The following is a 57,671-nucleotide window of genomic DNA, read 5'->3' on the forward strand; positions in this document are numbered from 1 at the left end:
CTCCCCCGCCCGCGCGGTCTCACCGCGGGCGCCCCCCCCGCTCTCCCCTCCCCCCCCCCCCCCCCCCCCCCCCGCCCCCGGCGCGGCCCCCCCCCCCCCCCCCCCCCCTTCCGCTTGTCGTGAGTGCAGCGGTCGTATCCCTACGCCGCCACCGTCGCGACCGGGAATCCCGGCGTACGACGGACCCGGCGCTCCGCGTCGACCGCGAAGATCTCGCAGCCGGGCCTCGCGGCGGCCCAGTCGACCCCCTCCGGGCCCATCGCGAAGGCCGCGGTGGCCGTGGCGTCCGCCTCCGTCAGCGACGCGGCGACGACGGAGATGCTGAGGAGTCCGGTCGCGGGGCGGCCGGTGCGGCCGTCGACGATGTGGTCGCCGCGTTCGTAGCGCGCGGAGGTCGCCACCGCCCCGTCGGTCAGCTCCAGGACCGTGCACAGCTGGTCGGCGTGCTCGGGGTGCCGTACGCCGACCCGCCACGGCCCGCCGGACACGACCACGTCGCCGCCGGCGTTGAGGATGAAGCGCCGGGCCCCGGCGGCGGTGAGCAGTTCGGCCGCCCGCTGTACCGACCAGCCCTTGACGACCGCGCAGGGGTCGAGGGGCCGCCCGGGCAGCCGGACGTCGAAGGCGCCGCCGGTCGCGAGCCGGTACTGCTCGCAGAGGTCGAGGACCTCGGTCAAGTCCGCGCTGAGGTCGGGGAGTTGGAGCTCGCCCCGGTCGTAACGGCAGACCTCGCTGTCCGGGCGGAACGGGCTGAAGCGGGCGTCGACCTCGCGCAGCCAGGCGAACAGCGCGTCGGCGGTCTCCTCCATGCCGGAACCGCTGCCCTCGTCGTCGATCCGCAACGACACCGGGAACCCCATCACATGCTCAACGCGGTTCATCTCAGGCGCCCTTGGCGTCAATGGCGGCCTGGAGCGACTGGACGTAGGCGTCGCTGGTGATCGTGGCGCCGGAGACCGTGTCGATCTTCGAGCTCTGCGCCTTGAGAGTCTCCTCGATCAGCACCGGGACGGCCGCGGTGGTCTGCGGGTGGTTCGGCTGCTGGAGCATGCTCACGGCGCTGATCTTGTCGCCCTCGAAGGTGACCTGCACCTGCACGGTGCCCTTGGAGGTGCTGATCGCGGTGCCCTGGACGACCTTCTTGGCGGACCCGGACGACGTGGATCCGGAGGCCGACGAGGAAGCCGACGGGGTGGGCGTCGACGCCGCCTCCGTGGTCGCCGTACTCGTCGAACTCGTCGTCGTCCCGATGGACGGCTCGTAGCGCCACACGGGAATCAGACCCGCGACGGACAGCACCAGGACAGGTATGACTCGCTTCACGATATTTCTCTCATCCCGCCAGGCTGAAGCGTTCGAAGTGGATCTGCTGCTTGGGCACGCCCATGTCGCCGAGGGTGCGCAGCACCGCGTTCATCATCGGCGGGGGACCGCAGAGGAAGACGTCGCGGTCGGCGATGTCCGGTACGAGGCGGGCGAGTTCACGCGAGGACAGCTTGTCGGGGACGGGCGGGCCGGTGAGCAGGTGCAGTTCGGCGCCCTTGGACCGGGCCAACTCGGCCAGTTCGCCGTAGAGGACCGCGTCGCGTTCGGCGGAGACGCGGTAGAGGACGACCGCGTGGCCCTCCAGGTCCTCCAGCAGGGCGCGGATCGGAGTGACGCCGACGCCGCCCGCGATGAGCAGGGACTCGGTCTTCCTGCGGTGCAGGGTGGTGAAGGCGCCGTAGGGGCCCTCGGCGAAGACGCGGGTGCCGACCTTGAGGTGGCGCAGGGCGGCCGTGCCGTCGCCGGCCGTCTTGGCGGTGAGGCGGAGGCCGGTGCCGTCGGGGGCGGCCGAGAGGGAGAAGGGGTTGGCCTGCCACCAGCGGTCCTTGGTAAGGAAGCGCCAGAGGAAGAACTGGCCTGCCTGGGCGGGGAGTTGGTGGAGGTCGCGGCCGGTGATGTAGATCGAGACCACGTTGTCGGACTCGGGGACGACCGCCGAGACCCGGAACTGGTGGCGGAGGTTGCGCCACAGCGGCAGGACCAGGCGGCCCAGGGCGACCGAGCCGAGCGCCACGCCCCAGACGGCGTACCAGTACGTCTTCGCGGCGGAGGACGCCGTGAACGTCGTACCGACCGCGACCTGGTGGGTGAAGGCGAGGACCACCGCCACGTAGGTGTAGAGGTGGATGAAGTGCCAGGTCTCGTAGGCGAGGCGGCGGCGGGCGTAGCGGGCGGAGGTCGCGCCGATGACGAGGATCAGGGCGAAGGCGACGAGTGCGCGCAGGATGCCCTCGGTGGTCTCGGCCAGGTCGACGACCTCGCCGACGGGCCCGGTGTCGGTGCCCTCCGCGTAGCCGAAGGCGATGAAGACGAGGTGTCCGAGCAGCGTCCAGAGCAGGGCGAAGCCCGTCCAGCGGTGCCAGGAGGTCAGCCGGTCCATGCCGATGCGGCGGTCGAGCCAGGGCAGGCGGGCCACGAGCAGCAGCTGGAAGGCCATGACGAGCGCGCCGTAGAGGCCGAGGAGGCGGCCGATGACGATCAGCGAGTTGGAGGCGAATCCGGCCTGGGCGAAGAAGACGGTCACCACGGCGACGTTCGCGGCCAGCACGGCGTACAGGCCGGTGCGGGCCACCACCCTGGGGCGTATCGCCGTGGGGGGCGCAGGGGGTGATTGGACGGTCGTCACGGACGGCAGCTCCTTGATCGGGTCCTGGGAGACGAGCTTGACCTCGGGGCGCTGTCGTTTTCCTGTCGAACAACTTTCAAGTACTTATCGATGTGGGTGCGGCGGTGCCGCGGGTCTGGCGCCGATCGGCGCGTGAAGCACTATGAGCAGGTGGAAAAAGTACGACTCCTCGTCGTGGACGACGACCCGCCGATCGCCGACCTTGTCGCGACGGTCGCCCGGTACGAGGGCTGGGAGGCCGCGTGCGCGTACTCCGGTGAGGAGGCGCTGACCGTCGCCGCCGAGTTCCAGCCGGACATCGTGGTGCTCGACCTGATGCTGCCCGGCCTGGACGGCTTCGGTGTGCTGGACCGGCTGCGGCACTCCGGGACGATGGTGCCCGTGGTGTTCCTCACCGCGCGGGACGCGGTCGCCGACCGGGTCGCCGGGCTGACCCGGGGCGGGGACGACTACCTGGTCAAGCCGTTCGCGGTGGAGGAGCTGATGGCCCGGCTGCGGACCGTGCTGCGGCGCAGCACCGGGCCCGGTTTCCCGCGCTCGGTGCTGCGGGTCGCGGACCTGACGATGGACGAGGACACCCGGGAGGTGCGGCGCGGCGACCAGTTGCTCACGCTCACGCCGACCGAGTACGAGGTGCTGCGCTATCTGATGCGCAAGTCGCCGACCGTGCTCACCAAGGCGCAGATCCTCGACCATGTGTGGGAGTACGGCTTCGGCGGCCGCTCCAATGTGGTGGAACTGGTGGTCAGCCGGCTGCGCCGGAAGCTGGACGAGGGGCATGATCCGCTGATCCACACGGTGCGCGGCTTCGGCTATGTGATCCGGCAGGCCGCCGAGTGATCGCGCGGCTGCGGCGCACGTACCGGCGGCTGCGGCTGGGCACCCGGCTGGCGCTGGGGCTCGGGGCGCTGGCCCTGGTGGCGTTCGCCGTCGTCGGCACGGCCCTGACGACCTACATGCGGGACTACCTGTCGAACCAGCTCGACGACCAGCTCGGGCTCGCCCAGGTCGCCCAGTCCAAGTCCATCGCGGCGAACGGCTCCCTCCAGGGCAAGAAGTACTACCGCTGGTACTACGCCGTGTACGACGTCAAGGACGGCACCCCGGTGCTCCGCAAGCCCGAGGAGAGCTCGGACCTGCCCGCCGACATAGGCGACCTCACCTCTGTGGCCAAGGCGCAGATCTCCGCGGGCAGCGAGGTGCTGCGCACCAGGAACATCACGGGTGAGGGCGAGTACCGGCTGCGCGGCTGCGAGGTCGAGCCCGGTGTGGTGCTGGTCAGCGGCGCGCCGATGGACGCGATCGACAACACGGTACGACAGCTGGTGATCATCCAGGTGGTCGCCTTCGGTCTCGCCCTGCTGGCGCTGGTGGTGCTCGGCCGCAGGCTGCTGCGGCGCGGGCTGCAGCCGCTGAGCGACATGGCGCACACCGCGCACGGCATCGCCTCGCACGATCTGACCGACTCGGCGGCCCGGCTGCCGCTGCGTGCGGAGAACCGCGACGGCGGGCCCGAGGTGGAGGAGTTGCGCACCGCGTTCAACACGATGCTGGAGCACATCGACGACTCCCTCGCGGTGCGCGCGGAGGCGGAGCAGCGGCTGCGCCGGTTCGTCGCGGACGCCTCGCACGAGCTGCGGACGCCGCTGATGTCGGTGCGCGGCTACGCGGACCTGTTCCAGTACGCGGCGGCGAACGTGCCCGAGGAGCGGGACAAGCACCTGGCCCGGCTGCGCGCCGAGGCGGCCCGCATGGGCATCCTGCTCGACGACCTCCTCCTGCTGGCCCGCCTCGACGCGGCGGACGTGGAGACGCCGATACGGCTGCAGGACGCGGAGCTGGTGGAGCTGGTGGCGCAGGCGGCGGACGCGTTCCGCGCCGGGCATCCGGACCGTCCGCTGACGGTGACGGTTCCGCCGGCCCCGGTCCGGCTGCGGGTCGACCCGGTCCGGATCCGGCAGGTGCTGGACAACCTGCTGACCAACGCGGCCGTGCACACCCCGCCCGGCACCGAGGTGTCGGTGACGGTCTCGGTCGGCGCCGGTACGGCGTCGGTGCGGGTCGCGGACGCGGGCCCCGGCATCCCGGAGGCCGACCGGGACCAGGTCTTCGACCGCTTCTACCGCGTCGACAAGGCCCGCAGCCGCGACCGGGGCGGCAGCGGCCTCGGCCTCGCGGTGGCCCGCTCGCTGGCCCGGGCCCACGGCGGCACGGTCGAGCTGACGGCGGAGCCGGGGGCGACCGTGTTCACCGTGACGATTCCGCTCGGAGGCGGATCGGCCTGGACCTAGGCTCGGCGCACCCCATGTGACTACCATGGGTGACGTGGCGTCACTTGCGGCTCAGAACCATCAACTGGCTCTGTTTGTTCGGCAGTTGCCACGCCCCACAGCTGTGAAAGCGCTGTCACATACCGCGCCACACATTGTCGTAGGCCGCATCCTCGACGTTCTTCCGCTGCCGCACCGCCTCCAGTTCCGTCACCGCGTCGTGGACGGCTGCGAGGACGGTGTCCAGGGCCTCGTCGGTGACCTTCGCGGAGTCCTCCTCCGGCACCTCGCGGATGCCGACGGCCGCGGCGAGCTGGGCGAGGACGGGTTCGCCCGTGGCCCAGCGGTCCGCCGCCCGGCTGCGGGCCGGGGAGTCGACCAGGGCCGCCCTGCCGCTGCGGACCAGGTTCCAGCGACCGCGCTGCCGGGCGATCAGGCCTTCCTTCTCCAGCGCGGCGAGATAGGCCGAGACCAGCCCCCGCCCCCGCCGCCACAGCCAGTCCTCGACCGACTCGTACGGCGTCTCCCGTACGAGGGCGCCCGCGGCCTCGTCCAACAGGCCGTCCGGCAGGGGAACTTGGAGTTTCGGCACGATCAGTTCGCCGTCCAGCGCGACGGCTTCGGCGGCGAGGAGGTCGACCACCTCCGCTCCCGCGAGCGCGAGCGAAAGCTCACCCGACTCGACGGGGCGGTCGGGGGCGACATCCATGGCGACGATCAGCAGGTCCCGGGGTGTGCTCATGGGTGCCAACCTAGCGCGGCTCGTGCGAGGAGGCAGCGACACCCAACGTTTACATAATTCCGTTCCGCAGTCGGTCATGTTTCGGGACCATGAGCCTCGGATGAATACCAGGGGCTTTTGGACCGCTTGCGCCACTGCGGTCCGAATGGCGTGCCCTCTGAAGGAAATTGGCGGGGTTTCCGGTTGTTTGGGGGCCGGTTCGGGCTGGCCGGATCATTTCCCTGCAACTGGCGCTTACCTTTCCGTTGTTGACCGCCGAGTAACAGTGACGCTAGCTTTCAACCAGCCATCTCGCGTCTCTGCGATTCCGTTCGGCGCCTACAGGCCGAAACCCCCCACCGTGCAGTTTCACCGTTTATTCGGAGAATCATGACGTCTGTCGCGCGCGCCGCAGAAATGATCATTGGAATCACGCCGTTCCATGAACCGGATGCCAGACTCGCGGCGGCCGTGAGCCGCGCCGGCGGGCTCGGTGTACTGGATCTGGGAATTGGTGATCGAAGATCCAGAGAGGCTCTGGCGCGAATCCGACGCTGGTCCCCCGGCCCTTTCGGGGTACGGATCGGCGCCCACTGCCGGATCGCCCCCGAGGAACTCGCCACGGCCGCCGACGGCGGCCCGAACACCGTCGTGATCGCCACGGACGCTCCCTGGCGGGTCGAGGAGGTCGCCGACTCGTTCCGGGTGCTGGTCGAGATCACCGACCCCGACCAGGCCCTGACGGCGGTCCGCTCCGGTGCGCACGGGCTCATCGCCCGGGGTGCCGAAAGCGGCGGCCGCATAGGCGAGTTGAGCACGTTCGTGTTGCTCCAACGGCTGCTCGCCGAGCCCGGTGTGACCCTCCCGGTCTGGGCCTGCGGCGGCATCGGCCCGCGTACGGCCGCCGCGGCGGTGGCCGGTGGCGCGGCCGGAGTCGTGCTGGACAGCCAGTTGGCGCTGCTCGCCGAGTCGGCACTGCCGGAGACGGCGGCAGCGGCGCTGCGCTCGATGGACGGTTCCGAGACCACGGTGATCGCCGGTCACCGGGTACTGCTGCGCCGAGGGCCCGACGCCCCGCAGGTCCCCGCCGAGCGGGTCTCCGAGCTGCTCGGCGCCCGCGACCCGCGCACCCAGCTGCTGCCGGTCGGCCAGGACGGCTTCCTCGCCGCGCGGTTCGCGGAACGCTGGGGCGATGCGGGCCGGACGGTGCGTGAACTGACGGCCGCGATAAGGGAGTCGATACGGGACGAAGGACCGGCCGAAGCATTGCGCGACGGCTCCCCGATGAGCCGACGCCTCGGCACCCGACTCCCCCTCGCCCAGGGCCCGATGACCCGCGTCAGCGACCAGGCGGAGTTCGCCACAGCTGTCGCCGGGGGCGGTGCGCTGCCGTTCGTGGCGCTGGCGCTGGCGAGCGGCGAGCAGTCGCGGACGGTCCTCGCCGAGACCCGCGCCGCCGTGGGCGAACGGCCCTGGGGTGTCGGGGTGCTCGGCTTCGCGCCCGAGGAACTGCGCACCGCCCAGCTCGACGCCGTACGCGAACTGCGCCCCAGGCACGCGATCATCGCGGGCGGACGGCCCTCGCAGGCCGAGGTGCTGGAGCGGGCCGGGATCTCCACGTTCCTGCACGTTCCCTCGCCGGGGCTGCTGCGGCAGTTCCTGGACGCGGGGGTACGCAGGTTCGTGTTCGAGGGCTCAGAGTGCGGCGGGCATGTCGGACCGCGCGGCAGCTTCCCGCTGTGGGAGGCCCAACTCGCCGTCCTGGACGACTTCTTGGCGACCGCCAAGGCAGGTACGGCCGAGCAGGTCGAGGTGTTCTTCGCGGGCGGTGTCCACGACGCCCGCTCGGCGGCGATGGTGGCCGCCCTCGCCGCACCGCTCACCGCACGCGGCGCGGCCGCCGGCGTCCTGATGGGCACCGCCTACCTCTTCACCGAGGAGGCCGTGTCGTGCGGGGCGGTCCAGCCGCTCTTCCAGGAGCAGGTGATACGGGCCACCCGGACCGCGCTCCTGGAGACCGCGCCCGGTCACGCGACCCGCTGCGTCCCGAGCCCCTTCAGCGACAACTACCTCGAATTCGAGGCCCAGTTGCGCGCGGAGGGCGTGCCCGACCGGCAGATCTGGGAGCGGTTGGAACGGCTCAACGTCGGCCGGCTGCGCATCGCCAGCAAGGGTGTGGAGCGGGACGCGGACGGTGCGCTGGCCGCCGTGGACGAGCAACGGCAGCTCGCCGAAGGGATGTTCATGGCCGGTGAGGTCGCCGTACTGCGGTCGGCGACCACCACCGTCGAGGCCCTCCACCGCTCGGTGACCGAGGAGGCCGCCGACTTCCTGGCCGACAGCGCGCGAACCGCCCGCGCCCTCCTCGGAGTTGAGGAACAGGCCGAACCGGAGCCGCCCGCCCCGCTGGACATCGCTGTCATCGGCATGGCCTGCATGTTCCCCGAAGCCCCCGACCTGCCCACCTTCTGGGCGAACATCCTCGGCGGACGCGACGCGGTGACCGAGGTCCCGGCCGACCGCTGGGACCCCGCCGTGCACTACGCGGACGACAAGAGCGGCGCCACCCCGTCGAAGTGGGGCGGCTTCCTGCCCCGCATCCCCTTCGACCCGCTGCGCTACGGCATCCCGCCGACCTCCCTCGGCAGCATTGAACCGGTCCAACTGCTGGCCCTCGAGGCCGCCCGGCGCTCCCTGGAGGACGCCGGATACGGCGACCGGGGGCGGGAGTTCGACCGCGCACGCACCTCCGTGGTGTTCGGCGCGGAGGCGGGCAGCGACCTGTCCAACGCGACGACGCTGCGCGCCGTACTCCCCTCCTACTACGGGAAGATCCCGCGGGGCATCGAGGAGCAGCTCCCCACGCTCACCGAGGACTCCTTCCCCGGCATGCTCTCCAACGTCATCTCGGGCCGGATCGCCAACCGGCTCGACCTCGGCGGGGCCAACTTCACGGTCGACGCGGCCTGCGCGTCCTCGCTGGCCGCCGTCGACGTCGCCTGCAAGGAACTCGTGGGCGGCACCAGCGACATCGTTCTGTGCGGCGGCGCCGACCTCCACAACGGCATCAACGACTACGTCCTCTTCTCCTCCGTGCACGCCCTGTCCCCGACCGGCCGCTCGCGCGCCTTCGACAACTCGGCGGACGGCATCGCGCTCGGCGAGGGTGTCGCCTGCGTGGTCCTCAAGCGGCTCGCGGACGCGGAGCGGGACGGCGACCGGATCTACGGCGTCATCAAGGGAGTCGGCAGCTCCAGCGACGGCCGCTCACTGGGCCTGACGGCGCCCCGGCCGGAGGGACAGCGGGCCGCGCTGGAGCGGGCGTACCGCAACGCGGGTGTCTCCCCCGCCTCGGTCGGCCTGGTCGAGGCGCACGGCACCGGCACGGTCGTCGGCGACCGGACCGAACTCTCCATCCTCAGTGAGGTGTTCACCGAGTCCGGTGCGGAGACGGGCAGTTGTGCGCTCGGCTCGGTCAAGTCGCAGATCGGGCACACCAAGTGCGCCGCCGGACTGGCCGGACTGATCAAGACCGTGCTGTCCCTCTACACCGGGGTCAAGCCGCCCACCCTGCACATGAAGCAGCCCAACTCGGCCTGGAAGGAGGAGGACAGTCCGTTCGTCTTCCACGCCCGGCCCCGGCCGTGGGCGGCTCCCGCCGAGGAACGTGTCGCGGGACTCAGCGCGTTCGGCTTCGGCGGCACCAACTTCCACACGGTGATCCAGGCCTACGGCGATGCCGTTCCGCCCGCGCACGGCCTGGACGCGTGGCCCGCCGAGCTGTTCACCTTCCGGGGAGTGGACCGGTCCGGAGCGCGCCGGGGCATCGAGGAGACCCTCAAGCTCGCCGAGTCGGGTTCCTGGAAGCTGCGCGACCTCGCGCTCAGCGCGTCCCGCCGCTCGGACCCACGGCACGAACCGGTCCAAGTGGCCGTCGTGGCCACGGATGTCGAGGAGCTGGTCGGGCAGTTGCGGCGGGCCCTCGACGGCGAGCACGATCCCGCCTCGGGAATCCACGCGGCCGGCCTCCAGGAGGACACCGGCAAGGTCGCCTTCCTCTTCCCCGGCCAGGGCAGTCAGCGCCCCGGGATGCTCGCAGACGTGTTCATCGCCTTCCCCGAGCTGCAGCACTATCTGCACCTCGGCCGCGACCACGCCGACGCGCTCTACCCGCCGACCGCCTTCGACGACACCGCCCGCGACCGCCAGCAGGCGGGGCTCACCGACACCCGGGTCGCGCAGCCCGCGCTGGGCATCGCCGGGCTCGCCGCCCACGCCCTGCTCACCGAGGCGGGCGTACGGCCCGACATGGCGGCCGGGCACAGTTACGGCGAGCTGGTCGCCCTGTGCGCGGCAGGCGCCATCGCCCCGGAGGCGCTGCTGCAACTGAGCGCCGAGCGCGCGGCGGCGATCCTCGAAGCCACCGGCGCCGACGACCCGGGCACCATGGCCGCGGTCGCGGCCGGCGCCGAGGACGTCGAGCAGGCCCTCAAGACAGCGGGCGCACCCGACTCGGTCGTCGTCGCCAACCACAACTCACCCCGCCAGACGGTGATTTCGGGCCCGACCGAGGCCGTCGCCTCAGCCGTACGGCTATTGCGTGAGGCCGGTCTCGGTGCCAAGCGGATCCCCGTCGCCTGCGCCTTCCACAGTCCGCTGGTGGCGGCGGCGGGCGAACGGTTCGCCCAGGCCCTCGCCCAACAGGCCGTGCTCACCCCCGAGTTCCCCGTGTGGTCCAACCGCACGGCGGCCCCGTACGGCGAGGGCGCCGACGCGGTCCGGGCCGAACTCGCCGCGCAGATCGGGGCACCGGTCGGCTTCGTCGCGCAGATCGAGGCGATGTACGAGGCGGGGGCGCGGGTCTTCGTGGAGGCCGGTCCCGGCTCGGTGCTGACCCGGCTGGTCGCCCAGATCCTCGGGGATCGTCCGCACCGCACGGTCGCGTGCGAGCCCCGGCAGGACAGCGGGCTGCGCGGCTGGCTCGACGCGCTGGCCCAACTGGCCGTCGCGGGACTGCCGGTGCGCACCGGATGGCTCTTCAACGGGCGCGACGCCGTCGACGCGGCCCGGACCCCCGTGCCCAAGCGACCCGGCTGGACGGTCGACGGACAGCTGGTCCGCACCGCCGCCGGAGAACTCCTCCCCGGTGCCCTCGCACCGGCCCGACGCGTTGTGGAGACGACTGTGACGACGAACCCTCAGGGCGGCGCCCCCGTCGAGGCCAACAGGGACGCGCTCATCTCCGAATTCCTGCGCACCAGCCGCGAGATGGTGGCCGCCCAACGGGACGTGCTGCTCACCTACTTCGGCGCGGCACAGGCGACGGTGCCCCAGGGGACCTGGATTCCCGCACCGGCGCCCGCCCTGGTCGAGGCGCTCCCGCAGCTGCCCGCCCTGCCGACCGCCGCCGAGGCCCCCGTCGCCCAACAGCCCACCACGCAGCCGGAGTCGGCGCCCGAGGCCGTCACCGAGGACTATGTGCTGCGGGTCGTGCTGGAGATCATCAGCGAACGCACCGGCTATCCCGTCGACATGATCGAACCCGACCTCGACCTGGAGGCGGACCTCAGCATCGACTCCATCAAACGGGCCGAGATCGCCGGTGAGTTGGCCCAGCGGCTGGGCATCGGCGGCGGCGCGGACATCGCCTCGCTCGACGACGCCGAGCTGGAGGACCTGGCGAAGGCGCGTACGGCGGCGTCCGTCACGGGCTGGCTGGCGGCACGGCTGACCGAGCCCGCCGCCCCGGCAGCCGACACCTCCCCGCAGGACGAGGTCACAGGCTCCGCGCCCAAGCGCCTCCAACTGCGGCCGGTACTGCTGCCGCACCAGGACAGCGACAACCCGGCGGACCCGACGTCCGTCCTGAGCGGCCGACGGTTCGTCCTCCACGGAGACGGCGACGTCCCCCAGGCGGTCGCTGCCCGCCTCTCCTCGTACGGCGCCGACACGGTGACCGTCGCTCCCGAGCACCAACTCACCGCAGCGGACGGCCAGGTGGACGGTGTGCTTTATCTCGCGCCGCTCACCGCTTCGGCGCCGGTGCTGCCCGACGCGTTCCCCGTGTTCCAGACCGCGCTGAGCCGCGCGCCGCGCCAACTGATCGCCGTACAAGGGGCGGAGAGCGGATCGGCGGGGCTGCACGGGCTGTTCCGTACGGTGGCGCGCGAGTACCCGGACACCGTCGCGCGCCTCGTCGAGGTGGCGGACACCGCACCGGCCGCCGTCGCCGACGCGCTGCTCGCCGAACTGCTGGCGCCCGTCGATGAGCCGGTCGTGCTGCGAACTGCCGCCGGACGGCACGGACTTGAGCTGGTCGAGACACCGCTCGGCGCGCTCGCGACCAACGGGGCCGGACCGGCGGGTGACGGGGTCGCCGAGGCCGCCGCGATCGGTCTTGACCGTGACGCGGTGGTGCTGCTGGTGGGCGGTGCGCGGGGCATCACCGCGAAGTTCGCCGTCGCGCTCGCCGCGGCCTCCCGGTGCCGTATCGAACTCCTCGGCAGGACGGCCGCGCCGGCCGGACCCGAGGACCCGGCGACCGCGGGTGCCCGCACCCCGGCCGAACTGCGCGCGGCCCTCGCGGGCCAGGGCGGGCGCACGCCGGCCGAGATCAACCGCGCCGCCGAACTCCTGCTCGCCCAGCGGGAGATCACCGCGACCCTGGACGAACTCGCCGCCCTCGGCAGCGAGGCCCGCTACCACTCCGTCGACTTCCGCGAACCGGACGCGGCGCTCCAGGCCGTCAAGGAGATCCACGCCGAGCACGGCCGTCTCGACGGTGTCGTCTACGCGGCCGGGGTCATCGAGGACCGGCTGATCGCCGAGAAGACCACCGAGTCCTTCCAGCGGGTCTACGGCACGAAGACGCACGGCGCCGAGACCCTGCTGTCGGCGCTGGAGGAACTGCCCAACGGCCCTGCCTTCGCCGTCCTGTTCGGCTCCATCTCGGCCGTGCTCGGCAACCGCGGGCAGGTCGACTACGCAGCGGCCAACGACGCCCTGGAGAGCCTCGGCACGGCCTGGTCGGCGCGCACCGGACACCGGGCGCTGACCGTGCACTGGGGACCGTGGGCGCCCACCGGCGGCCACCACGGCATGGTCACACCGGAGTTGGGACGCGAGTACGCGCGGCGCGGTATCTCGCTGATCGACCCCGAGGAGGGCACCGCGGCCCTGCTGCGCGAGCTGGCCTTCGGCGACGAGTCGGCCGGGGCCGTCGTCTACACCGCTTCGGGCTGGTGACATGACCGACCGTCAAGTGCCGGTCGCCATCGTGGGAATGGCGGTGCTGCTGCCCGGCGCCGCCGACCTCGACGCGTACTGGCGGAATCTGCTCAACGGCACGGACGCCATCGGCGAGGTGCCGGACGGGCGTTGGGACGCGGACTACTACCGGCCGGACTCCGCGAACGGTCCGGCCGTGGCCGACCAGGTGTACTGCCGACGCGGCGGCTTCGTCGACGAGCTGGCAGAGGTCGAGGTCACCCGGTTCGGCATCATGCCGAACTCGGTGCCCGGCACCGAACCCGACCAGCTCATCGCCCTCCATGTGGCCGCCGCCGCGCTCGCCGACGCGGGCGGGGAGAGCCGACTGCCCGACCGGCACCGCGTCGGCGTGGTGCTCGGCCGGGGCGGCTATCTCACCCCCGGCCTGGTCCGCCTCGACCAGCGGGTCCGTACGGCGGGCCAACTGGTCCGCACTCTGGGCGAGTTGCTGCCCGACCTGGACGCCGGTCAACTCGACCGGATCCGCACGGCGTTCACCGACCGGCTCGGCCCCGACAGTCCCGAGTCGGTCATCGGCCTCGTCCCGAACCTCGCGGCGTCCCGGGTCGCCAACCGCCTCGACCTGCGCGGCCCGGCGTACACGGTGGACGCGGCCTGCGCGTCCTCGCTGATCGCAGTCGACCAGGCGGTGACCGAACTCGCCGCCGGACGCTGCGACTTGATGCTCGCCGGAGGCGTCCACCACTGTCACGACATCACGCTGTGGAGCGTGTTCTCCCAACTCCGCGCGCTCTCCCCGAGCCAGCGCATCCGCCCCTTCCACCGGGACGCCGACGGCATCCTCATCGGCGAGGGCACGGGGGTCGTCGTCCTCAAGCGCCTCGCCGACGCCGAACGCGACGGCGACCGGATCTACGCCGTCATCCGGGGCACCGGCGTGTCCAGCGACGGCCGCGCCGCGAGTCTCGTCAACCCCGACTCGACCGGCCAGACCCACGCCGTACGGCAGGCCTGGGAGGCGGCGGGGCTCGATCCGGCGCTGCCCGGTTCGATCGGCCTGCTGGAGGCGCACGGCACGGCGACGCCCGCCGGTGACGGGGCCGAACTGGCCACGCTGGCCGAGGTGTTCGGGGACAGCGGCACCTCTCAAGGCAGCGCCGTTATCGGCTCCGTGAAGTCGATGATCGGTCACACGATGCCGGCCGCCGGAGTGGCCGGTCTGGTCAAGGCCGCCCTCGCCGTGCACCACGGAACCCTGCTGCCGACCCTGCACTGCGACGACCCGCATCCGGCGCTCGCGGCCACCCGGTTCCGTCCGCTGGAGAAGGCGGCGCCCTGGGAGACCACGCCCGAACAGCCGGTGCGGCGGGCGGCGGTGAACGCGTTCGGGTTCGGCGGCATCAACGCGCATGTGGTGCTGGAGGAGGCGCCGAACGCGCGGAGCCCACGTCCGGCCGTCGTCGACGAACCGGAACGCGTGCTGGCCCTCGCCGCCGACAGCCCCGAGGCGCTCGCCGCGCTGCTGGACGCGGACGACTCCGCACTGCTGGCCACAGCCAACTCCTTCTCCGGCCGCACTCGCCTCGGCATCGTCGCCCCGGACGCCAAGCGGCTCGCGCTCGCTCGGCGCGCGGTCGCCAAGGGGCGGGCGTGGCAGGGCCGTAGCGATGTGTGGTTCACGCCGAGCCCGTTGATCGGGCCCGGCGCGGGGAAGCTGGCGTTCGTCTTCCCGGGCCTGGAGGGCGACTTCACGCCCCGGGTCGAGGACGTGGCCGCGCACTTCGGACTGCGGGAGAACCGCTCCTCAACTCCCGCGCAGGTGGGGGATGTCGGCCGCCACGGCTTCGATGTGGTCGGCGTGGGACGGCTGTTGGACGCCGCGCTGCGCCGGATGGGTGTCGTGCCCGACGCGGTCGCCGGGCACAGTGTCGGCGAGTGGACGGCGATGACGGCCGCCGGGGTGTACTCGCCGGACGAGGTGAGCGACTTCATGGAGTCGTTCGACCCGGACTCGGTGACCGTGCCGGGGCTGGCCTTCGGGGCGATCGGGGCTCCCGCCGAGCGCGTGCTGTCGGCGCTCGCCGCCGAGTGGCCGGACTCCGGGATCGTCCTCTCGCACGACAACGCGCCGGGCCAGTCGATGGTGTGCGGGCCGGAGCAGGCGGTGGACGCGTTCGTGCGGTCGTTCCGCGCGCAGGGTGTCCTGAGCCAGGTGCTGCCGTTCCAATCGGGCTTCCACACACCGATGTTGAGGCCCTACCTCGCGCCGATCGAGGAGGCCACGAACCGCTTCCGGCTGCATCCTCCGACGGTCCCCCTGTGGTCCGGGACGACCGCCTCGCCGTTCCCCACGGACGAGACGGCGGTCCGTGAGCTCTTCGTCCGGCATCTGCTGGAGCCCGTGCGCTTCCGGCAGCTTGTCGAAGCCATGTACGACGCCGGTCATCGTGCGTTCGTCCAGGTCGGCACCGGCCAACTCGGTTCCCTGATCGACGCGACGCTCAGCGGACGCGATCACCTGGTCGTGGCCGCCAACTCGCCCCACCGCTCGGGCCTCGCCCAACTCCGGCGCGTGACAGTGGCATTGTGGGCAGCCGGAGGGGCTGTGGACCCGTTGGCTCTGGCCCAGCAGAGACCGGTCCAACGACAGGAACGGCCCCCGGTACGGCTCGACTTGGACGGGTCCCTGGTCTCTCTCGACGCCCCGAGCCTGGTGAAACTCCGGGCGGAACTGCGCACGCCGCTCCCGACGAGCGCCGCCGCGTCCCCCCTGGACGCGCTCACCGACCGCTTCCCGGCAGCCGCGGAACTGCACGCCCTGATACGGGAGACCGCCGACACGGCCGCCCAACTCCTCGGCGCGGGCAGCCGCCGTACTGTGGCGACCATCCCGGCTCCACCCCGGCAGCAGCCGCCCGCTCCGCCCCGGGAATGGCAGACCACGGTCCGTGTCTCCCCCGAGGCCATGCCCTACCTCATGGACCACTGCTTCTTCCCGCAGCGCCCCAACTGGCCCGATGTGGCGGACCGTTGGCCCGTGGTCCCGGCCACCACGATCGTCCAGCACATCATCGATGCGGCCGAGCGGACCGCGCCCGGCATGCGGGCGGTCGCCGTGCACGACGCGCGGTTCGACCGCTGGCTGACGGCGACGCCGTCCGTCGACGTACCGGTGCGGGTGGTCACCGAGGCCACCGGCCGGCTCGCCGTCTCCTTCGGCCCGCACGCCCGCGGGGTGGTCGAGTTGGCTCCCGCCTACGCCACCTCGCCCCCTCCCCACGGCCGCCCGGACCCGACCACCGAGCGCGTCCCCGACCACACCGCGTCCCATCTCTACGACGAGCGCTGGATGTTCCACGGCCCGGCGTTCCAGGGCGTCACCGAACTCACCGCGATCGGCGACCGCCACGTACGCGGCACGATCACCACACCCCCCGCACCCGGCTCCCTGCTCGACAACGTGGGCCAGATCCTGGGCTACTGGATCATGTCGACCCGCACCGAACGTACCGTCGTCTTCCCGGTCGGCATGCGCGAGATGCGTTTCTACGGCCCACATCCGCGCCCCGGCACGGAAGTCGACTGCCTGGTGCGGATCACCTCGCTCACCGACACCGCGCTCGAATGCGACGTACAGCTCACGGTCGACGGCGCGGTGTGGGCGGAGCTGACCGGCTGGCAGGACCGGCGTTTCGACAACGACCCGCAGACCAGGCCGGTCGAGCGCTTCCCCGAACGCAACACGCTCTCCGAGGCCCGCCCCGGCGGCCGGACCCTGCTGCACGAGCGCTGGCCCGACCTCGCCTCCCGCGACCTCATCATGCGCAACTCCCTGAGCAGCGTGGAGCGTTCGCAGTACGCGGAGCATCCGCCGCGCGGTCGCCGGCAGTGGCTGCTGGGCCGGATCGCGTTGAAGGACGCGGTACGGCAGTGGCTGTGGGGTCATGGCGAGGGGCCCGTGTTCCCGGCCGAGATCCGGGTCCACAACGACGAGTCGGGCCGCCCGTACGTCACCGGCCTGCACGGCCGCACCCTGCCCCCGCTGGACGTCTCGCTGGCCCATGCCGCCGAGGCCGCCGTCGCGATCGTACGACCGCACTCCCCCGAACCCGGACCCGGAATCGACATCGAGGAAGTCGTCGAGCGGGACCCCGCCACCCTCGCCACCGCTCTGGGCGAGGAGGAACTCGCGCTCCTGCACGCCCAGTTGACGGCATCCGGCGAGTCGGAGGCGCTGTGGTTCACCCGCTTCTGGGCGGCGAAGGAGGCGGTCGCCAAGGCGGAGGGCACCGGCTTCGGTGGCCGGCCGCGCGACTTCACCGTCTTCCAAGTGGTCTCCGGATCACGCCTGTTGGTGTCCGGGCGGCTGGAACGCGCCTACACCGTGCACTGCGAGCCGGCCGGCAATCCCCCCAATCTGCCGGACAGGACCTATGTCGTGGCCTGGACGACGGGACCCGCGCACGAAGAGGAGTACGACCGATGACCCCCACCACCGAGGACACCGTCCTCGCCGACCTCACCGGCATGCTGACCGCGCTCCTGGAGGACGAGTACGGCGTCGACGACGTCGAGATCACCATGGCGACGACCTTCAACCGCGACCTGGAGCTGGAGAGCATCGACCTGGTGACTCTCGCCGGGCTGCTCCAGGAGCACTACGGCACGAAGGTCAACTTCGCCGAGTTCCTGGCCGGGATGGAGTTCGACGAGATCATCGAACTCACCGTCGGCCGACTCGTGGAGTACGTCGTGGGGAGCCTCAAGGCAGCCGAGGCGGGCTGAGTCATGGCGATGGTCGACACCGGTCAACTCCGGTTGCACGTACAGCGAATGAGCCCACCCGACGGTCGCCCGGTGACGGCCACGGCGGTGCTCGTGCACGGTCTGCTCACCGACAGCCTGGCCAGCTACTACTTCACCCTCGCCCCGCCGTTCGCGTTGGCGGGCATCGACGTCGTCATGTACGACCTGCGCGGTCACGGCCGCAGCGCACGCCCGGCGACCGGCTACACCCTCGACGACAACATCGACGACCTGGAGGCGCTGCTCGACCGCCTGGAGGTCACTGGACCGGTCCATCTGGTCGGCAACTCCTACGGCGGGACGGTCGCGTTCGGCTACGCGGCCCGCCATCCGCAGCGGGCCGCCAGTGTCTCCCTCATCGAGTCGGAACCGGCGACCGACGCCTGGGCGCCGAAGCTCGGCGGCATCCTGGACCGGGTGCTGCACGAGCTGGCGCACAACGAGGACGACGCGATCGCCTGGATCAGCGCGAACCGAGGTCACAACACGGCCCGCCTCGCGAAGGGCGCGGCCAAGCTCGCCCGGGAGACCTCCCTCTCCCAGGACATCCCGGCCAGCAGGGTATTGACGGAGGATCAGATCCGGGCGGTGCACTGCCCGGTGCTCGGCGTCTACGGCGGCGACTCCGACCTCGCCCTGCTCGCCCCTTGGCTGGAGTCCGTGCTGCCGGACTGCCGCACCGTCGTCGTGCCGGGTCACGAGCACTCGGTGCTGGTGGAGGCGGCGGGCACGGTCGGCGGCCACATCCTCTCCCTGATCCAGGAGGCGAGCGCGACCGAGGTGGCCGTCCGGTGAGCCGGTTCCTCTTCGTCGTACCGCCGCTGGTCGGCCACATCAACCCGGCGACCGGCGTGGCCGCCGAACTCGCATCGCGCGGCCACGAGTTGGCCTGGGCCTGCGCCGATCCCGATCTCGTGCGGCGGCTCGCGGGCGAGTCGGCCCGGGTGTTCCCGTGCGCAGGACCGGTCCCGGGCACGGGCGAGGGCGTACGGCCCCCCGACATCCGTGGGCCGGAGGCGCTGAAGTTCCTGTGGGAGGCCTTCCTCGCGCCGCTCGCCGAGCAGATGGCGCCCGGAGTCGCCGCCGCCGTCGAGAAGTTCGGGCCCGACGTGATCGTCACCGACCAACAGGCCCTGGCCGGCGGCCTGGTGGCGGAGCGACTCGGCATCCCGTGGGCGACCTCGGCCACCACCTCGGCCGAGTTCACCGACGTGTTCGCGGGCATACCCAAGGTCGGGCTCTGGCTGGACGAGTTGCTGCACCGGCTCCGCACCGACCTCGGCGACCCGTCCGGCACCGGCGACCCCCGCTTCTCGCCGCACCTGGTGCTCGCGTTCAGCACCCCTGAACTCGTCGGCCCCGAGGCGCGGCAGGGCGAGCAGATCCGCTGGGTGGGCCCGTCGATCGCGCCCCGCCCGGCCGTGCCGGACTTCCCCTGGGACTGGCTGGACCGGTCCCGCTCCCTGGTCCTGGTCAGTCTCGGCACCGCCAACACCGATGTGGGCGCCCGATTCCTCACCGAGTGCGTGACGGCACTGCGGGCGCGAACGGACCGCGTACAGGCGGTGATCGCGGATCCGGGCGGCGCATTGGACCGGTCCGACGAAGAGGACAAGGACCTCTTGGTCCTGCCCTCCATCCCCCAACTCCCGCTCCTCGAAAGGGCGGACGCGGTGGTCTCGCACGCCGGGCACAACACGGTGTGCGAGGCGCTGTGGCACGGCGTCCCGCTCGTCGTGGCGCCGATCCGCGACGACCAGCCGGTGATCGCCGGGCAGGTCACCGGCGCGGGCGCGGGCGTCCGGGTCCGCTTCGGCCGGGTCACCGCCCCGAAGCTGGGCGCGGCGATCGACGCCGTCCTCCACGAACCCGGCCACCGCGCCGCGGCCGACCGCGTCCGTACGGCGTTCCGCGCGGCCGGAGGCAGCCGCGCGGCGGCCACCCATCTGGAACTGCTGGCCACCGGCGCGTCCCCGAAGGAGACCCCGTGAGCACCGAGGACGACCCGAGACCACCGAGCCGCAACGACCAGGTGGCGGCGCTACGGCCCGGCTACCAGGCCGACCTGGCCGACGGCCTCGACCGCTTCTTCGAGCCCAGGCGCGAGACCTGCCCCTGGTGCGACTCGTCGCGGCTGAAGACCCGGCTGCGCACGAAGGACCTGATCCAGCACAAGCCGGGCACCTTCGTCCTGGACCGCTGCGAGGACTGCCGGCACACATTCCAGAATCCCCGACTGAGCCCGGCGGGCCTGGAGTTCTACTACCGGGACTTCTACGACGGCCTGGGCGAGAAGCAGTTGGGCAACACGTTCGCCGCTCGTACCAAGATGTACGAGCAGCGCGCGGAGTCGCTGCTCCCGCACTCGCCGACTCCCAAGAACTGGCTGGACGTCGGCACCGGGCACGGCCACTTCTGCGAGTCGGCCCGCACGGTGTACCCGGACACGACCTTCGACGGCCTCGACTTCACGGACGGCGCCGAACTCGCCGAACAGGCGGGGCGGGTGGAGCGCGGCTATCGCGGCAGCTTCCCGGAGCTGGCCCCGAATCTCGCGGGCCACTACGACGTCGTCAGCATGTTCCACTACCTGGAGCACAGCACGGAGCCCGAGCGCGAATTGGCGGCGGCACACCAGGCCGTTCGTCCCGGTGGCCACCTGCTGATCGAGGTCCCGGACCCCGACAGCCGCTACGCCGGTCTGCTGGGCCGCTGGTGGCTGCCCTGGCTCCAGCCCCAGCACCTGCACTTTGTCCCGGTCCAAAACCTGCGCGCCCGTCTCACGGACCTCGGCTTCACGGTCGTGGCGGAACAGCACGCGGAACCGCACGACCCGGTCGACCTCCTCGCCGGCACCTGGCTGGCCCTGGACACGGCAGCGCCCCGCGACAACCTCCCGTGGCTGCCGAAGCCCCCGACCGCCCTGGCCCGTACCGGCCGCGCGGCGGTCCTGATCGCGGGGATCCCGGCCCTGATCCTGGGCACGCTCCTGGACCGGTTCGTGGTGAAGCGGCTGTCGCATCGACTGCGGGTGTCGAACGCCTATCGACTGGTGGCGCGACGGGACTGAGCCCGGGCACGAGCACGTGCCCCCTGCCAGCGGCCATTGAATGATGCATTCACCGCGTCTAGCATCACATGGTGATTCCATCATTTCTCGTCCGACTCTCGCCGATCCCGGCGGAACAGACGACGACGAGCGGCCGCGGCCCGGTTCCGGGGGCTCCGGCCGCTCGTCCATGAGGTCCGAACTCAGCTGGCCGTACGCCTGATCCGCCCCTCGTACCGCTTCTCCAGCTCAAGGTTGCCCTCGAAGCCGCCCGGCACATTGGCCGAGACGTATACGGGCGGCCGGTCCCCGGAGGCGAGGAGCTGGGCCGCCGCCTCCGCGACCGTCAGCTGGACGAGCATCGCGCCGGTGAGTGTGGACAGGGCGCAAACGGCACCCCCGCCCGGGAGTTCGAGGAGGGCGTCGCCGCGCGGGGCCGCGTTGTCGAGGACGACGTCCGCGAGGTCGACGAGCTTTTTGCCGCTCGGGTGGCCGGCGGGAACGGCGTGTGTGTGGGCGAGCGAGGTGATGGCGAGGAGGCGGTGACCGCGCTCCTTCACCCGCAGGGCCATTTCCACGATCACCTTGTTGACACCGGAGTTGGAGATGATGACGAAGAGGTCCTGCGGGTTGGGCGCGGCCAGGTCGTAGAGCCGGTCGGCGACTCCGGCCTGCCGCTCCAGCAGCGGGTCGTCGAGCACACTCGGGGCGTCGCCGCCGTAGAGGACGAGGTCGGCGATGCTCAGGCGGTTGGTGGGCACCAGACCACCGGCGCGGCCCGCGAGTTCGAGGACCATGGCCTGGGAGTGGCCGGTGCCGAAGGCCTGGACGACGCCGTCGGTGCGGACGCAGTCCGCGATCAGTGCGGCGGCCCGGGACACGGTCTCGCGGCTGGATGCGGTGATGCGCTGGAGAACGGCCAGGCTCTCGCGCGCGAAGATCTCGGCGCTCACGGACTCGGCGGACACGCGATACTCCCCACCGGTGGATCAAACCACCTATTCTTTCCCGATCAATGAATCAATAAATCACACGCGGTCCTGGTATTCAATCGATGGCCTCTGGGGTGGCTGATACCTTCTCCACATGCCCCCGACAGACGTCACCACCCTCATCCGCACGGAGCTGCCCCGGCTGGCGGGCTCGTTGCGGAAGGTCGGCGAACTGATCCTGGAGGATCCGGCCGCCGTCACCCACTGCTCGGCCGCCGAGCTGGGCCGCCGTACCGGCACCTCGCAGGCGACGGTGACCAGGTTCTGCCGCGCGGTGGGCCTCGACTCGTACCAGCATCTGCTGATCGAACTGGCCCAGGAGCGCGGGCGCGGCGAGGTGTCCGACTGGGGCACCGCCGAGATCGGCCCGGACATCTCCCCGGACGACGATCTGGAGCGGGTCGTGCAGGTCGTGGGCAGCGCGGACCTCAGAGCGGTCCAACAGACGATCGACCGCATCGACCTCGACGCGGTGGAGCGCGCGGCCACCGCCGCGGCCCGCGCCCGGCGCATCGACGTCTACGGCATCGGCGGCAGTGGGGCGGTCGCCCAGGAGACCGAGACCCGGCTGTTCCGCATCGGCTGTGCGGTGCGCGGCTGGACCGAGGTGCATGCCGCCGCCACCTCCGCGGCCCTGCTCACCCCGGCGGACGTCGCCATCGGCATCTCCCACTCGGGTTCGACGCGCGAGACCATCGAGCCGTTCGAGCTGGCCAAGGAGCGCGGCGCCACCACCATCGCCCTCACCTCCGACCCGCGCTCCCCGCTCGCCCGCGCCGCCGACATCAGGCTCATCTCCTCGTCCTCGGCGACCAGTTTCCCCACCGGCATCATCGGCGCCCGCCACTCCGTACTGGTCCTCATCGACTGCCTCTACGTCCGCATCGCGCAGCTCTCCTACCAGCGCGCTAGCGCCTCGCTGGCCCTCACCGACCACATCGCCGGGGAACACACGGTGAAGGCCAGAAGAGGCCGGTGATCTGAACCCGGTCCAACCGCGATCTCGGCCGAGTCTGCATGGATGAACCACCGAAGTTACGCGGAGATGGTTGTTTGAATCATCTTCGCGGTGTCAGGATGGGCGCTCCGCCGAGCCTCTGGTAGGAGACCCATGCGCGTGACCGCTGCCCTGTCGACCGAGCTCTTCGTCGGCACCGCCGAGCATCCGCTCCAGGTGGTGACCGCCGAACTCGCCGATGTCCCCGGCCGGCCGGTCCGCCTCACGGTCGAGGGCCCGGGCCTGCACGGCAGTGCGGAGACGGTCGTGGGCGAGGACGGCACCGCGCGCGTCGAGATACCGGTGACCTGCGAGCTCGCGCCCGGCGAGCGGTGCGCGATCGAGGTGACGGCGGCCGACGGCGACCGACTGGCCACCCTCACCGCCGAGTTCACGGCCGCCGAGCCCGGCTGGACCATGTTCATGGTCAGCCACTTCCACTACGACCCCGTCTGGTGGAACACCCAGGGCGCCTACACCGAGACCTGGGACACGGCCGACGACCCCGCCGCAACCGGCCTTCCCGCCCGCACCTTCGACTCGCGCGGCCAGTCCGGCATGAGTCTCGTCCGCGCCCACTGCGACCTGGCCCGCCGCGATCCGGCGTACACCTTCGTCCTCGCCGAGGTCGACTACCTCAAGCCGTACTGGGACGCCTTCCCCGAAGAGCGCGCCTTTCTGCGGGAGTTGATCCGCACCGGCCGCGTCGAGATCATGGGCGGCACCTACAACGAACCGAACACCAACCTCACCGGCGCCGAGGCAACCGTACGCAACGCCCTGTACGGGGACGGCTTTCAGCGCGGCATCCTGGGCGCCTCGCCCGAAACCGCCTGGCAGCTCGACGCGTTCGGGCACGACCCGCAGTTCCCCGGGTTGATGGCGGACGCGGGCGTCACCTCCAGCTCGTGGGCACGTGGACCGTTCCACCAGTGGGGGCCGACGCTCTCGGTCTTCGGCGAGGAGCCGCGCGATCCCCAACGCATGCAGTTCCCAGCCGAGTTCAGCTGGATCGCCCCCTCCGGGCGCGGGCTGCTCACCGCCTACATGGTCAACCACTACGGCGCCGGCTGGGCCATCGACAACGCGCCCACGCTCCCCGAGGCAGAAGCTGCGGCGCTGAAACTGTTCCGGGGACTCAAGAAGGTCGCACTCACCCGCAACGTCCTGCTCCCGGTCGGCGGCGACTACGCGCCGCCGTGCCGCTGGGTGATGGACATCCACCGCGACTGGAACGCCCGTTACGTCTGGCCGCGCTTCGTCAGCGGCATCCCCCGGGACTTCTTCGCCGCCGTCCGCGCCGAGTTGGACCAGGAGGGCCGCAAGGCCTCCCCGCAGACCCGGGACATGAACCCGATCTACACCGGCAAGGACGTCTCCTACATCGACACCAAGCAGGCCCAGCGCTACGGCGAGACGCTCCTCGCCGACGCGGAGGCCTGGGCCACCCTGGCCTCGCTCGTAGCCGAACACCCTTATCCGGACGCGGCGTTGGACAAGGCCTGGCGACAGCTGATCTACGGCGCCCACCACGACGCGATCACCGGCTCCGAGTCGGACCAGGTGTACATCGACCTGATGACCGGCTGGCGCGAGCTGTACGACCTGGCGGAGGCGGTGCACGCCGACGCGACGGAGGCCGTCGCGGGGAAGGTCGCGCAACTCCCGGGTTCCGGGCCCGACTTGGTCGTGTTCAACTCGGCGACCTGGGAGCGCCGGGACGTGCTGACGGTCCCGGACCCCGGCCTGGTCCCCCTCGACGACACCGGCCTGCCCCTCCCCGCCGTACGCGAGGGCGACCGACTCCGGCTCGTCGTACCGGAGGTACCCGGCATGGGCCTCAAGGCCCTTCCGCTCTCCGAGGGTTCGGTACCCGGGTGGACGCCCGGCGAAGGCTTCACCATCCGCAACGGGTTCTACGAGGTGACGGTCGACCCCGCGCGCGGCGGCGGTGTCAGCAGCCTGCGCGAACTCGCCGACGGCGGACGGGAGTTGCTGCGTGCCGGTGACATCGGCAACGAACTCGTCGTACAGGAGGAGTACGCGCGGCACCCGCGCTTCGGCGAGGGCCCCTGGCACCTCACCCCGACCGGGACCACGGCCGCACGCAGTCGGGACGTGACCGCTGACATCGATGTCCAGCACTCCCCCGCCGGTTCCCGGATCACCGTCACCGGCGACCTCGGGCTGTTCCGGTACACGCAGCGGTTGACCCTGTGGACCGGGGTGGCGCGCCTCGACGTGACGACCACGATCGACGGATACGACGGCGCCGACCGGCTGATCCGGGTGCGCTGGCCGTCCCACGTGAGCGGCGGACTGCCCGTGCACGAGGTGGCGGACGCTGTGATCGGGCGCGGGTTCGGGTTCGTGGAGGTGGACAGCGAGGAGTTCCCGTGGACGCTCGACAACCCGGCGAACACGTGGTTCGGGCTGGGGTCCACCGCGCGGGTCGCGGTGCACGACGAGTCGGGGCGGCTGCTCGGCCACCGGTCGATCGGTGTGGCCGAACTCGTCTACGGTGACTGGGACTTGGCCGGTGACCTCGGTGCGCCGCTCGCTGCGGCGCTGGTCCGCGTCGGGGTCACCGCGACCTCGACGATCGCCGGTGGTCCGCGCTATGGCGACCTCGAAGTGGACTCCAATCTCCCGGACTTCCGGATCGCCGTGGGCGCGCCGGAACGCAACTCCGTGGTCGCCGAGGCACTCGGCTGGGACCCGGCCGCCGGACGCGAGCTGCGCCGGCAGCTGGCCGAGCGAGGTGTGGCGGCGGTGTGGGTCGCGCCGCGGGCCGGGCTGCGCGAGGAGTGGGTGCCCGGGGCCGATCTGCGCGACCTGGAGCGGCTGCCACTGCTGGTGGTGGCGGGCGCCCGGCCCGAGGACGACGCCAAGGCGGTCGACGCGCTGATCGCCGACCTGGACGACGCGGTGATCACGGCCACGGCGGCGGGCGGCTGCGAGGCCCTGCCGCCGGGGGACGCCTGGGACGGCCGCAGCTTCGCCGTCCTCAACCGGGGCACGCCCGGCTGTGTCGTCACCTCCTCCGGCGACCTCTGCATGTCCCTCATGCGCTCCTGCACCGGCTGGCCCTCCGGCATCTGGGTCGACCCGCCCCGCCGCACCGTACCCGACGGCTCCGCCTTCCAACTCCAGCGCTGGACGCATGAGTTCGAGTACGCGGTGGTCGCGGGCGCGGGCGACTGGCGCGAGGCGCGACTCCCGCAGGCGGGACACGAGTTCAACCATCCCTTCACGGCCCGCCTACGCGGCCCCGAGACCGAACAGGGCACCCTGCCAAGGAAGTTCACCCTGCTCGGCCTGGAACCGGCGGGCGAGGTGGTCCTCGACGCCCTCAAGCCGCTCGGCTCCCCGCTGGCCCGGGGCAGCGCGGTACCGGTCGATCCGGGGCGTGGCGTCGTCGTCCGGATGCACGAGGTGAACGGGCGGCCGTTGCGGGCGCGGATACGCGGGCCGCAGGACTGGACCGAGGGTGTCCGGGCCGACGTACTGGAGTCGCCCGGTGAGCAGTTGACACCGGAGCGGGACGGCGGGCTCGGCGTCGACCTGACCGGCTTCGAGGTCGCGACGGTACTGGCGACCACCGCCGCCGAGTCCCCGACCGGGCCTGGAATCGCGGCACATGAGCCCGCGCAGCCCGTCCACACCCGCTACTGGCTGCACAACTCCGGCCCCGCGCCGCGCGGGAACATGCCGGTGTCGGTGTACCTCTCCCCCGGCACACTCACCGCCGCCGGTCCGGTGACCGCGACCGTCCGGGTCGGCTCGGAACTCACCGACGCGCCGGTGCTGGGCGCGGTGACCTTCGAGGTGCCGGACGGCTGGACCGCCGAACCCGCCGAACTGCCGTACGCGTTGGGCCCGGGCGGGTTCACGCTGGCCGAGGTGACCGTGACACCGCCGCCGGAACCGGTACCCGGGCGGCACTGGCTCACGGCCCGGCTGTCCTACGGCGGACAGACGTACGAGGACACCGTGGCGCTGGATGTGCCGGACGGACACTACGGGCCAACGCTTGTGTCCACGCTGGGAGTCGACCGGATCAGCGTGCGCCACGGTGAGCGCGTCCGCGTCCCCGTGACCGTCCGCAACACCACCCGAGGACCGGTCCACGGCACCCTGTGGGCCGTGTCCTCGTGGGGCACCTGGGCCGGAGTCGAACCGGGCTGCCAGGGGTTCACGGTGGCCGGGGGCGCGGAGCGGGAGTGCCTGATCGAGGTGGACGGTTCGGCGGTGGCGCCGGGGTCGTACTGGCTGCTGGCGAAGGTCGCCTGGAACGGGTGTGTCGCCTACACGGAGGCGGTCGCGCTGGAGGTGACGCCGTGACGGCGGAGCACGCGGCAGTAGTGCAGGGCGAGGTGGTCGCCAAGAGGAGGGTGGACGCGCTGCTCCACGGCGGTTGGGCAGCGCCCCAAAGGGGCGCGGGGAACTGCGCGACCAGCCACGACGGCGCCGCAGACGACCAACATCATGCTGCGGGCCACCCAGCGGAGCGCCTCGCGCGGGCCGAGCGGCAGCGACGGCGGTGGGCGACCCAGGTCGTCGTCATCGACGACCTGGCTCAACGAGCGTGCGCGGAACGGGGGTTGGAGCCCCCTGCCGAAGTGGCGCCGGACCGGGTACTCGCCGTCGCCGAGACCGATGTCGCGGACCTCGGCAGCATCGTGGCGGCTGCCCTCGCGCACTCCCCGGCCGCCCGGTTACTGCTGGCCGAGCTGGAGGGCGAGCAGGAGGTCGCGGAGGCCGCCGTACGGGACTACTACGACCGCAACCGGGATCGCTTCCTGACGGCAGAAGCCCTACGGCGCGGTGTCGACCCGTTCGGCCGGGTGTCATCGGAGGACTTCGTGCCGTACGAGCAGGCCCGTAAGGGGGTCGCGCGCGAGTTGCGGCGGGCGGCGGGGCGGCGGGCCTTCTTCGGCTGGTTGGACCGGGCCAAGGCCGGAGTCGTGTATGCCGCCGGGCACGAGCACCCCGGCGATCCGGCGCACCCGGACCACGAGCACCGGCACTGATCTCCGCCGGAACCTAAAAGCAACACGAGAACCATTGACCTCCGATGAATTCTGGTCCACCTTTTCATCAATCGGAGTCGAAGTTGGTTAATTGAACCAACTGTTGGCTGATGCTCAGGAGGGCAGCGATGCGCACAGGAAGACTGACCGGATCGATGGTGGGGATCATCGCCTTGACCCTGACGGCCGCCGGCTGCGGGCTGTCCGGCAGCTCGGGCGACAGCGACTCCACCGCGGGCGGCTGCAAGGTCGACAAGGGCAATGTGGGGTCCGGGAAGCTGACCGGCGAGGTGAAGGGCAGCATCACCTTCCAGACCACCAACCTGAAGAAAGACTTCGGTACGTTCTTCAACGGGGTCATCAAGTCCTTCGAGAAGGCGCACCCCGGTACGTCGGTGAAGTGGATCGACGATCCGGGCGACAGCACGTTCACCCAGCGCAACGTGGCCGACGCCCAGGCCTGCACGCTGCCGGACGTCATCAACCTCAACGCAGAGACGGCGACGGCACTCACGAAGGCCGGATATCTGCTCAACCTCGGTGTGAAGGACCCGGACGCAGGCAAGCCGTTCGTCCCCGCGTTCTGGAAGTCCAGTACGTTCAAGGACAGTTCGGGCACCGCGCTGCACACCGTGCTGCCCTGGTACACCGGCGGCATCGTCCTGACGTACAACACCGACCTGTTGAAGCAGGCCGGCATCGACCCGGCGAAGCCGCCGACGACGATCTTCGGGCTGTTCGCCGACTACGAGAAGATCGCCAAGTCGGCCAAGGGCAAGTACTACGCGACGATGGCCAATCCGATCTGGCGGATCCCGGCGGACTTCGACCAGATGAACATCAAGACCCTCTCCAGCGACGGCAAGTCGGCCGTCTTCGCCGACGATCCGCGCACCACCCAGTGGGTGGCGTGGATGGCGAAGCTGTACAAGGAGGGCGCGATGCCGAAGGACTCGCTGTCCTCCAGCAACGATCCGTCCACGCCGTACACGCAGGGCAAGGTCGCCTACGGCTCGACCAACCCGAGCTATGTGCGGTTCGTGAAGCAGAACAGCCCCTCGATCTACGCCAAAACGGCGGTCGGGCAGCAGCCGTTCGACGCGCTGGGCCACACCACCGCTGCCCCGCAGTACGTCTCGGTCGCCGCGACCAGCAAGCACGCCCCCGTGGCGCTGGCGTTCGCGGAGTTCCTCACCAACGCCGAGAACCAGACGGCGTGGGCCAAGGACCCGGACGTGGTGATCTTCCCGACGACGACCACCTCGCTCAACGACCCGTTCTTCCAAGACGTGAGCGGCACCGACCAGTTCGCGCAGGCGCGCAAGCTCGTCGCGGACCAGCTCAAGACGACCACGGCCTACCAGACCAACCTCTCGCCGGCCGTGCAGAACGCGATCGTGTCCCAGGTGCAGCTGGCGATGCAGGGCAAGAAGAGCCCGGCGCAGGCCGTCAAGGACGCCCAGGCGAAGGCCAACGAGCTGCTGAAGCAGGCTGGTTGATGGTGGCGACGCAGACCGCGAAGCCGGTGTCCGTGCCCGGTGCGGAGGCCGTCGCCTCCGCACCGGGCACGGCCCGCATACGCAAGCTCGCCCGGGCCGTCCTCCCCGGCCCCGCCCCCGGCGCCAACGGGGCGGCCCTGTACCGCCGTTGGTGGCTGCCCTGGCTTTGGACCGCTCCAGCGATCGTCTGCGCGGCGGTGTTCGGGGTGTTCCCCTTCCTCAACACCGTGCTGCTGTCGTTCACCGACGCCAAGCCGCTCGGGGGCGCCGCGAGTTTCGTCGGGCTCTCCAACTACACCCGGATGCTGGACGATTCGGACTTCTGGTTGGCGACCCGCAACAGCGTCCTGTACGCGGTGATCGTCGTCCCCCTGATGGTGCTGCTGCCGCTGCTGCTCGCCGTCCTGGTGGAGAAGAACCTCCCCGGCATCGGCTTCTTCCGCTCGGCCTTCTACACCCCGGTGCTCGCCTCCAGCGTGGTCGTCGGCCTGAGCTGGCAGTGGCTGCTCGCGGACGACGGACTGGTCAACACCTGGCTGGAGAAGGCCCACTTGATCCGGTCGGCCATCCCGTTCCTGTCCGACTCGTGGCTGATCCTGCTCTCCGCGATGGGCCTGACCCTGTGGAAGGGTCTCGGCTGGTACATGGTCTTCTACCTGGCCGCCCTCGGGAACGTTCCAAAGGAGCTGCACGAGGCCGCGTCCATGGACGGTGCCGGTGCGGCCCGCCGCTTCTGGCACATCACCGTGCCCGGCGTACGGCAGGCGATGATGCTGGTCGGCACCCTCACCGGCATCGGCTCGCTGCGCGTGTTCACCGAGATCTACATGCTCGGCAGCTCCACCGGCGGCCCCGGCGGCGCCGACCGCACGCTGCCCTTCTACATCCGGGACGTCGGCCTCGACCCCATCACCGGAAACGCCGGCTACGGCTCGGCGGTGAGCGTGGCGCTCTTCGTCCTCACCCTGGGCCTGACCCTGCTGGCGCAGCGCCTGACGAAGGAGGACGAGTCATGACGACGACCGCCGTGCGGCCCAAGTCCCGGCGCCTGACCCCGCGTTGGCGGGACTACGGCCGCCCCCGCGAACTCCTCCTCCGCTACCTCCTGTTGCTCCTCGTCCTCGGCCTCACGGTCGGCCCGCTGATCTGGCAGTTCCTGGCCTCCCTCAAGGGCACCGGCGAGGACGTCTTCGGCGCGAACGCCTCCCTGCTGCCCCACCACCCGACCCTGCGCGCCTACCGCGAGGTCTTCAGCCAGGTCCCGGTGGTGACATACATCAGGAACAGCCTGATCGTCGTAATCCTGTCGGTGGCGAGCCAGTTGCTGTTCTCCACGACCGCCGGCTACATGCTCTCCAAGCCCGCCTGGAAGGGCCGCCGCGCGGTCTGGATCCTCCTCGTCGCCTCGATGATGTTCCCCTTCGAGTCGATCATGGTCTCGCTGTTCCTGAGCATCCGCGACCTCGGTCTGGTCGACAGCGTGGTGGGCGTGTGGCTGCCCGGCTTCGTCGGCGCGATCAACGTCCTGCTGATGCGCGGCGCGTTCCTCGCCGTACCGCGCGAGATCGAGGACTCCGGAATGCTGGACGGCGCGAGCGAGTGGCAGCGCTTCCGCTACCTCTACCTCCCGTCCGCGTGGGGCGCGATCCTGGTGGTCACCATCAACACGTTCATCAGCGCCTGGGACGACTTCCTGTGGCCGCTGATCGTGCTGCGCTCCGAGGACCACATGACGCTGACGCTGGGCCTGTCGCGGTTGCAGAGTTCGTCGTTCGGCTACGACCAGCGGGTGGTGATGGCCGGTTCCGTGATCTCCGTGATCCCGGTGCTTGTGCTGTTCGTCATCACCCAACGCTGGTTCTACAAGGGCGTGTCGGCGGGAGCGGTCAAGCTCTGAGGCTTACGACGAGGGGTTCCACGGCGAGCGCGGCCCGCGCGGACTGAGCGACCCGGATCTCGACGGCACCGATCTGGTCCAACTGGTCGGTGCCGAAGGGGATTTCGACCTTGTATTGCTCCCCCGGGGCCAACTCGACGCCCTGGAAGGCGTGCAGTTCGAGCGTGCGCGGCCAGACGGGAGTCAGCAGCCGACGGACGTAGACCTGGACGACCGAACGCCCTTGTCGCTTACCGGTGTTGGTCACCTCCACCTCGACCACGCCCTCCACAAGGCGCGGCGGACCGTACTCGAAGCTCGTGTACGACAGCCCGTGCCCGAAGGAGTACAGCGGCTCGGCGTCGGCGTCCACGTAACCGCTGTACTCGATGTCCTTGTGGTTGTAGTAGACGGGGAGTTGGGCCACCGAGCGCGGGACGGAGACGGGGAGGCGGCCGGTCGGTTGGGCGCGGCCGAGCAGGACCTCGGCGATCGCCTCACCGCCCCAAGGGCCGGGGTACCAGGCGGTGAGCAGCGCGCCCGCCCGTTCGGGGACGACGTGCGGGCGGCCCTGGATCAGGACGACGGCGGTGGGTGTCCCGGTCGCGGTGACCGCGTCGAGGAGGGCGTGCTGGTCGCGGCCGAGGCTCAGGCCCGCGAGGTCGGCGCCCTCGCCGCAGGTCATCTCCGAAACGGCGTTCCGTGCCGCTCCGTTGGCGTCGAAGTCCGTGTCGGGGGTACGGGCGCTGCTGCCGCCCAGCACCAGGACGGCCAGGTCGGAGGCGGCGGCAGCGGCGACCGCCTCGGGGATGCCGGAGAGGTCGTCGCCGGTGAGCGCGGAGCCGGGGGCGTGGCGGATGTCGGTGCCGGGCGGGGCGAGTCGCCGTAGGCCGTCCAGGACGCTGACACCGGAGCGCTGTGGTGCCGTGTAGTCGCCCAACTGGTGTGCGTAGGTGGCCGATTGGGGACCTATGACCGCGATGCGGGAGACGGTCGGCGGGATGGGCAGGACTCCGCCGTTGTTGTGCAGCAGGGTCACCGCCCCGCGCGCCAGTGCGGTGCTCAGCTCTCTGCCCTGCGCGGCCGGGGGCAACTCGCTGGTGCTGTAAGGGCGTTCGAAGAGGCCGAGGCGGAACTTCAGGCGGAGTACGCGCGCCACGGCCGCGTCGACGGTGGCCTCGCTCACCAGCCCCCGCTCGACCGCCTCCTCCAGATGCGTGAAACCCTCGTCCCAGAGGCTCAGGTCGACACCGGCGTTGAGCGCGAGGGCGCCTGCCGAGACCTTGTCGCCGGTGATGCGGGCCAGTCGGTCCACGGCGAGGCCGTCGGCCATGACCAGCCCATCGAAACCCCAGTCCTCGCGCAGGAGTTGGTGGAGCAGGGCGCGGTTGCCCGAGCAGGGCAGGCCGTCGACCTCGTTGTAGGCGGACATGACGGCGGCGGCCCCGGCGCGGACTCCGGCGCGGGCGGCGGGGAGGTGGATGTCGTGGAGTTCACGGAGGCCGAGTTCGGACTCGGCGGAGTTGCGGCCGCCGACCGTGGCGCCCTGGCCGGCGAAGTGCTTGAGGACGACGGGGGCCTTGTCGGCGGCGAAGCTGTCACCGGGCTCACCCTGCATCCCGCGCACAAGCGCCTCGGTGAGTCGGGCGGCGAGGTGCGGGTCCTCGCCGAAGCACTCCTCTGTGCGGCCCCAGCGGGGGTCACGGGAGATGTCCAGGGCGGAGACGAGGGCCAAGTGGGCGCCGCGGGCGCGTAGTTCGGCGGCGGCGTGAGCGGCGGCGCGTTCGTAGAGGGCGGGGTCCCAGGTGGCGCCGACGGCGAGGTTAACCGGGAGGACCGTGCCGTCCAGGGCCATGTGACCGTGCGGCACCTCCTCGACGAAGAGGGCCGGGATGCCGAGGCGGCTGCTGTCGAGCACATGGCGTTGCACCAACTCGGCCAGGGCGGCGCTGTCCTGTGCGCCGGGTCCGTTGGTGTGGTCGACGCCCGACCAGGCGTCGGCGCGGAACAGGCCGTAGAGCGCGCCGAGTCCGGCGAAGCGGGCGGTCTCGGCGTGCAGGGCCTCGGTGAGTTCGAAGGAGCCCGAGGGGGTGCGGCGGTAGGCGTCCCAGCCGTACATCCGCTGGTTGAGCTGGCCGACCTTCTCGCGCAGGGTCATCCGGGCCAAGAGGTCGCGGGCCCGGGTGTCGACGGGGGCGGTGGGGTCGCGGTAGAGGGGGGTGGTGGTGTCGGTCATCGGTCGTCACCGCCGTATGCGAGGCGTGCGAGGGCGACCGCGCCCCGGCAGCCGTCCGGTACCCAGTCGAGGGTCAGGCCGAGGGCGTGGAGACGAGCGGTGAGGGCGGCCGTCAAGGGGCCTTCGGGGCCGAGCAGTCCGCCGGTGGCGACGATCCGTTCACCGTGGGACGGGTTCAACGCCCGTACGGTGTCGGTCAGTTGCTCTGCCGCCTGGTCGAGGATTCCCTCCGCCACGATGTCCTTCTCCTCTGCCGCCTCGACCACCAGCGGGGCGAAGCGGGCGAGGCGGATGGGGAGTTCGGCCATGACGGCGGGGAGCACGTGCATGCGGTAGGCCTCGCGGTGGGGGCGCGACCAGTCGCCGTCGCCCGGCAGTGCCTCGTCCGGTACCCCCAGCACCCGCCCCACCGACACGGCCAGTGCCGTCGCCGTCCCTCTCCCGTCCGCCATCCGCAGCGCCGCCCGTACCGCGCTCCGGCCGATCCAGAAGCCGCTGCCGTCGTCGCCGAGGAGCCAGCCGTCGCCGTCCACGGTGGCGGTGGAGCGGCGGCCGGTGATGCGCAGGGCGACCGCGCCGGTGCCGGCGACCAGGGCGAGGCCGTCGGACGGGGTACCGGGCGCGGAGGCGAAGGCCGCCTCGATGTCGCTGCAGACGCGGATCCGGTCGGCCTGGATGCCGAGGCGGCGCAGCGCTGCCGTGAGGGCGGTGCGGGCGTTGACGTGGCCCGGTTCCTCGGTGGAGGCCGCGGTGGCGCCCGCGAAGCCGCCGGCCACGGCGACCACTCGAGCCCGCGCCGCCTCTGGTACGGCCTGCCCGATGGCCTCGACCAGGTTCTCGGTGAGTCGCGGCACCGGGACGGTCAGGGCGTTGCCGGGCCCGGCCGCGCCCTCGCCGAACACGCACCCGTCCTCGGCGGCGGCGAGGACGGCACGAGTGCGGGTGCCTCCGGCATCAAGACCGACAACACATTCCTGGTTCAAATCATTGCTCATTACTGACTATGGTGGTTGATACATTCAGGGAGGGCAAGACCGGACCCGGGGAGGATCCCATTCCTACGCTTCGCTTCGGCGTCAACTACACGCCGCGCCGCGGCTGGTTCCACTCCTGGCACGACTTCGACCCGGCGCACGCCCGTGAGGACCTGGCCCAGATAGCCGGGCTCGGCCTGGACCACGTCCGGATCTTCCACCTCTGGCCGCTGCTCCAGCCCAACCGAACGCTGATCCGCCGGACCGCCGTGGACCAGCTCGTACACCTGGTCGACCTGGCGGGCGAGGCGGGCCTCGACGTCCTCGTGGACGGTGTCCAGGGCCATCTCTCCAGCTTCGACTTCTACCCGGAGTGGACCCGCAGCTGGCACCACCGCAATGTGTTCACCGACCCGGAGACGATCACCGCCCAGGCGGAGCTGCTGCGCACCCTGGGCAGCGCTCTCGCCGACCGCCCGAACCTGATCGGTCTCCAACTCGGCAACGAGCTCAACAACTTGGTGGAGCACAACCCGGTCACGGCGGACGAGGTGGACCACTATCTCGACACCCTGCTGGCCGCCGCCCGCGAACACCTGCCGCCGGACCGCCTGGTCACCCACTCCGCGTACGACGCCGCCTGGTACGGCGACGACCATCCGTTCACCCCGGAGGCCTCCGCCCGCAAGGGCGATCTCACCACCGTGCACCCATGGGTGTTCTCGGGCGACTGCGCCCGCCGTTACGGCCCGCGCTCCCCACAGGTGCTCCATCTCGCCGAGTACGGAACGGAGTTGGCGAAGGCGTACGCCACCGACCCGGCCCGGCCCGTCTGGGTCCAGGAGACGGGTGCGCCGGAGCCGCACATCCCGGCGGCCGACGCCCCGGAGTTCGCCCGGGCGACCGTGCGCAACGCGGCCGAGTGCGAGGGGCTGTGGGGTGTGACGTGGTGGTGCTCGCACGACGTGGACCGTTCCCTGGCCGACTATCCCGAACTCGAATACACCTTGGGTCTGTTCGACTCGGCGGGCCGCGCCAAGCCGATCGCCGAGGCCTTCGCCGCCGCGATCGCCGAGCCGCACACGGTCCAACTCCGCGACACCGCCCTGGTGTTGGACTGCACCCCGGGCACCCGCTCGGTGTCCGGTCCCGGCGGCGCGTACTTCGAGGAGTGGATGCGGCTGCGCGCGGACGGCCTGCGCCCGGCGGTCGTCCTGGCCGAACGGGCCGAGGAACAGGGGTACTTGGCGGCACGCGGCATCAAGGAGGTCGTACACCTGCCGTGACTCTCACGCGTCGGTCAGTACCTCCGCGACCGCCCGCAGGTTGACCCGGCCGCGTCCGTAGGAACAGAGGGTGCCGCCCTCCGGCAGACCGGTGTCGACGCGTATCGCGCCGGGCCGCCGGGCCACGAGGGTGTCGCGCAGTCGGGCCTGCCAGGGGTGCAGGTCGGCGTCGGACGTGGCGATGACCAGCGGTGCGCCGAGGCCCCCGATCGCGTCGAGGAGGGCGGCGGGGTCGGCCGGCTCCTCGTTGAGGGCGATGCCGGTGGCCGTGGGGTCGATGGCGCGGAGTTCGGTGAGGAGGTCCTCGCCGCCCCAGTTCAGGGCGGGGTGCGGGGCCGGGAACAGGTCGACGACATGGGCGCCGCGCACGGGCGGCGGCAGCGGCCGGGTGCGTACGGCGCGCCGGGCGGCCTCAAGGCCCGCGTTCGCGTCCCAGGGGGCGACCGCCTTGCGGGGCGTCGCGTACCGCTCGGCGAGCCGGCGTACCCGGCCGGCCGCCTCCCAGACCCGCTCCTCCGCCAGCATGCGGGCGTGCAGCGCGTCGAGGACGGCGTCCCGGCAGGCCAGGGTGACCGCCAAGTCCGGTACGGCGACGATGACTTGGTCCGCTCCGGCGGCGAGCGCGATACGGGCGCCGGCCGCCTCGCCGTACTCGTCGGCGATCGCCTTCATCTCCAGCGCGTCGCTGACGAGGACGCCGTCGAAGCCGAGGTCGAGGCGGAGCAGGTCGCCGAGGATGCGGCGGCTGAGGGTGGCGGGGCGGTTGGCGTCCAGGGCCGGGAAGACGACATGGGCGCTCATCAGCATGGGCACGCCCGCGGCGACGGCGGCGCGGAACGGTTCGAGGTCGACGAGGAGTTCGTCGTAGGGCCGCGGGTCGATCGCCATGCCGTGATGGCTGTCGGTGATGGTGCCGCCGTGGCCGGGGAAGTGCTTGGCGCAGGAGGCGATGCCGCGTACGTCGGTGGCGGTGATCCAGGCGCGCAGATGGCGGGCGGCCAGTTCGGGGTCGGCGCCGAAGGAGCGGGTGCGCACGATCGGGTTGCGCGGCTGGTGCTGGAGGTCGGCGACCGGGGCGTACGAGGCGGTGATGCCGAGGGTGGCGAGGTGGCCGGCGAGGGCGTCGGCGCAACGGGCGGTCAGGGCCGGGTCGTCGACGACCCCGAGGGCGTAGGAGCCGGGGACGTCCGGCGCGCCCGCGTTCACCAAGTGGCCGATGCCGCCGCCCTCGTTGTCGATGGCCACGAGCAGGTCGGGGCGCAGGGCGCGGAGTTCGTCGGTGAGCCGGCGCACCTGCCCGGCGTCCCGGATGTTGCGGGTGAAGAGGATGACCCCGCCGAGGCCGCGGTCGATGAGCCGCTTGAGGGTGTCCGGCACGGTCGTCGTGCCGTCGAAACCGGCGACCAGGCAGCGGTGGGCCGCCTCGTCGAGGTCGACGGGGAGGGCGATGGCGGCGGACGAACGCTCGGCGTGGGTCATACCGGAATTCAAATGGCTCGCTCAACCTGAAGTCAACAAACCGATGGATTGTTGATTCAGACAATGATGTGGCGCCGACTACACTTCTTAAGTGCCGTCCGCTTCGCCCAGCCGCCCGCGCGCCTTTCGCTTCCCGACACCACCGCGTCATACCGGATGGGAACGTTTCGCCTCGTGTCCCTGCTTCCGCTCGAAGAGATCCCCGGGCCGCTCCCCGTCTCCACCACCGGCCCCACTCCCGCCCCCGTCCCCTTCCGACTCCCCTCCGCCGCGCGCATCGCCACCAAGGTCCTGACCCTGCTGCCCCTGCTGCTGATCGTGGTGTGGGCGGCGGTCGACTGGCGTGCCATGTACGAGGGCACCGCCCGGCTCGCGTCCGCCGACCCCTGGTGGCTGCTCGCCGCGTTCTTCTTCACCTGCCTCGGCTGGGGCACCGCCGCCCTGGTCCGCCAGGGTGCCGTGCCGGACCGGCTGCCGACCGGTCTGCTGATCGCCTCCCAGTTCGCGGCCGGCGCGGCCAACCACGCCCTGCCGGCCAGCATCGGCGCCCACGCCGTCACGCTGCGCTTCCTCCAGGGCCAGGGCATCCCCCTGCCCCGCGCCACCGCCTCGCTCGCCCTCTACTCACTCGTCCGGCCGATCGCGAAGACACTCGTGCTGCTGGTCTTCCTGATCTCCTTCCCCGAGATGCTGCGCTTCGGCCAGCTCGCCCCCAGAGGCTGGTCGTTGCTCCTCGCGGTCGGTGGTCTGGTGACCGCTCTCACCACGGTCACCGTCCTGCTGTGCGCCGTACGCCGGCTGCGCAGCCCGGTTCTCCGCTGCGTCCGCACCGCTCTGACGGACGTACGGCAGCTGCACACCATGCCCAGCCGGATCCTCGCCCTGTGGGGCGGGGCGGCCGCCGCTCCCGTGCTCCAGGCGACGGTGATCTTCGCCGTCGGGGCCTCGCTCGGCATGCCGCTGTCCTGGGCGCAGGTGGTGCTCGCGTTCCTCGCCGCCAGCACCGCGGTCGGCGCCGTACCCGCGCCCGGCGGGATCGGTCCCGTGGACGCGGCGACGGTGTTCACGATGGTCGCGTTCGGCGCCCCCATGGATCTGGCCACGGCGAGCGTCATCGGCTACCGCGTCCTGACGGTGTGGGTTCCGTTGCTGCCGGGGGCGTTGATGCTGTCGGCGCTGGTCCACCGGAAGGTGCTGTGACCGAAATCCACTTGTACGGCCACCTGTTCCACCTCTAACGTCGCTGCTCATCGGCGTGTAGCTCAGTCAGGAGAGCACCGGGCTCTGGACCCGGAGGGCGCGGGGGCGGTACCCGCCACGTCGGCTTATGGATGACGACGCTGAGCAGCAGCACCTCACCGCGGCCCCCGGCCATGCCCTGGGCCAGTTGGCCAAGGCCTTCACGACCGCGCTGACCCACGAGGACGCCGGCACCCGCCGTCGCGCGGAGGGCCGCGCGCAGCGCTGGCGTGCCGTGCTCACCGGGATGGCGAGCGGACGGCTCACGATCGGTTCGCGAACCCCGGTGGCCGGGTTTCCGGCCTGGGTCACCCCCGAGGTGGTGCGCGGCGGCTTCGCCACGGGCGCCCCGGGCGCGGGCGGCCCGCTCCAGCCGTACGAGATCGGGCTCGCGGAGCGGTTCGGGGTGCCCGCGGACCGGCGGGCGCTGTTCGCGCACTGTCTCACCGACACCGGACTGACCTGGCTGTGGGGGCAGTTGAACAGCGGGCGGTACGAGGTGACCGTGCCGGAGGAGGGCGCGCTGCTCACCATGGCGTGGCTGGTGCGGCACGGGGAGACGGCCGCCGCGCTGGACCTGGTCGCCGAGCTGGAGCCGTTCGCGGGCCAACTCCGGTTCCTGCCGCGCCCGTCGACCGGCCGGGCCGCCTCGGACGACACCGACGCGCTGCACCGCCGTACGGTCGACGACACCGTGAACCGGCTGGTCCGGCGCCGCCCGAACGCGGCGGTGGAGACGCAGCGCGAGGCGCTCGCCGTATGGCAGCCGTTCGGGGACGAGTTGCTCGCGCACTGGCTGGAGACGGCGGGCGGGGCGGGCGGGCAAGTGCTCGAACTCGCACCGGACGCAAGCTGGTTGGCGCGAGGCGGCGAACTGCTGAGCCGCTATCGGCTGCTGGCCGAGGAGCACACCCGCTGCGGAAAGCACCGCAGCTCGAAGGGGAATCTGGGCATTCTGCGCGGCGCGCTGGAGGAGACCGTCGCCGGGCGGGAGCTGGACGCGCGCCGGCTCGGGCTGCTGCGGCACGCCGTCGCGTCGATGGTGCGGCGGCGCGGTCTGCCGGGATCGCCGGCGCACACCGAACTGCGGCGCGCGCAGCGGGTCCAGGCCGCGCTTCCCTCCCATCACGCCCTGGCGCAGGTGACGTTGCGGCGGCTCGCCGTGCTGCCCCAGGAGTCGGGCATCCTCGATCTCACCCCCGTACTGGCCCCCGTGTCCGAACCGGAGGAGCGGGAGACCGGCGTCCCCGCCGGTTCTCAACTCCCGCCCGTGATACGGCGGGTGGTCGAGGGCGCGCTGAGCGCACCGGTCGACGTCCTGGTGGAGCGGGGAGTGGTCCCGTCGGCCGAGGTACTGGCCGAACTGGTACCGCAGTTGGTGGCCGTCACCAGTGCGCGGGCCTACGACGACGAGGCGCTGCGGACGCTGATGGCCGCGAACTACCGCGCGTTCCGCAACCGCCGCTCGCTGCTCCTGCTCAACCTGGAGCGGCAGGTCCGGAGCGAGGAACTGCCCTGGGTGCGGGCGGTTGCCGCGCGGCGGGGCGACAGCTCGGCCGAAGCGGCCCTGGTGCTACGGCAGTTGGGCGAGCTGGCCGTGCAGGGCTTCCCGGGGACGATCCTGCCCAACCCGCTGGTGCGCGAACTCGGCGTGCTCGCCCGCCAGTCCGGCCTGGGCGCTCCGCTGGTGGAGGAGCTGGCCGCGGACATCTTCATGAACGCCTTCGGGCCGAAGTTCCTGGTGGCGGCCGGGATCGCGGGCGAGCTGCTCGGCGGTTCGCTGTACGAGCGGTACTACGGCATCGACTACGCGGCGATCGGTGAGCTGGCGATCACCGAGGCGGGCGACCGCACGAACAAGACCCGGACCTCTCCGGGGTTCGCGCGGCTGTGCGCGGAGCGGGCCCGGGCGGCTTCCTCGGCACCGGCCGGGCACAAGTCCACTGGTTCACCCGGGTCTTGGGTGGCGGAGAACGGCAAGGTGATCGAGCAGTCGCAGATCCTGACCACGCACAATCTGGCCACGCTGGTCCACCGGGTGGGCATCGCCCCCGAGCCGGGCTGGACCGACCTGGCGCGGCGCTGTTTCGTGACCGTGTGCCGGCTGACGGGCCGGGTGCACCGCAACCCGCGGCCGTACGCCACGATCAAGGACGCGGCGTACGCCTGGCGGCAGTTGGTGTTCCATCTGTCGCTGTGCCCGCCCGCCGGGCAGCGGCGGGTGCTCGCCGCCCTGGACGAGGAGACGGGCCGTCATCCTCACCATGTCGGGGCGCGTCTCGCGCCCGCCCTGGCGGGGCTGCGGCTGGTCGTGGACGGCGGCGGCTTCGGCCCGGACGGTACGGCGGACGGCGGACGGGCCCGCCGGCTGCTCGGCTGGACCACGGACGGCCACTGGCTGGCGGGCGATCCAACTGGACGGCCGGCGAAGGACAGTTGAGTGGTCCCGGCCCTGGCTCTACCCCTCCGCCGCCGTGCGCACCGCCGCCTCCGTCAGGGTCGTCGCGGTGCGTACGGCGCTGGCGACGGCCTCGTCGGGGGTGAGCCCCAGCTGGTCGGTGAGGGTGAACAGGGCGTCCGCGCCGACGACCACCGCGAGACCCCGCTTGAGCTGGGTGAACGCGTCCGGGTCGGTCACGCCCAGGGTGCCGTCCAGGGGTGCGAGGGCGTGGTCGATGAGGCCGAAACGGATCCCGGGCCGCATGCTCTCCGCGTCGGGGCGGACGATGGTCGCGGCCATCATGGCACGCACCCCGCCCTGGCGGGCCAGGATGCCGCGCAGCAGGAACTCGCAGGCATAGGCGACCCGTTCGACGGGATCGCGGGAGTCGGCGACCGGCTGGAGCGCCTCGGCCGGGTCGGGCCAGACACCGGCCAGGGCCTCGCCGATCAGGGAGGGAAGGTCGGGGAAGTAGCGGTAGGCGGTGGCCTCGGAGACCAGGGCGGCGCGGGCGATCTCGGGCATGGTCACCTCGCTGCCCGCGCCGATCAGCACCCGGGCCGCGTCGACGATCGCCGTACGGGTGCGCTTCTTCTGATTGCTGCGGCCCGTGTCCGTCTGTGCTGTCGCCATCGGTGCGTCACATCCCCGTCTTCGCTCGTCGCTGCCGTCCGTCCCTTCCGCACTTTATCACGACCGACTCTCGTCATGAGAGTCTACTTGCATGACGAGAGTTGCCGGCTTGCCGTCCTACTCTCCTGAGGGCGCACAACGCGCGGCGAACACAAGGGAGTTCGAGATGAGCGAGGTTTCCGTGGTCGGTCCGGACGACGGCGAGAGAATCCGTCTGGGCCCGGTCACGATGCGCATCCTGGAGGACGGCAGCACCACCGGCCACCGCCTGGGCATCGGCGAGATCACCCTCGCCCCGGGCACCCAGGGCCCGCCGCAGCACCGCCACGGCGAGCACGACGAGGGCTTCTACGTCGTCTCCGGCACCGTGCACTTCACCGTCGGCAAGACTGTCCACGTCGCCCCGGCCGGCACCCTCGCGATGATCCCGCCCGGCGCCCCGCACACCTTCGCCAACCCCGGCGACGAACCCGCCGTGATGATCAACACCTTCACGCCCGACCTGTTCGTGCAGTACTTCCGTGACCTGCGGGACATGATCGCCGGCGGCCGGGAGTTCAACACCGAGTCGACGATCGAGATGATGAGCCACTACGCCACGGTCCCCGCGACCGACTACGCCTGAGCCGGCCGCCGTACGTCAGGAGCCGCCCGAGTTCGACGGGCCGAAGAACTCGATCTCGGCGATGGCCACTTGCTTGCTTCCCGAGGTTCCGTAGGCGGACTCCAGGGTGAAGCGCACCGACGTGACCTCGCCGACCCGGAAGGCCCGGCGCTGGGCTCCGGCCCCCTGGTCGAGGCTGAGTTCGCGGGTGGTCGTCTTTCCGTCGGCCGTGGTGATCCGGGCCTCGATACGGTGCGGAAGCGCGGACTGGCTGAGCTGGTCGGCGCGGGTGGAGACGCCCGGGGTGATCAGCACGTCCAGCAGCCGCGTCGGCTCGTCGAACTTGGCCTCCAGCCACTGGCCCTCGCCGGACTGCGACAGACCCGGCCCCCACCAGGTGTTGTTCAGCTTGTCGAAGGCCAGCTCCGGCTTGTGGCCCGGGAAGGAGCGGGAGGCGGTGACGCGGTCCGGGGAGACGGGGGCGCGCTTGGAGAAGTGGTCCTTCGCCGCCTGGACACCGCGCGGGATGTTGACGGCCAGCACGATCAGCAGGGTCAGCACGATCGCGGCACCGATCCAGGTCAGCACCCGGTCGAAGGTACGGCGCAGCCGCGGCCGGTCCCCCGCCCACGGGATCTCGCCGCTGCGGAACGTGAGCAGCCGCCGCCACCAGGGCAGCCGGCCGGCGACCTGCTCGTCGCCGGCCATGGGCATCGCGCACCGGGCGCAGTAGTGCCGGTCCGGCCGGTTCGCCGTCGCACACCAGGGACAGGGCACCCCGCCGACCGCGCCGGGTTCGACACCGGGTGCCCGCACGGACTGCGGACGCGCGGCCACCGGGCGGCCGGGCAGCACGGGCGCCACGGAGGGCGCCTGCCGGGGCTCGGGGTCGTCGACCGGGACGAGGAGACGTCGGGCGCGCTCGGCCTCTGACTCCGGCGGGGTGGCGGGCACCGGCTGAGTTGGAACGGTCCCGTCGTCGGGAAGGTGGGGCGCGGGAGCCGGGGAGGGGTACGGGGTCTGGGGCGGGGCCGCGGCGGCCGCCGGGTCCCTGTCCAGGCGGGTCGCGGGGTGGGGCGCGTCGTCGTCCGCCGGTTCCGGCACGGTGCCCGCGCCGGCGGAGTCGTACGACTCGGCGGCCATCGCGTCGAGCCGGAGGGACAGTGCGTCGAGTCTGGCCGCCGGGTCGTCCTCGGCCGGACTCCGTTGGCCCGGGACCCTGTTGCCCACACCGCGTTCGGCCGCCGCACCGGCGCGGGCGCCCGCGCGGTCCGTCCAGCTCAGGACGGCCCCGCAGGCGTCGCAGAACGACTGGCCCGGTTCCGCGCGGGTTCCGCATTCGGCGCAGCTCTGGGTGGTCGTCATCTCTCGGGGTTCCTTTCGGCGGGCACGGTGGTGGTGACCTGGACCGTGTACGGCATATGGGCGGGGCGGGCCGCCGCCACGAGGGCGTCGAGGCGGTGGGTGTCCAGGGTGGTGGGCGCGGGCAGGCGCAGGTGGACGTGCAGCCGGGGGCTGCGTTCGCCGGGGACCGGGCCGAGCGGCCGGGCGCTCCAGTCGGCGGCGCCGCTCTCGGTGATCTCGGGTTCGACCCCGAAGGCGAGCCGTACGGCTTCGGCCAGTCCGCGCCGGGTGCCGCGGATGCGGTGCAGGTACGTGGCGGCGGCCACGGCGGCCCGCAGCCGCGCCTCCGGTTCGCTGCCGTCGGTCTCCGCACCGACCCAACTGCCCAGCCACTGAACGAAGTCGAGCGGCGCGAGCGAGGGCCGGAAGTACGTGTCGAGGCAGTCCAGCACACTCAGGATCGGCGCTACGACCTCGTCGAGCCCGGCGACGAAACGCTGGGCCAGGTCGTCGTCGGCGAACACGGCGGGCAGCATGGCGCCGATCGGCGCGGAGGAGCCGAGACCGTCCACTGATCCTCTCAACGTGGGCCTCCCGGGCGGGAGTTGGTCGTGCTCATGCGCCGTCTCCGATCACGCGGACGCGGTGGTCGAAGGAGAACACCAGTGACGGCCGCTCCAGGTCGATGCGGTCGGTGGGGTCGCCGCGCTTGCCGGTGAGGGGGTCGGCCGGGTGCAGGACGACCTCGTCGACCAGTTCGACGCCGGGCACGCGCTGGAGCACGGCGAAGACCTCCCCGGACTGCACGGGACGCCCGAACGGCCAGCCCTTGCCGTCCGATCCGCCGGTGAGCGGGTCGAGGTGGCGGTAGAGGGCGTCGTGGGCCTGGCGGCGCACCCGGTCGGTGTCGACGCCCCGGAAGGCGTGCACCGTGGCGACCACGGTGACGCCCTGGTAGAAGGGCGGGCCGACCGCCAACCGGGTCCCGATCAGCCGCCGTTCGTCGAGATGCCGGGTGATGCGCTCCAACAGGGCGTCGCCGGGCACGAGTTGCTCGAAGCGGAGCCGTCCGCCGGGGTCGGGGACGGCCTGCGGGACCACCAACACCCTTACGGCATAGGCCCCGTGCTCGCCCTCGTCGCCCTCCAGACAGGTGATGCGGGCGGTCTCGGGGGCGGCCCGGCGGGACAGTTCCTCGTAGTCGCGGAGGGTCACCGCCCGTTCCTGGGCGCGCAGGGTGATCGGGGCACGGGTCTTGGCCTCCTGGACGGTCTCGCCGTCCACTCCCCCGCGTGCCGCCTCCCTGTTGAGGACCTCGGAGACGTACGGGATGGAGCTGCGCAGGATCTGCACGGCGCCGCGTGCCACGTTGCCGGCCCGCCCGCCGCCGGTGCGGTAGCGGCGGGCGCGGATCACCGAGCCCTTGGGGGCGACCATGCCGTACTGGCGCAGGGTGCCGTCGGGTTCGCGGACGGCGGGGCCGAAGGCGAGTTCGCCGGTGGCCGCGTCGAGGGTGATGTGGCGGTCGTGCGGGCCGGAGGCGGCGAAGTGCGGGACGACCTGCCAGTCCGTCCAGCCCTCGTGCTCGGCGGTCTGGAGGAGGAGCGGCGGGTTGTCGCCGACGACGGGTGTGTGCGCGAGCCGCAGCCGCTGACCGGGCAGGCCGGTGGACTCGCCGAGCGCCTCGTCGTAGACCGTGTCGGCGTGGACGACGGTGGTGGTGCCGCCGATGGTGAAGGCCTCGGCGGAGCGGACGGTCGGTGAGGTGGTGTAGAAGGGCTGGTCGGGGTGGGGTTCCGTGACGCGGCAGCGCAGCCAGCCGGCCTCCTGTCCGCCGTTGCGGGACAGGGTGTGGCCGCCGGGGACGTGCAGGACGACCGCGCCGGGGCGGTTGAGGCCGCCGGTGCCGTCGCGGTCCACCTCGCAGGGCTGCCAGCCGTCGGCGGTCCACGCCTCCCACACCAGGGGCGGTTGGCGCGGGTCGACGCCGACTCCGTCGACGCGGCTGTCGAGTTCGAGGGCGAGGGCGCAGTGCGGGACGGCGGCGGTCAGTCCGAACAGCATCGAGTCGCCGGGGTCCGGCGACTCGGCGAAGCACATCACATGGTTGCCCTCGGCCAGGTCGTGGGTGCGGTCGACGACCTGCTCGCCCCGGTGCTGCACGACGAGATGCCGCAACGCGGTCGGTACGACGGCGAGTTCGCGTTCGGTGGCGAAGACGACCGCCTCCTCGCCCTCGGTGCGCATCGTCGCCACCTCGGTGCCGAGCGGCACTTGGACCGGTTCCTCCTGGGGCGCCGACAGCCAGAACGTGACGTCGGTGCGGGCCGCCGACGGCGGGAAGAGGGTGATGCCGACCAGGTCCAGGAACGCCAAGTGGTTCTTGTCCGGTACCCGGTTGAGGCGGTAGACGATCTGGTCGGCCATGTGCGCGACCGTCTCGACGAGGGTGACGCCGGGGTCGGAGACGTTGTGGTCGGTCCACTCCGGGGCGCGCTGCTGGATGTAGCGCTTGGCGTCGTCGACGAACTGCTGGAAGCGCCGGTCGTCGAGGTTCGGGGAGGGCAGAGCCATCGGTCAGTAGTCGCTTTCAGCAGCCGTGCCGGGCGTACCGGGGGTGTCGTCCGGCTCGTCGTGGGACGGGATGACGTAGAAGGGGAAGACGAGGCTGCGCGGGTTGTTGGTGCCGCGGATCGAGTAGCGCACGTCGATGTAGAGCACGCTCTGCTCGGTGCCGGCGGTGACCTCGACGTCCTCGACCTCGATGCGCGGCTCCCAGCGGTCGAGGCTGACGTGCACCTCGTGCTGGATACGGCCCGCGGTCTGCTCGTTGACCGGCGCGAACACCAGGTCGTGGATCGCGCAGCCGAAGTCGGGCCGCATCGGACGCTCGCCCGGCGCCGTGGACAGCACGAGCCGGATCGCCTCCTCGACCTCGCGCTCCCCGCTGACCAGCGCGATACCGCCGGTCGGCCCGATGCGCAGCGGGAACGACCAGCCGGAGCCCACGAATTGTTCGGCCATCAGCCGACACCCGCCTGTTCCTTGCCCGTTCGGGTGCTCATGCCGGAATCACCATCGGTACCAGGCCGTTGAGGGTGACCACGCCCATGATCGGCACGGTGACGGCCCGAATGCCCACGTTGGCAATGGAGTTGATCTGGACGCTCGCACCCGCGGTGAGCATCGCGTTGCCGATCGCCTTCATGTTGAGGGCGCCCATCGCGTCCAGCGTGATGGCTCCGGTGGTCGACTTGATGTTGATCAGCCCGCGCCCCTCCATGGTCAGCGGCCCGCCGCTCTTGATGGTGAGACTGCGCCGGGCGCTGAGGGTGAGATCGCGACCGGCCTCGACCGACACCGAGTGGCTGCCCTTGATGGTGACGTCGCCCTTGCTGTCGACGACGATCTCGGTGTTCGTGCGGTCGAGGCTGATCGTCAACTGCTTGTCCCCGGAGGTCAGTCGGACCCCCTGCTTACGGCCGCCGGTCTTCTGGTTGAGCAGGTCCAGCCGGTTGCCGTCCCGGTCGGAGAGGGTGTGCCGGCTCGCCTTCTTCCGTACGGCGTCGTGCAACGGCACATCGCTCACGACGGTCGGTTTGTCCTTGCCGTTGTAGAGCCCGCCGATCACGAACGGATGGTCAAGTGCCCCTCGGTCGAAGGCGACCAGCACTTCGTCGTTGACGTCCATCGGGAACACCCCGCCGCCACCGAGCCCGCCGAGCTGCACGGTCCGCGTCCAGTCGCTGACGTAGGTGTCGTCCAGCCACGGGAACTGGAGCCGGACCCGCCCCTGCTTGAGCGGGTCGTTGACGTCCGTGACAAGGGCGTTGGCGACACCGGGCAGCCGGGGCGCGGTCTCCGAGCCGCCCGAGGCGAGCCCGTACAGCGAACGCCACTGCCGTCCGCTGACCGTCACCCAGGTCTCGTAGTGCTTGCCGTCGCCGAAGACGTGCCGTACGGAGGTGACGGTGTACTTGCCCTCGAAGGGTGTCCCCACGTCCGCGAGCGCGACCGGAACTCCCGGGCGCAGCTTGGGATTTCCGCGCGCGACGACCTCCAGCTCGGCGAAGGACGATGTCACGTCGTCGGCGAGGGCGTCGGCGGCGAACTTCACCTCGTTCTGCTTGTCGTAGGGCGTGCCCGTCTCGACCAGCTTGGCCGTCTTGAACTTGCCGGCCGCCGCGCCGGGGGTGGTGCCGATGCCGATGCCCGGGTTGGAGGCACCGGGCGAAGTGGCCGTGAGCTTCTTCTTCGTGGTGACGTCCCACCCGCGCGCCTCTACGCTGCCTACCTGATCGGCGGCGGTCACGGCGGCCCGCAGCCGCAGGATGTCGTGCCCGGCCTGGAGCACGAACGGGCTTTTGTCACCGTCGGTGTCGGGCGAGGGCGCACCGGACGACGGTTTCGGCTCCACGAACTGGAACTTGCCGTCGGCGCCGACCGACATGACCATCTCGTTCTCGTCCGCGAGCCGTGCCAGGAAGTCCCAATCGGTCACGTTGGACTGGGAGATGAACTCGTAGACCGTGCGCGTGGAGGTGATCCGCCCGATCGGCACGCCGTCCTGGGCGGCGAGTTTGCGGGCGATGTCGGAGGCGCTCTGGTTGCGGTAGGCGGCGACCCGGCGCTGCCGCAGCAGCCGGTGACCGAAGTCGTAGCCGCGTACGACGGTGAAGGTGCCGGTGCCGTCGTAGTCGGCCTCGAGTCCGGTGACCTCACCGGTGAGCAGCGGATCGGAGGCGCCCTGTCCGTCGGCCACCGGAGCGATGACGACCTTCGTCCCGAAGGTGACCCCGAGCTTCCCGAGGATCTGGCGGTACGGATCCCGGAAGGTGAGACGGAACGCGGCCGGCACGCCGACGCCCTGGTCGACGTAGCTGTCGACGAGGCAACGGGCGTACTCGGACGGCAGTTTGGCGCCGCCGATCTTCACCTCGACGACGTTCGAGAACGCGGACTTCACCATCAGGCACGCACCTCCTCGGCGGCGGGCAGGACGAGTTCGACACCGTTCGCGAGCCGCGTCGGGTCGTCGATCCCGTTGGCCTCGGCGATCGCCCGCCAGGCGGCGGAGTCGCCGTACTCCCGCCAGGCCAGCGACTGCAAGGAGTCGCCCGCGACGACCCGGTGCACTCGTCGGGCGGTGAGCGCGCCCGAAGTCGGGTTCTGGCCCTTGGTGTTGCTCGGGATCTCGTGCAACTGCAGTCGGCAGGTGGCGCGGATGGGCACGCCGGTCGTCCCGAAGAGCGAGTAGGCGGCCTCGACGGAGGAGACGTAGGCGGTGAAGCGGGCGGTGGAGAAGGACCCCCACTGGAACACCACCCAGGGTGGTGAAGGCTGCTTGGCCGCAATGGACTTGGTGGTCACATCGCAGCAGGCGAGCAGCGACTCGACCTTCTTCAGCACGGAGTTGCTGGACGGCTCGTCGGAGGAGTCGAGGAAGATCTCCACGCTCATCTCGCGCGGCTCCGAACCCATGAACTCCGGTAGTGAGCCGTCCCGTTCGATCTGGGCCGGGGTCGTCTTCCACTGGGCGCGGCGGGTGAGTGACAGCTGCGCCGGGTTGAAGTCGAAGGCGAAGGTCTTGATGAGTCCGCCCGGGGTGGTACTGCCCCCGACGGGCGGCTCGTGAATGGCGAGACTGGCACGGACGAGACTCTTCCCCGCGCCTTTGCTGGTGGCCATGGTGTGACTCCCGCCCCCGCCTAGTCCGTGAACCCGTGGTGGGCGATCTCCAGCACCTCGGTGGCGACGGCGGGACCGGCCGGGTCCAGGGACGGCCCCTGCCAGCTCACCGGCAGCACGTCGATCAGCCCCCAGTGCGCGACCTCCGACCCGTCCGCGCGCAGCGCAGCGATCTGCCCGGTGGGGCGCCTGATCCCCGTCTGCACGGAGGAGATCCACTTGGCGACCTTCGAGGTGTCCGGGGTGAGCGGGCGGGTCAGCCGGATGGTGGAGAAGGTGACGCGGGTGGGGAGTTGCCATACGAAGCCGTTGTTGCCGCCTTCCTGCCGGTGCTCGATCTCCACCTGCGACGACAGCCCTTCGCACCCGTTGAAGTAGCCGAGGCTCTCGCCGTCGATGCTGAGGGTGAACCAGATGGTGGAGCCCGGGTCGAGGCGGGACATCGGGGGTGGGCCTTTCTGTCGTTGCGGGGCGGTGCGGCGATGCGGTGGGGTGCGGGGTCGTGCCTTGCCGTGGTGGTCAGTGGCGGGGGTCGCGGAGCTTGCCGATGCGTTCGCGGTCCAGGCGGAGTTCCGTGCGGATCAGGCGGGTGATGCGGCCGATGATCCGGTGCACGAGTTCGTCGAGCTGGAAGTCGGTGAGGTCACGGGGGTCGAACTGGCCGGCGGGGACGGCTTCGTAGGCAGGGGGCGGGGAGGAGGAGGCGGTGGTTGACGAGGAGTACGGGGGTGGGGGCGGGTCTGAGGGCGCGGACGACTGGGAGGGGGGCGGGGTGTAGGCCGGTGGGGGGCCGGCTGGGAGTGGGGCGGCGTGGGGAACGGCAGGGGCTAGCGAGGGGCCGAGTGTGGCGCCGATGCCGGCGGTGACAGCGGCACCGGTGGCGCGAGCGCCCGGCGCCTTCCTGGCTGGGCGGACTCGATTGAGGGTGGAGGAGACCGCGGAGGAGAAGCTGCGCTGGACGGGGAGGGGGTGGGTCGGGGCGGCGGGGGTGGAGGTGAAGGGAGTGGCGGGGCGTAGGGGTACTACGGGTAGGGCGGGGGTGCTTGGCGGTTTGGGGGTGGAGGAGAGGCCGGAGAGGTTGGGAGTCCTGGGTAGTACGGGGGTGACCGGGGCTCCGGGGGTACTGGGGGCTGTGGGAGTCGCGGGTACTACGGGGGTGGGGGGTGTGGTGTGGCCGACGGAAGTGGCGGGGGTGGCGGGGGTTGTACGGCGGTGACGTTGTACGGGGGTGGCGGACGACAGGGGTGTGAGGCGCTGCGGTGGGGGCGGGGCGGGGAGTGAAGCGGCGGGGGGCGCCTGAGGGGTGAGCGGGGGTGCGGTGGGAGAGGTCGCGTGGGGAAGCGTGAGGTCGGGCGTGGTCGGGCCGGGTTGAGTCGGCTTCGTGGCGCGGGACTGGATCGTGGCTGAGCGCGGGGGTATGGACGAGAACGAGGGCGCGGGTTCGGGTTCGGCTGAGGTGGCCGTCGCGGCTGGGGGTGGGGTCGGGGCCGAGGGGCGCGGTCCGACCGGGGCTCCGGGTCCGACCGGGGACGGACTCACGGCCGAGGGCGAAGTCGCTGCCAGGGGTGAAGTCAGGGCCGAGGCTCGGGGCCCGACCGGGGACGAAGTCAGGGCCGAGGACGAGGACGGGGTCACTGACGGAAGCGGAGTCAGGGACGGGCTCAGCACCGGTGCTGCGGTTGGCCGGGGCTCGGTGCTCGGGCGCGCGGTGGGTGAGGGGGCGGTGGCCGAGGGAGTGTGAGGGGGCGGCACGGGCGTGCTCGGGGCGACGCTTCGCTGGACCGTGAGCCCCTGAGCCGGTGTCGGCGGGGATGCCGAGCCGGCAGGAGCATCGGTCGGCGGATCTGCGGTGGTCGGGCTCACGGCAGCCGGACGCGTGGGGGCCCGCAGCGCCTGCTGAGCAGACACAACAGGCTTGCCGAGGCCCACACTTCGCTGAATCGTCGGCTCCAACCCCGGTGTCCGCGAGGCGGGCGAGCCGGTCGGCGGAAGCGCGGTGCTCGGGCGAACGGCAGGCGAGTGCGTGGCACTTGGACGCGCGGTGGCCAACGGAGCCTGCGGAGCAGGCACAACAGGTGTGCCCGGCATCGCACTTCGCTGAATCACCGGTCCCGGACCCGTTGTCGGCAGGACAGTTGAGTCAGCCGGGGCGCCGGTCGACTGCGGCTCGGTGATCACGGGCGTGGCAGACGGATGCGGGGCATCTGGATGCGCCGTGGCCGCCGAAGCCTGCGGAACAGGCACAACAGGTGTGCCAGGGACCGCACTTCGCTGAATCGCCGACCCCGGATCCGATGTCGGCGAGGCAGTCGAGTCGGCCGGGGCTCCGATCGGCCGGTGCGTGGTGCTCGGGTGCGTGGCTTCCGAGGGGGCCTGTGCCGACGGTGTGGGCGTGCTCGGGGCGCCTCCGCGTTGGGGCGTCGGCCGCGGACCCCCTGTCGCCGGGGTTGCGGCGGGCCGGTACGTGCCGGGCGGGTGTGCGGTGGTCGGGAACGACGTGGTGGTGGCTGAAGGGGCGGTGGCCGAGGATCCCTGCGGAGGCGGAGCAGGCGTGCTCGGGGCCACGCTGCGTTGGATCGCCGGGCCCTGAACCTGGCCCTGACCTTGGCCCTGGGACTGCCCCTGGGACTGACCCGATGTCGGCCTCGGACCTGATTCCGTACGGCGACCAGTGCCCGCCGGCGGGATCGGTGAGCCGGTGAGGGGCTTGGCGTCTGCCGGTGTCGTGGTGACGGGAGCGCCGAGAGGTGACCGGCGCCGGGCGGGGGTGGTCGCCGCCGGAGGCGGGGAGTTGGCCGCCCGCGAGAGCGAAGGCTGAGCGGGTGTCGCCGAACCTGACACCGGAGCCGCTGCCGAATCGCCTTGCGGAGAACGGGCGTTGCTTGTCCCGGTCGGTACGGAGTGAGCGGCCGGACTCGGCATGTGCTGCCGTGTCTCGCTCGGGCGTGCGGTGAGCGGGGCGCCGAGGGGTACGCGGGGCGCGGGGCCGCGTTGGAGCTGGGGCGCGGGCGGGGTCGTAGGACCAGGGGGTGGAGTGTTTCCCGATTCGGGGGTGTGGGAGCGGAGCTCGGCGGAGCCGCCGTTACGCGGGGCGGAAGCGGGCAGCGCGCGTTGCACGGGCGTCGAAGCGCGAGAGGTGTCCGGTGCCCTCGGTGGCGTCGGGGCGGCAACCGCCGTATCCGGCGCAGTGATCGCCCGCTGCGCACCGTTCGTCCCGCGCCCGCTCCCGGAAACGGGAGCCGCGCCGCGCCCCGTGCTGGGGCCGACGGGCTCGTCACCACCCCCTGCCGGACGCGCCTGCGGAGTCGCGGAACGAGTCGAAGGACCTTGCGGCGCAGCCGAGTTGGCAGCCGGTCGGCGTTGCGCGGCGGGCTTCGCCGTACCGGGGTCTGCGACCGTCGGCGCACTCCGGTCACCCGAACCGCCCCCGGCAGCAGCCGAGTTCGGCCGGGCAAAGAGCCGCCGCTCCACCGCGGCCGCACCTGCCCGGGCCCGCGTCAACGACCCCGGCCGAGGGAGCTCCGACGACACCGGAGTCACCCGTACACCCGAAGCCGGACGCACCGCGTCGGTCGCGGGATCCGACCCACCTGGTCTCACTGCTTCCGGCCGCACACCGGAGGAACCACGCCGCGCGAGAGACCTGGACACCCCTCGCCCCGTAAGGGCACTCGCACTCGTACTGGCCCGCAGCGGAACCGCCGGCACCGGTGCGGCACGACCGGCCACCGGCAACTCCCCCGCGGGCCGCCCCAGACTCGGCACCGCCCGCGCCGGCGCCGTCGTAGACGCGGATCCCGCGATCCCGGCACTGCGTTCCGCGTCCAGCACCGCGCGGAACCCCGTGCCGGTGAAGGACGGGTTCTGCCAGGTGGGCAGGCGCGCGCCGAACCCGGCGTCGGCCACCCCGGTACCGCCCTCCGCGGAGGCCCGCCGGATCGGCGCCAGGCCCGGCCAGGCGGCCACCCTCACAGCAGGTCCCGTAGAACCCGTAGGACCATCGGGGTCGGAGCCCGTACCACCGACCCCGGGCCCGTCGACCCGCTGTCCCCGCAACCGGTCCAAGAACCCCACCGCTCAGCCCTCCGTCCCGGCTCGCGTCACCAGGGACGCGATCTCGCCGGTGTAGCGGCGGCGGTCGTGGTGTTCGAGGTTCAGGATGTCCTCCAGGCTCCAGTGGAAGTGGTAGGCGACGTACGCGATCTCCTCGTGCAGCCGGTCGGTCGCGTACGTCACGATTCCCCCAGGCGGCTCCCGCCGAGCTCCACCTCGAAGGGTTCCGCGCAGTGCGGGCACTGGACCGCCGCGCGGGTGTGGCCCTCCGCGTTGATCTGGCGGTAGAAGTCCTGGAGGAAGGCGAGGTCGGAGGCGAACATGTTCTCCACGATCCCGTCGTGGACCATGGGGACCGACCCCAGCCGGGTGATCACCCGGCCGAGCAGTACCACGGACAGGTACGCCGGGTTCTCCTGCACGCGGACGTCCCGCAGCGGCACCAACTCGTCGCGCGCGGTGGCCAGTCGCATCACACCGTCCTGGTGGACCGTGCCCGACTCGTCGACGTAGCCGCGCGGCAGCTGGAAGGGGAACTCGGTCCGCAGCGTCTGCCGTACGGCCGGAGCGGCGGCCGGAGCCGGGGCAGCTATCGGCCCCGCGCCCACCTCGGTCGCCGACTCCGCACCCGGCGCGGCCGTCGCCCCCGAACGCCGCATTATTCGATGACCAGTTCTTCGAACACGATGGTCACGGACTCGGTGAGCGCGGCGGCCTCGCCCGCCTTCACCGTGCTCGCGTCGATCTTGCTGCACCAGGCGTTGCGCAGGTGGTAGCGCTTCACGGGGTTGTTCTGGAAGTCCATCATGATGATCGACGCGTTCTTGCGGGCGGTGGTCATCTGGCCGGAGATCGACTCGTTGATCCACTGGGTGAACGAGGCCGACTGGGTCATGCCCCGGATGACCGTGCAGGTGCCGTTCTTCTTCACGCCCGGCAGGTTCTTGACCACGTTCTGGCCGTTGGGGGTGTTCTGCTGGTAGGTGATGACGTCCTGCTCGATGCTGAGGCCGCTGACCTCGGCGAGGTACTCGACCATGACGCCGTCGATCTGCAGGCCGAAATTGTGTGAGGTGAGGGCGTCACCCGGCTGGAGACTCATGAATTCGCTGTCCTTCTAGGGGTGTTGAGAACTGCCTGGAGCGGCGGTGGGCGCACGCCGGGTCCGCCTACTCCTCCAACTCCCCGCTCCCGCTGGAGAACTGGGCCAGTCGGAAGATCACGAACTCGGCCGGCTTCACCGGTGCGATGCCGATCTCGCAGACGACCCGGCCGACGTCGACCGACTCCGGCGGGTTGGTCTCCTCGTCGCACTTGACGTAGTACGCCTCTTCCGGCCGCTGCCCGAACAGGGCGCCACTGCGCCACTCGTTGACCAGGAAGGCCGAGATGTTGCGCCGGATGCGCGCCCACAGGGCGTGGTCGTTCGGCTCGAACACCACCCACTGGGTGCCGATCAGGATCGACTCCTCCAGGTAGTTGAAGTACCGGCGGATGTTGAGGTAGCGCCAGGCCGGGTCGGAGGACATGGTGCGGGCGCCCCAGACGCGGATGCCGCGGCCGGGGAAGGCGCGGATGCAGTTGACGCCGATGGGGTTCAGGAGGTCCTGCTCGCCGCGGGTGATCTGTGTCTCGAGGTCGACGGCGCCGCGTACGACCTCGTTGGCGGGCGCCTTGTGCACTCCGCGCTCGGAGTCGTTGCGGGCCCAGATGCCGGCGATGTGGCCGCTCGGCGGGATCAGCCGGGACTGTCCGCTCGACGGGTCGAAGGTCTTGATCCACGGGTAGTACAGGGCCGCGTACTTGGAGTCGTAGCCGGCCGTCTCCTGTCGCCAGACGCGGATCTGACGGGCGTTCAGGCTCGGCGGCGGGTCGATGACGGCGACGCGGTCGCCCATCAGCTCGCAGTGCGCGATCAGGCCCAACTGGACGGCCTTGACGGCCTCCAGGTCGATCGCACCGCGCTGGTAGGCGGCCATCAGGTCGGGCACCGCGACCATGGAGATCTCGTCCACGGCCTCCAGGCCGCCGAAGCCGGTGCGGTCGGCGGAGTCGCCGAGGTAGGTGGCCGGGCCGGGGTGTGACGGAGTGTCACCTACCGTGCCGGGTACGGCCGGAGCGGCGGCGGGCGCCCTGAGCGCGACCGTCTGGTTGTCCGGGCGGGCCAGCTGCGCGGCGGGCGCGGCCTCTGCCACGGTGATGAGCTTGGAACGTTCCTTGACCTGGGTGACGACGTAGTTGCGGCCGCCCTTCTTGGCGGTCACGTCGAAGCTCTCGACGTCCCGGCCGGCGTCCTTGACGATCAGCCGGAACCGTTCGGCGGGTCCCTCGCCCTCGGCGTCGGCCACCTCGACGGTCAGGTCGCCGGGCGCCACGGCCGTCACGGCGAAGGTGCCGAGCTGGGCCGGTTCGCCGGGCGGCAGAGCGGCCGGAGTGGCCGAACCTCCCAGGGCGGACGGGGATTTGGCCTCGGCGCCGGTGCCCTCCGCGGTGCCGCCGACGCGGACGACGTAGGCGGCCGAACCGCCGTTGTTGAAGAAGCCGTAGACGGAGTGCGCGAGGTAGTACCCGTCGGTGAACTCACCGAAGGCAGCCACGTACTGCGTCCAATTGGTCACCAGGGTCGGCTCGTTCAGCGGACCGGTCGGGGCCAGACCCACGAAGGCCGCCACCGAGGTGCCCACTCCCTCGATGGGGCGCGAGCCGCTGGCCACCTCCTCGACGTAGACGCCGGGCGACAGGTAGGACGGCATGCTCTGCTCTCCTCGGGGTACGAGATAAGACGCTCTTAAGCCTCACGCGCGTGCCCCTGCCGACGAAACGTCCTCGGGTGCCTGTCTCGGGGCAACTTCCGTGCCCTCAGGGGCAGACCGCGCGTGGGACACGACGTGCCCGGCGGTGCCCTTCCGGGTCTGTCGCGGCGGATCTCCCCACCGTGGGGCGGCAACCGCGTTTGCGAGGACGCCCCTTTGGGCAACCCCCTTTGCCCTGTCAGCTCCTGACGTCCCCTCACCATCCGTCGTAGCGTCACCACATGAGTCTGTGGACCTCCCTGGAGCCCGCGTCCGCGACCGTCGATCCCGGTGGCAGTACCCGAGTGCGGCTACGGCTGCGCAACACCGGCGACGTCGTGGACGAGTACCGCTTCGAGCCGGTCGGGGGCATCGCGCCCTGGACCACCGTGGAGCCGCAGACGCTGCGGCTCTACCCGGGTACGACGGGCACGGTCGACCTGACGTTCGCGCCGCCGCGCACCCCGGACGCGACGGCCGGCCCGAACCCCTACGCCGTCCGGATCACGCCGACCGAGCACCCCGAGGCGGTCACCGTCCCCGAGGGCAATCTGACGATCACCCCGTTCTCGGAGGTGCGGGCGGAGCTGGTGCCGCCGACGGTCAAGGGCCGGTTCCGGGGCCGCCCCCGGCTGGCCGTGGACAACCTCGGCAACACCAAGCTCACGGCGTCGATCAGCGGCAGCGACAACGGCGACCAGCTGGCGTACGACATCCATCCGGGCAATGTGCAGATCGAGCCGGGCCGGGCCGCGTTCGTCAAGGCGTCGCTGAAGCCCCGGAAGATCATCTGGTTCGGACCGAAGGAGCAGCGGCCGTACACGCTGAACGTGTTGCGGTCGGGCGCCAATCCCCTTCCGGTGGAGGGGACTTACCTCCAGCGCGGGTTCCTGCCACGCTGGCTCGCCACCTTCCTCGGGGCCGTCCTCGCGCTCGCGCTCACCTTCCTGATGCTGTGGATCGCGTACAAGCCGCAGGTGCGGACGACGGCCACCGAGCAGCTCAAGGACGCGGGCGTCAGCACGCTCGCGCCCGCTCCCTCGCCGACCGCGAGCGTGCCGGCGCCGCCCTCCGCGACGGCCGCGGCTCCCCCGCCGGCCGCCGTGACCTCGACCGCCGCCGCGGCGGGCGGGGGCGGCGGCGGATCCACGGCGTCCGCGAAGCCCAAGCCCAAACCGGCGACGGCGGCGACCGCGGTGAAGAAGCTGGCCGCGAAGGACTCGGGCCGGCACATCTGCTACCGCGCCTTCATCGCGGGCGACGGCTGGACGGACGCGGTCTGCGACGGGGCCGCGACCGGCACGGTCGACGACGCCAAGCAGATCACGGCCCTGAACATCGCGGTGTCCGGCTCCCTCGGCTCGGGCGCCAACGCCTTCATCCACAACCCCGCCTCGACCGACGGCAACGGCATGTGGGAGCCGCAGTGGACGGCGATCATCGACGACAACAAGGACAACTACATCGGCAGTACGGACAAGGACGCGCCGTACATGACGGGCTTCGCCCTCAACATCGGCAGCGGCCAGGTCTGCGAGACGGCCCGCAACACCGGTTGGGACTGGGGCGGTCAGGGGTGCGCGGACGCCCGCCCCAAATACCTCTTCGGCGGCACACTCGACAACTCCCGCTGGCTGGTGGCCGTCAAGTTCACGGTGTAGTCCGGCTGTTGGGCGGCTACCAGGTGCCCTCGCCGGGCACCAGCCGCCCCGCCTTGCGGTACTCGCGGCGGGCCCCCTCCAGGAGGTCCGCCGCGCCG

40 protein-coding genes and 1 tRNA gene (1 of these 41 only partly in view) are annotated in these 57,671 nt (G+C 71.7%); 20 read left to right on the forward strand and 21 right to left on the reverse strand.

The features are described 5' to 3' along the window. Positions 1-140 precede the first annotated feature (140 nt). The 3 genes from ACFXC1_RS11635 to ACFXC1_RS11645 are packed head-to-tail and all read right to left on the reverse strand — an operon-like array spanning position 141 to position 2,671. Positions 141-881 carry an FAD:protein FMN transferase gene (locus ACFXC1_RS11635; protein ID WP_381241670.1) on the reverse strand — a complete coding sequence of 247 codons (741 nt, stop codon included), beginning with the start codon at positions 879-881 and terminating at the stop codon, positions 141-143. Position 882: 1 nt separating this feature from the next. Continuing rightward, positions 883-1,323 carry an FMN-binding protein gene (locus ACFXC1_RS11640; protein ID WP_381241672.1) on the reverse strand — a complete coding sequence of 147 codons (441 nt, stop codon included), beginning with the start codon at positions 1,321-1,323 and terminating at the stop codon, positions 883-885. 10 nt (positions 1,324-1,333) lie between these two features. Then, on the reverse strand, positions 1,334-2,671 hold the full coding sequence (locus tag ACFXC1_RS11645; protein ID WP_381241674.1) for a ferredoxin reductase family protein: 1,338 nt from the start codon (positions 2,669-2,671) through the stop codon (positions 1,334-1,336). A gap of 150 nt (positions 2,672-2,821) precedes the next feature. On the opposite strand from ACFXC1_RS11645, the gene ACFXC1_RS11650 reads away from it, so the two are divergent. Next, positions 2,822-3,511 carry a response regulator transcription factor gene (locus ACFXC1_RS11650; protein WP_381241925.1) on the forward strand — a complete coding sequence of 230 codons (690 nt, stop codon included), beginning with the start codon at positions 2,822-2,824 and terminating at the stop codon, positions 3,509-3,511. Then, entirely contained in the window at positions 3,508-4,962 is a 1,455-nt protein-coding gene (locus ACFXC1_RS11655; RefSeq protein ID WP_381241676.1) for a sensor histidine kinase, read from the forward strand. The genes ACFXC1_RS11650 and ACFXC1_RS11655 overlap by 4 nt, the downstream gene beginning before the upstream one ends. A gap of 115 nt (positions 4,963-5,077) precedes the next feature. Here the strand turns inward: ACFXC1_RS11655 and ACFXC1_RS11660 are convergent, their stop codons facing one another. Further along, positions 5,078-5,683 (reverse strand): GOLPH3/VPS74 family protein, encoded by a 606-nt coding sequence (locus ACFXC1_RS11660; RefSeq protein ID WP_381241677.1) that lies wholly within the window; start codon positions 5,681-5,683, stop codon positions 5,078-5,080. A gap of 369 nt (positions 5,684-6,052) precedes the next feature. Between ACFXC1_RS11660 and ACFXC1_RS11665 the strand changes: the two genes are divergently transcribed. The 6 genes from ACFXC1_RS11665 to ACFXC1_RS11690 are packed head-to-tail and all read left to right on the forward strand — an operon-like array spanning position 6,053 to position 20,768. Then, positions 6,053-12,907, forward strand: coding sequence for an SDR family oxidoreductase (locus tag ACFXC1_RS11665; protein WP_381241679.1), 6,855 nt, complete (start codon positions 6,053-6,055; stop codon positions 12,905-12,907). A 1-nt stretch (position 12,908) separates the two neighbouring features. Beyond that, positions 12,909-17,378, forward strand: a complete 4,470-nt coding sequence (locus ACFXC1_RS11670; protein WP_381241681.1) for a beta-ketoacyl synthase N-terminal-like domain-containing protein — start codon at positions 12,909-12,911, stop codon at positions 17,376-17,378. Continuing rightward, positions 17,375-17,677 carry an acyl carrier protein gene (locus ACFXC1_RS11675; RefSeq protein WP_381241683.1) on the forward strand — a complete coding sequence of 101 codons (303 nt, stop codon included), beginning with the start codon at positions 17,375-17,377 and terminating at the stop codon, positions 17,675-17,677. The genes ACFXC1_RS11670 and ACFXC1_RS11675 overlap by 4 nt, the downstream gene beginning before the upstream one ends. Before the next feature lie 3 nt (positions 17,678-17,680). Beyond that, positions 17,681-18,493, forward strand: coding sequence for an alpha/beta fold hydrolase (locus tag ACFXC1_RS11680; RefSeq protein WP_381241684.1), 813 nt, complete (start codon positions 17,681-17,683; stop codon positions 18,491-18,493). Then, positions 18,490-19,689, forward strand: coding sequence for a nucleotide disphospho-sugar-binding domain-containing protein (locus ACFXC1_RS11685; RefSeq protein ID WP_381241686.1), 1,200 nt, complete (start codon positions 18,490-18,492; stop codon positions 19,687-19,689). Before ACFXC1_RS11680 ends, ACFXC1_RS11685 begins: the two co-directional genes overlap by 4 nt. Then, positions 19,686-20,768, forward strand: a complete 1,083-nt coding sequence (locus tag ACFXC1_RS11690; protein ID WP_381241688.1) for a class I SAM-dependent methyltransferase — start codon at positions 19,686-19,688, stop codon at positions 20,766-20,768. The genes ACFXC1_RS11685 and ACFXC1_RS11690 overlap by 4 nt, the downstream gene beginning before the upstream one ends. Positions 20,769-20,950: 182 nt before the next feature. Here the strand turns inward: ACFXC1_RS11690 and ACFXC1_RS11695 are convergent, their stop codons facing one another. Then, positions 20,951-21,715 (reverse strand): sugar isomerase domain-containing protein, encoded by a 765-nt coding sequence (locus ACFXC1_RS11695; RefSeq protein ID WP_381241690.1) that lies wholly within the window; start codon positions 21,713-21,715, stop codon positions 20,951-20,953. A 118-nt stretch (positions 21,716-21,833) separates the two neighbouring features. Here ACFXC1_RS11695 and ACFXC1_RS11700 point away from each other — a divergent pair, with 118 nt between their 5' ends. The 6 genes from ACFXC1_RS11700 (at position 21,834) to ACFXC1_RS11725 (ending at position 31,165) form a co-directional block, all read left to right on the forward strand. Continuing rightward, positions 21,834-22,718 (forward strand): MurR/RpiR family transcriptional regulator, encoded by an 885-nt coding sequence (locus tag ACFXC1_RS11700; RefSeq protein ID WP_043678512.1) that lies wholly within the window; start codon positions 21,834-21,836, stop codon positions 22,716-22,718. Between the two features lie 132 nt (positions 22,719-22,850). After that, complete coding sequence (locus ACFXC1_RS11705) at positions 22,851-27,080, forward strand: glycoside hydrolase family 38 N-terminal domain-containing protein (protein WP_381241692.1); 4,230 nt, start codon at positions 22,851-22,853, stop codon at positions 27,078-27,080. Next, positions 27,077-27,769, forward strand: a complete 693-nt coding sequence (locus ACFXC1_RS11710; protein WP_381241694.1) for a peptidyl-prolyl cis-trans isomerase — start codon at positions 27,077-27,079, stop codon at positions 27,767-27,769. Before ACFXC1_RS11705 ends, ACFXC1_RS11710 begins: the two co-directional genes overlap by 4 nt. A 128-nt stretch (positions 27,770-27,897) precedes the next feature. Then, entirely contained in the window at positions 27,898-29,268 is a 1,371-nt protein-coding gene (locus ACFXC1_RS11715) for an extracellular solute-binding protein (RefSeq protein WP_381241696.1), read from the forward strand. Further along, positions 29,268-30,284: a carbohydrate ABC transporter permease gene (locus ACFXC1_RS11720; protein ID WP_381241698.1), complete on the forward strand. Its 1,017-nt coding sequence runs from the start codon at positions 29,268-29,270 to the stop codon at positions 30,282-30,284. The genes ACFXC1_RS11715 and ACFXC1_RS11720 overlap by 1 nt, the downstream gene beginning before the upstream one ends. Then, on the forward strand, positions 30,281-31,165 hold the full coding sequence (locus ACFXC1_RS11725) for a carbohydrate ABC transporter permease (RefSeq protein ID WP_381241700.1): 885 nt from the start codon (positions 30,281-30,283) through the stop codon (positions 31,163-31,165). Before ACFXC1_RS11720 ends, ACFXC1_RS11725 begins: the two co-directional genes overlap by 4 nt. Here the strand turns inward: ACFXC1_RS11725 and ACFXC1_RS11730 are convergent. Next, a complete protein-coding gene (locus tag ACFXC1_RS11730; RefSeq protein WP_381241702.1) occupies positions 31,155-33,380 on the reverse strand; it encodes a glycoside hydrolase family 3 N-terminal domain-containing protein in 2,226 nt (741 codons plus the stop codon). The two genes, ACFXC1_RS11725 and ACFXC1_RS11730, sit on opposite strands and share 11 nt — an antisense overlap. After that, positions 33,377-34,375 (reverse strand): N-acetylglucosamine kinase, encoded by a 999-nt coding sequence (locus ACFXC1_RS11735; RefSeq protein WP_381241704.1) that lies wholly within the window; start codon positions 34,373-34,375, stop codon positions 33,377-33,379. Before ACFXC1_RS11735 ends, ACFXC1_RS11730 begins: the two co-directional genes overlap by 4 nt. A gap of 8 nt (positions 34,376-34,383) precedes the next feature. Between ACFXC1_RS11735 and ACFXC1_RS11740 the strand changes: the two genes are divergently transcribed. Beyond that, positions 34,384-35,640, forward strand: a complete 1,257-nt coding sequence (locus ACFXC1_RS11740) for a glycoside hydrolase 5 family protein (protein WP_381241706.1) — start codon at positions 34,384-34,386, stop codon at positions 35,638-35,640. 3 nt (positions 35,641-35,643) lie between these two features. On the opposite strand, the gene ACFXC1_RS11745 is transcribed toward ACFXC1_RS11740, so the two are convergent. Continuing rightward, the gene (locus ACFXC1_RS11745) at positions 35,644-37,119 is read right to left on the reverse strand and encodes a glycoside hydrolase family 3 N-terminal domain-containing protein (protein ID WP_381241708.1); all 1,476 of its coding nucleotides are present in this window, start codon (positions 37,117-37,119) and stop codon (positions 35,644-35,646) included. A gap of 174 nt (positions 37,120-37,293) precedes the next feature. Here ACFXC1_RS11745 and ACFXC1_RS11750 point away from each other — a divergent pair, with 174 nt between their 5' ends. From ACFXC1_RS11750 to ACFXC1_RS11760, 3 genes are all read left to right on the forward strand, one after another. Next, positions 37,294-38,319 (forward strand): lysylphosphatidylglycerol synthase transmembrane domain-containing protein, encoded by a 1,026-nt coding sequence (locus ACFXC1_RS11750; RefSeq protein WP_381241710.1) that lies wholly within the window; start codon positions 37,294-37,296, stop codon positions 38,317-38,319. 51 nt (positions 38,320-38,370) lie between these two features. Continuing rightward, positions 38,371-38,443, forward strand: a tRNA-Gln gene (locus ACFXC1_RS11755). Between the two features lie 3 nt (positions 38,444-38,446). Continuing rightward, on the forward strand, positions 38,447-40,798 hold the full coding sequence (locus ACFXC1_RS11760; RefSeq protein WP_381241712.1) for a hypothetical protein: 2,352 nt from the start codon (positions 38,447-38,449) through the stop codon (positions 40,796-40,798). Between the two features lie 18 nt (positions 40,799-40,816). Here the strand turns inward: ACFXC1_RS11760 and ACFXC1_RS11765 are convergent, their stop codons facing one another. Next, entirely contained in the window at positions 40,817-41,431 is a 615-nt protein-coding gene (locus ACFXC1_RS11765; protein ID WP_381241714.1) for a TetR/AcrR family transcriptional regulator, read from the reverse strand. A gap of 166 nt (positions 41,432-41,597) precedes the next feature. Between ACFXC1_RS11765 and ACFXC1_RS11770 the strand changes: the two genes are divergently transcribed. Then, a complete protein-coding gene (locus tag ACFXC1_RS11770) occupies positions 41,598-42,056 on the forward strand; it encodes a cupin domain-containing protein (RefSeq protein WP_381241716.1) in 459 nt (152 codons plus the stop codon). A gap of 15 nt (positions 42,057-42,071) precedes the next feature. Here ACFXC1_RS11770 and ACFXC1_RS11775 read toward each other — a convergent pair whose 3' ends face one another. The 11 genes from ACFXC1_RS11775 to ACFXC1_RS11825 form a co-directional block, all read right to left on the reverse strand. Next, on the reverse strand, positions 42,072-43,400 hold the full coding sequence (locus ACFXC1_RS11775) for an NADase-type glycan-binding domain-containing protein (RefSeq protein WP_381241717.1): 1,329 nt from the start codon (positions 43,398-43,400) through the stop codon (positions 42,072-42,074). After that, positions 43,397-43,963, reverse strand: a complete 567-nt coding sequence (locus ACFXC1_RS11780) for a phage tail protein (RefSeq protein WP_201056013.1) — start codon at positions 43,961-43,963, stop codon at positions 43,397-43,399. Before ACFXC1_RS11780 ends, ACFXC1_RS11775 begins: the two co-directional genes overlap by 4 nt. 31 nt (positions 43,964-43,994) lie before the next feature. After that, positions 43,995-45,953, reverse strand: coding sequence for a putative baseplate assembly protein (locus tag ACFXC1_RS11785; protein WP_381241719.1), 1,959 nt, complete (start codon positions 45,951-45,953; stop codon positions 43,995-43,997). 3 nt (positions 45,954-45,956) lie between these two features. Further along, positions 45,957-46,403, reverse strand: a complete 447-nt coding sequence (locus tag ACFXC1_RS11790) for a GPW/gp25 family protein (RefSeq protein WP_362974273.1) — start codon at positions 46,401-46,403, stop codon at positions 45,957-45,959. A gap of 37 nt (positions 46,404-46,440) precedes the next feature. Next, positions 46,441-48,348, reverse strand: a complete 1,908-nt coding sequence (locus ACFXC1_RS11795) for a VgrG-related protein (protein WP_381241721.1) — start codon at positions 48,346-48,348, stop codon at positions 46,441-46,443. Further along, on the reverse strand, positions 48,348-49,067 hold the full coding sequence (locus ACFXC1_RS11800; RefSeq protein ID WP_381241722.1) for a CIS tube protein: 720 nt from the start codon (positions 49,065-49,067) through the stop codon (positions 48,348-48,350). The genes ACFXC1_RS11795 and ACFXC1_RS11800 overlap by 1 nt, the downstream gene beginning before the upstream one ends. 20 nt (positions 49,068-49,087) lie before the next feature. Further along, a complete protein-coding gene (locus tag ACFXC1_RS11805) occupies positions 49,088-49,510 on the reverse strand; it encodes a phage tail protein (protein WP_019071368.1) in 423 nt (140 codons plus the stop codon). A gap of 3,634 nt (positions 49,511-53,144) precedes the next feature. Next, positions 53,145-53,303, reverse strand: a complete 159-nt coding sequence (locus tag ACFXC1_RS11810) for a DUF6760 family protein (protein ID WP_381241723.1) — start codon at positions 53,301-53,303, stop codon at positions 53,145-53,147. After that, the gene (locus ACFXC1_RS11815; RefSeq protein WP_381241724.1) at positions 53,300-53,779 is read right to left on the reverse strand and encodes a hypothetical protein; all 480 of its coding nucleotides are present in this window, start codon (positions 53,777-53,779) and stop codon (positions 53,300-53,302) included. Before ACFXC1_RS11815 ends, ACFXC1_RS11810 begins: the two co-directional genes overlap by 4 nt. After that, complete coding sequence (locus tag ACFXC1_RS11820; protein ID WP_019063375.1) at positions 53,779-54,222, reverse strand: phage tail protein; 444 nt, start codon at positions 54,220-54,222, stop codon at positions 53,779-53,781. Before ACFXC1_RS11820 ends, ACFXC1_RS11815 begins: the two co-directional genes overlap by 1 nt. 67 nt (positions 54,223-54,289) lie before the next feature. Further along, positions 54,290-55,873 carry a phage tail sheath family protein gene (locus ACFXC1_RS11825; protein WP_381241726.1) on the reverse strand — a complete coding sequence of 528 codons (1,584 nt, stop codon included), beginning with the start codon at positions 55,871-55,873 and terminating at the stop codon, positions 54,290-54,292. Positions 55,874-56,154: 281 nt separating this feature from the next. Here ACFXC1_RS11825 and ACFXC1_RS11830 point away from each other — a divergent pair, with 281 nt between their 5' ends. Then, entirely contained in the window at positions 56,155-57,573 is a 1,419-nt protein-coding gene (locus tag ACFXC1_RS11830) for a hydrolase (RefSeq protein ID WP_381241728.1), read from the forward strand. Between the two features lie 16 nt (positions 57,574-57,589). Here the strand turns inward: ACFXC1_RS11830 and ACFXC1_RS11835 are convergent, their stop codons facing one another. Next, positions 57,590-57,671, reverse strand: partial view of an ATP-binding protein gene (locus tag ACFXC1_RS11835; protein WP_381241927.1) — the 3' end only. 1,916 nt of this gene lie beyond the right edge of the window; the window shows 82 of its 1,998 coding nt (coding positions 1,917-1,998); its start codon lies off the right edge, out of view — the gene reads right to left on this strand; its stop codon occupies positions 57,590-57,592.

The sequence above is a fragment of the Streptomyces hokutonensis genome, from assembly GCF_042751305.1.
In the GTDB taxonomy this organism is placed as follows: Bacteria; Actinomycetota; Actinomycetes; order Streptomycetales; family Streptomycetaceae; genus Streptomyces; species Streptomyces hokutonensis_A.

Coding starts and splice junctions, on each gene's coding strand:
- ACFXC1_RS11635 (WP_381241670.1), bottom strand. CDS start 881: ATGAACCGCGTTGAGCATGTGATGGGGTTCCCGGTGTCGTTGCGGATC.
- ACFXC1_RS11660 (WP_381241677.1), bottom strand. CDS start 5,683: ATGAGCACACCCCGGGACCTGCTGATCGTCGCCATGGATGTCGCCCCC.
- ACFXC1_RS11665 (WP_381241679.1), top strand. CDS start 6,053: ATGACGTCTGTCGCGCGCGCCGCAGAAATGATCATTGGAATCACGCCG.
- ACFXC1_RS11670 (WP_381241681.1), top strand. CDS start 12,909: ATGACCGACCGTCAAGTGCCGGTCGCCATCGTGGGAATGGCGGTGCTG.
- ACFXC1_RS11675 (WP_381241683.1), top strand. CDS start 17,375: ATGACCCCCACCACCGAGGACACCGTCCTCGCCGACCTCACCGGCATG.
- ACFXC1_RS11680 (WP_381241684.1), top strand. CDS start 17,681: ATGGCGATGGTCGACACCGGTCAACTCCGGTTGCACGTACAGCGAATG.
- ACFXC1_RS11700 (WP_043678512.1), top strand. CDS start 21,834: ATGCCCCCGACAGACGTCACCACCCTCATCCGCACGGAGCTGCCCCGG.
- ACFXC1_RS11705 (WP_381241692.1), top strand. CDS start 22,851: ATGCGCGTGACCGCTGCCCTGTCGACCGAGCTCTTCGTCGGCACCGCC.
- ACFXC1_RS11715 (WP_381241696.1), top strand. CDS start 27,898: ATGCGCACAGGAAGACTGACCGGATCGATGGTGGGGATCATCGCCTTG.
- ACFXC1_RS11720 (WP_381241698.1), top strand. CDS start 29,268: ATGGTGGCGACGCAGACCGCGAAGCCGGTGTCCGTGCCCGGTGCGGAG.
- ACFXC1_RS11725 (WP_381241700.1), top strand. CDS start 30,281: ATGACGACGACCGCCGTGCGGCCCAAGTCCCGGCGCCTGACCCCGCGT.
- ACFXC1_RS11730 (WP_381241702.1), bottom strand. CDS start 33,380: ATGACCGACACCACCACCCCCCTCTACCGCGACCCCACCGCCCCCGTC.
- ACFXC1_RS11735 (WP_381241704.1), bottom strand. CDS start 34,375: ATGAGCAATGATTTGAACCAGGAATGTGTTGTCGGTCTTGATGCCGGA.
- ACFXC1_RS11740 (WP_381241706.1), top strand. CDS start 34,384: ATGGTGGTTGATACATTCAGGGAGGGCAAGACCGGACCCGGGGAGGAT.
- ACFXC1_RS11745 (WP_381241708.1), bottom strand. CDS start 37,119: ATGACCCACGCCGAGCGTTCGTCCGCCGCCATCGCCCTCCCCGTCGAC.
- ACFXC1_RS11760 (WP_381241712.1), top strand. CDS start 38,447: ATGGATGACGACGCTGAGCAGCAGCACCTCACCGCGGCCCCCGGCCAT.
- ACFXC1_RS11765 (WP_381241714.1), bottom strand. CDS start 41,431: ATGGCGACAGCACAGACGGACACGGGCCGCAGCAATCAGAAGAAGCGC.
- ACFXC1_RS11770 (WP_381241716.1), top strand. CDS start 41,598: ATGAGCGAGGTTTCCGTGGTCGGTCCGGACGACGGCGAGAGAATCCGT.
- ACFXC1_RS11775 (WP_381241717.1), bottom strand. CDS start 43,400: ATGACGACCACCCAGAGCTGCGCCGAATGCGGAACCCGCGCGGAACCG.
- ACFXC1_RS11785 (WP_381241719.1), bottom strand. CDS start 45,953: ATGGCTCTGCCCTCCCCGAACCTCGACGACCGGCGCTTCCAGCAGTTC.
- ACFXC1_RS11790 (WP_362974273.1), bottom strand. CDS start 46,403: ATGGCCGAACAATTCGTGGGCTCCGGCTGGTCGTTCCCGCTGCGCATC.
- ACFXC1_RS11795 (WP_381241721.1), bottom strand. CDS start 48,348: ATGGTGAAGTCCGCGTTCTCGAACGTCGTCGAGGTGAAGATCGGCGGC.
- ACFXC1_RS11800 (WP_381241722.1), bottom strand. CDS start 49,067: ATGGCCACCAGCAAAGGCGCGGGGAAGAGTCTCGTCCGTGCCAGTCTC.
- ACFXC1_RS11805 (WP_019071368.1), bottom strand. CDS start 49,510: ATGTCCCGCCTCGACCCGGGCTCCACCATCTGGTTCACCCTCAGCATC.
- ACFXC1_RS11815 (WP_381241724.1), bottom strand. CDS start 53,779: ATGCGGCGTTCGGGGGCGACGGCCGCGCCGGGTGCGGAGTCGGCGACC.
- ACFXC1_RS11820 (WP_019063375.1), bottom strand. CDS start 54,222: ATGAGTCTCCAGCCGGGTGACGCCCTCACCTCACACAATTTCGGCCTG.
- ACFXC1_RS11825 (WP_381241726.1), bottom strand. CDS start 55,873: ATGCCGTCCTACCTGTCGCCCGGCGTCTACGTCGAGGAGGTGGCCAGC.
- ACFXC1_RS11830 (WP_381241728.1), top strand. CDS start 56,155: ATGAGTCTGTGGACCTCCCTGGAGCCCGCGTCCGCGACCGTCGATCCC.